Origin of the sequence: Streptomyces sp. NBC_00038 (assembly GCF_026343635.1) — a bacterium.
Taxonomy (GTDB): domain Bacteria; phylum Actinomycetota; class Actinomycetes; order Streptomycetales; family Streptomycetaceae; genus Streptomyces.
In genome coordinates, this window is sequence record NZ_JAPELQ010000002.1 from 282,471 (window position 1) to 340,141 (window position 57,671).

Annotated in this window: 40 protein-coding genes and 2 pseudogenes (1 of these 42 only partly in view); 13 read left to right on the plus strand and 29 right to left on the minus strand. The window is 69.7% G+C overall.

Translation table 11 applies throughout. From position 1 onward, the window contains the following. Positions 1–37: 37 nt before the first annotated feature. Entirely contained in the window at positions 38–682 is a 645-nt protein-coding gene (locus tag OG219_RS44465; protein ID WP_266836882.1) for a maleylpyruvate isomerase N-terminal domain-containing protein, read from the minus strand. A 99-nt stretch (positions 683–781) separates the two neighbouring features. On the opposite strand from OG219_RS44465, the pseudogene OG219_RS48320 reads away from it, so the two are divergent. After that, positions 782–1,039 (plus strand): annotated as a pseudogene (locus OG219_RS48320) (hypothetical protein); the annotation flags it as partial. Between the two features lie 370 nt (positions 1,040–1,409). On the opposite strand, the gene OG219_RS44470 reads toward OG219_RS48320, so the two are convergent. The 4 genes from OG219_RS44470 to OG219_RS44485 form a co-directional block, all read right to left on the minus strand. Continuing rightward, on the minus strand, positions 1,410–1,796 hold the full coding sequence (locus OG219_RS44470; protein WP_266836884.1) for a hypothetical protein: 387 nt from the start codon (positions 1,794–1,796) through the stop codon (positions 1,410–1,412). Positions 1,797–1,851: 55 nt separating this feature from the next. Continuing rightward, the gene (locus tag OG219_RS44475) at positions 1,852–8,346 is read right to left on the minus strand and encodes an RHS repeat-associated core domain-containing protein (RefSeq protein WP_266836886.1); all 6,495 of its coding nucleotides are present in this window, start codon (positions 8,344–8,346) and stop codon (positions 1,852–1,854) included. Between the two features lie 189 nt (positions 8,347–8,535). Then, positions 8,536–12,087 carry a LamG-like jellyroll fold domain-containing protein gene (locus OG219_RS44480; RefSeq protein WP_266837940.1) on the minus strand — a complete coding sequence of 1,184 codons (3,552 nt, stop codon included), beginning with the start codon at positions 12,085–12,087 and terminating at the stop codon, positions 8,536–8,538. A 753-nt stretch (positions 12,088–12,840) separates the two neighbouring features. Beyond that, positions 12,841–14,700 carry a glycoside hydrolase family 76 protein gene (locus OG219_RS44485; protein WP_266836888.1) on the minus strand — a complete coding sequence of 620 codons (1,860 nt, stop codon included), beginning with the start codon at positions 14,698–14,700 and terminating at the stop codon, positions 12,841–12,843. 394 nt (positions 14,701–15,094) lie between these two features. Here OG219_RS44485 and OG219_RS44490 point away from each other — a divergent pair, with 394 nt between their 5' ends. From OG219_RS44490 to OG219_RS44500, 3 genes and pseudogenes are all read left to right on the plus strand, one after another. After that, positions 15,095–18,001, plus strand: a complete 2,907-nt coding sequence (locus tag OG219_RS44490) for a trehalase family glycosidase (protein WP_266836890.1) — start codon at positions 15,095–15,097, stop codon at positions 17,999–18,001. Positions 18,002–18,232: 231 nt separating this feature from the next. Further along, positions 18,233–19,093: pseudogene (locus tag OG219_RS44495) on the plus strand (family 16 glycosylhydrolase); the annotation flags it as partial. 83 nt (positions 19,094–19,176) lie between these two features. After that, positions 19,177–20,361, plus strand: a complete 1,185-nt coding sequence (locus OG219_RS44500; RefSeq protein ID WP_266836892.1) for a glycoside hydrolase family 64 protein — start codon at positions 19,177–19,179, stop codon at positions 20,359–20,361. 6 nt (positions 20,362–20,367) lie between these two features. On the opposite strand, the gene OG219_RS44505 is transcribed toward OG219_RS44500, so the two are convergent. The 5 genes from OG219_RS44505 to OG219_RS44525 form a co-directional block, all read right to left on the minus strand. Continuing rightward, positions 20,368–21,717, minus strand: coding sequence for an aromatic acid/H+ symport family MFS transporter (locus OG219_RS44505; protein ID WP_266836894.1), 1,350 nt, complete (start codon positions 21,715–21,717; stop codon positions 20,368–20,370). A gap of 150 nt (positions 21,718–21,867) precedes the next feature. Beyond that, a complete protein-coding gene (locus OG219_RS44510; RefSeq protein ID WP_266836896.1) occupies positions 21,868–23,073 on the minus strand; it encodes an alpha/beta hydrolase in 1,206 nt (401 codons plus the stop codon). A 229-nt stretch (positions 23,074–23,302) separates the two neighbouring features. Then, positions 23,303–23,983, minus strand: a complete 681-nt coding sequence (locus OG219_RS44515) for a TetR/AcrR family transcriptional regulator (protein WP_266836898.1) — start codon at positions 23,981–23,983, stop codon at positions 23,303–23,305. A gap of 158 nt (positions 23,984–24,141) precedes the next feature. Continuing rightward, on the minus strand, positions 24,142–25,053 hold the full coding sequence (locus tag OG219_RS44520) for a hypothetical protein (protein WP_266836900.1): 912 nt from the start codon (positions 25,051–25,053) through the stop codon (positions 24,142–24,144). Positions 25,054–25,058: 5 nt separating this feature from the next. After that, complete coding sequence (locus tag OG219_RS44525) at positions 25,059–25,403, minus strand: hypothetical protein (RefSeq protein WP_266836902.1); 345 nt, start codon at positions 25,401–25,403, stop codon at positions 25,059–25,061. 43 nt (positions 25,404–25,446) lie between these two features. Here OG219_RS44525 and OG219_RS44530 point away from each other — a divergent pair, with 43 nt between their 5' ends. Further along, positions 25,447–29,565: a CHAT domain-containing tetratricopeptide repeat protein gene (locus tag OG219_RS44530; RefSeq protein WP_266837942.1), complete on the plus strand. Its 4,119-nt coding sequence runs from the start codon at positions 25,447–25,449 to the stop codon at positions 29,563–29,565. A gap of 117 nt (positions 29,566–29,682) precedes the next feature. On the opposite strand, the gene OG219_RS44535 is transcribed toward OG219_RS44530, so the two are convergent. Genes OG219_RS44535 through OG219_RS44555 form a run of 5 tightly spaced genes read right to left on the minus strand, consistent with a single transcriptional unit; the run spans position 29,683 to position 35,711 of the window. After that, positions 29,683–30,681 (minus strand): LacI family DNA-binding transcriptional regulator, encoded by a 999-nt coding sequence (locus tag OG219_RS44535; RefSeq protein WP_266836904.1) that lies wholly within the window; start codon positions 30,679–30,681, stop codon positions 29,683–29,685. Beyond that, a complete protein-coding gene (locus tag OG219_RS44540; RefSeq protein ID WP_266836906.1) occupies positions 30,678–32,525 on the minus strand; it encodes a glycoside hydrolase family 36 protein in 1,848 nt (615 codons plus the stop codon). The genes OG219_RS44535 and OG219_RS44540 overlap by 4 nt, the downstream gene beginning before the upstream one ends. Before the next feature lie 8 nt (positions 32,526–32,533). Then, positions 32,534–33,388, minus strand: coding sequence for a carbohydrate ABC transporter permease (locus OG219_RS44545; RefSeq protein WP_266836908.1), 855 nt, complete (start codon positions 33,386–33,388; stop codon positions 32,534–32,536). Next, positions 33,385–34,323: a carbohydrate ABC transporter permease gene (locus OG219_RS44550; RefSeq protein ID WP_266836910.1), complete on the minus strand. Its 939-nt coding sequence runs from the start codon at positions 34,321–34,323 to the stop codon at positions 33,385–33,387. The genes OG219_RS44545 and OG219_RS44550 overlap by 4 nt, the downstream gene beginning before the upstream one ends. Next, positions 34,320–35,711, minus strand: a complete 1,392-nt coding sequence (locus OG219_RS44555; RefSeq protein ID WP_266836912.1) for an ABC transporter substrate-binding protein — start codon at positions 35,709–35,711, stop codon at positions 34,320–34,322. The genes OG219_RS44550 and OG219_RS44555 overlap by 4 nt, the downstream gene beginning before the upstream one ends. Positions 35,712–35,966: 255 nt before the next feature. On the opposite strand from OG219_RS44555, the gene OG219_RS44560 reads away from it, so the two are divergent. Continuing rightward, positions 35,967–37,946 carry a hypothetical protein gene (locus OG219_RS44560; protein ID WP_266836914.1) on the plus strand — a complete coding sequence of 660 codons (1,980 nt, stop codon included), beginning with the start codon at positions 35,967–35,969 and terminating at the stop codon, positions 37,944–37,946. An 85-nt stretch (positions 37,947–38,031) separates the two neighbouring features. After that, on the plus strand, positions 38,032–38,652 hold the full coding sequence (locus tag OG219_RS44565) for a TetR/AcrR family transcriptional regulator (protein ID WP_266836916.1): 621 nt from the start codon (positions 38,032–38,034) through the stop codon (positions 38,650–38,652). A gap of 22 nt (positions 38,653–38,674) precedes the next feature. Here OG219_RS44565 and OG219_RS44570 read toward each other — a convergent pair whose 3' ends face one another. The 3 genes from OG219_RS44570 to OG219_RS44580 all read right to left on the minus strand — a co-directional run bounded on the left by OG219_RS44570 (position 38,675) and on the right by OG219_RS44580 (position 41,175). Further along, entirely contained in the window at positions 38,675–39,280 is a 606-nt protein-coding gene (locus OG219_RS44570) for a GPP34 family phosphoprotein (RefSeq protein WP_266836918.1), read from the minus strand. Between the two features lie 234 nt (positions 39,281–39,514). After that, positions 39,515–40,687, minus strand: a complete 1,173-nt coding sequence (locus OG219_RS44575; protein ID WP_266837944.1) for a YbfB/YjiJ family MFS transporter — start codon at positions 40,685–40,687, stop codon at positions 39,515–39,517. A gap of 185 nt (positions 40,688–40,872) precedes the next feature. Next, positions 40,873–41,175 (minus strand): muconolactone Delta-isomerase family protein, encoded by a 303-nt coding sequence (locus tag OG219_RS44580; protein ID WP_266836920.1) that lies wholly within the window; start codon positions 41,173–41,175, stop codon positions 40,873–40,875. A 275-nt stretch (positions 41,176–41,450) separates the two neighbouring features. Here OG219_RS44580 and OG219_RS44585 point away from each other — a divergent pair, with 275 nt between their 5' ends. Further along, complete coding sequence (locus OG219_RS44585; protein ID WP_266836922.1) at positions 41,451–42,374, plus strand: LysR family transcriptional regulator; 924 nt, start codon at positions 41,451–41,453, stop codon at positions 42,372–42,374. Between the two features lie 16 nt (positions 42,375–42,390). Here OG219_RS44585 and OG219_RS44590 read toward each other — a convergent pair whose 3' ends face one another. Continuing rightward, entirely contained in the window at positions 42,391–44,091 is a 1,701-nt protein-coding gene (locus OG219_RS44590; RefSeq protein ID WP_266836924.1) for a xylosidase, read from the minus strand. A gap of 311 nt (positions 44,092–44,402) precedes the next feature. Here OG219_RS44590 and OG219_RS44595 point away from each other — a divergent pair, with 311 nt between their 5' ends. The 3 genes from OG219_RS44595 (at position 44,403) to OG219_RS44605 (ending at position 46,604) form a co-directional block, all read left to right on the plus strand. Continuing rightward, on the plus strand, positions 44,403–45,185 hold the full coding sequence (locus OG219_RS44595) for a hypothetical protein (RefSeq protein ID WP_266836926.1): 783 nt from the start codon (positions 44,403–44,405) through the stop codon (positions 45,183–45,185). A gap of 306 nt (positions 45,186–45,491) precedes the next feature. Further along, the gene (locus tag OG219_RS44600; protein ID WP_266836928.1) at positions 45,492–46,205 is read left to right on the plus strand and encodes an SDR family NAD(P)-dependent oxidoreductase; all 714 of its coding nucleotides are present in this window, start codon (positions 45,492–45,494) and stop codon (positions 46,203–46,205) included. 27 nt (positions 46,206–46,232) lie between these two features. Further along, on the plus strand, positions 46,233–46,604 hold the full coding sequence (locus OG219_RS44605) for a hypothetical protein (RefSeq protein WP_266836930.1): 372 nt from the start codon (positions 46,233–46,235) through the stop codon (positions 46,602–46,604). A gap of 13 nt (positions 46,605–46,617) precedes the next feature. Here the strand turns inward: OG219_RS44605 and OG219_RS44610 are convergent, their stop codons facing one another. The 10 genes from OG219_RS44610 to paaN all read right to left on the minus strand — a co-directional run bounded on the left by OG219_RS44610 (position 46,618) and on the right by paaN (position 56,336). Continuing rightward, positions 46,618–47,844, minus strand: coding sequence for a glycoside hydrolase family 88 protein (locus OG219_RS44610; protein WP_266836932.1), 1,227 nt, complete (start codon positions 47,842–47,844; stop codon positions 46,618–46,620). A 120-nt stretch (positions 47,845–47,964) separates the two neighbouring features. Further along, on the minus strand, positions 47,965–49,059 hold the full coding sequence (paaE, locus tag OG219_RS44615; RefSeq protein WP_266836934.1) for a 1,2-phenylacetyl-CoA epoxidase subunit PaaE: 1,095 nt from the start codon (positions 49,057–49,059) through the stop codon (positions 47,965–47,967). Next, positions 49,059–49,580 carry a 1,2-phenylacetyl-CoA epoxidase subunit PaaD gene (gene paaD / locus OG219_RS44620; protein ID WP_266836936.1) on the minus strand — a complete coding sequence of 174 codons (522 nt, stop codon included), beginning with the start codon at positions 49,578–49,580 and terminating at the stop codon, positions 49,059–49,061. Before paaD ends, paaE begins: the two co-directional genes overlap by 1 nt. Next, positions 49,574–50,410, minus strand: a complete 837-nt coding sequence (paaC, locus tag OG219_RS44625; protein WP_266836938.1) for a 1,2-phenylacetyl-CoA epoxidase subunit PaaC — start codon at positions 50,408–50,410, stop codon at positions 49,574–49,576. Before paaC ends, paaD begins: the two co-directional genes overlap by 7 nt. A 15-nt stretch (positions 50,411–50,425) precedes the next feature. Continuing rightward, positions 50,426–50,710: a 1,2-phenylacetyl-CoA epoxidase subunit PaaB gene (paaB, locus tag OG219_RS44630; RefSeq protein ID WP_266471115.1), complete on the minus strand. Its 285-nt coding sequence runs from the start codon at positions 50,708–50,710 to the stop codon at positions 50,426–50,428. Continuing rightward, entirely contained in the window at positions 50,707–51,681 is a 975-nt protein-coding gene (gene paaA / locus OG219_RS44635) for a 1,2-phenylacetyl-CoA epoxidase subunit PaaA (protein WP_266836940.1), read from the minus strand. Before paaA ends, paaB begins: the two co-directional genes overlap by 4 nt. 123 nt (positions 51,682–51,804) lie before the next feature. Next, a complete protein-coding gene (locus tag OG219_RS44640; RefSeq protein ID WP_266836942.1) occupies positions 51,805–52,671 on the minus strand; it encodes a 3-hydroxyacyl-CoA dehydrogenase family protein in 867 nt (288 codons plus the stop codon). Then, on the minus strand, positions 52,668–53,414 hold the full coding sequence (locus OG219_RS44645) for an enoyl-CoA hydratase/isomerase family protein (protein ID WP_266836944.1): 747 nt from the start codon (positions 53,412–53,414) through the stop codon (positions 52,668–52,670). The genes OG219_RS44640 and OG219_RS44645 overlap by 4 nt, the downstream gene beginning before the upstream one ends. Then, positions 53,411–54,631, minus strand: a complete 1,221-nt coding sequence (locus tag OG219_RS44650; RefSeq protein ID WP_266836946.1) for a thiolase family protein — start codon at positions 54,629–54,631, stop codon at positions 53,411–53,413. The genes OG219_RS44645 and OG219_RS44650 overlap by 4 nt, the downstream gene beginning before the upstream one ends. After that, the gene (paaN, locus tag OG219_RS44655) at positions 54,624–56,336 is read right to left on the minus strand and encodes a phenylacetic acid degradation protein PaaN (RefSeq protein WP_266836948.1); all 1,713 of its coding nucleotides are present in this window, start codon (positions 56,334–56,336) and stop codon (positions 54,624–54,626) included. Before paaN ends, OG219_RS44650 begins: the two co-directional genes overlap by 8 nt. A gap of 207 nt (positions 56,337–56,543) precedes the next feature. Here paaN and paaI point away from each other — a divergent pair, with 207 nt between their 5' ends. Together paaI and paaK are read left to right on the plus strand one after the other, a co-directional pair. Next, the gene (gene paaI, locus OG219_RS44660; RefSeq protein ID WP_266837946.1) at positions 56,544–56,933 is read left to right on the plus strand and encodes a hydroxyphenylacetyl-CoA thioesterase PaaI; all 390 of its coding nucleotides are present in this window, start codon (positions 56,544–56,546) and stop codon (positions 56,931–56,933) included. Then, on the plus strand, positions 56,930–57,671 hold the 5' portion of the coding sequence (paaK, locus tag OG219_RS44665) for a phenylacetate--CoA ligase PaaK (protein WP_266836949.1). It continues 623 nt past the right edge of the window; only the first 742 of its 1,365 coding nucleotides appear in the window; it begins with the start codon at positions 56,930–56,932; the stop codon falls past the right edge of the window. The genes paaI and paaK overlap by 4 nt, the downstream gene beginning before the upstream one ends.

Consider the following 57,671-nt stretch of genomic DNA (forward strand, 5'->3'; position numbering starts at 1 on the left):
GCCGAGCAGGCATCGCAATGAAACCCACTCGACCCGCTCAACCCACTGACGCAATCATGGGCTCGTCCGTGATGTCGATCAGCCACTCCCCCGTCGCCTCGGGGGCGTCGGTGGCGTGGATGTAGAGGGTGCGGTCGGGGCCGAGGAGTTCGTGCCGCGCTGAATCCGACTCGTAGGCCTGCGGAAGGGTGCTGAACTCAACCCACTCGTCGAGGCCGTCGAGGGCAACGTCCGCATCGAGGATGAACGTCCCGCCGACCGCGGCGGTCGCGTCGAAGCGGTGCACGACGGTTTCGTACGTCATTCGGCGCGCCCAGAAGTGCGGGGTGCCACCCGGGGCCACTGTCCACACCGGGACGTCCGGGCCCGTCGCCCGGAGCGTGTCCGCGAGCAGGGCGGCTCCTTCCGTGAGCCAGGCGGCCAGCGCGGCCAGGTCGTCGTCCGCGTCGGGCGTGACGTCGTTGACCTGCTCGTCCGAGACGGGCTCGGTGGCCTGGGTCCGTACGACCGTCTCGGCCCAGCGGTGCGCGCCGCCGACGTGGCGCAGCAGGTGGGCGAGGGTCCAGCCGGGTACGGGCGCCGTGGCGTCCGCGCCTTCGACGGCCGAGGTCAACTGGGCGGTCTGGTCGACGATTCGGGCGGCATAGCGGTCGTGGACCGGGCTGGGGCTCGGACGCGTCATGGGCGTCACGGTAAGCCTCGGCGTTGAGGTTGCTGGGCAGGGACCACGGTTGGACGCCCCTGCGGATGATCTGGGGATGCTGATGCTGAAGTCGAGGCGTTGGCGGAAGGATCCTGCAGATGGCGCCGATCCCGCCGGGCCACGGCGGTCTCCACCTCGGAGGCGGATGAATGCCCTTACCCAGGGCTGGCTTCATTCCGTGCAGAGCAGGCTCGTTGGTTCTTCGGCAGGGACGCAGTTGCGGCAAGTCTGCTGGTACGCCTGGACGAACGTATGGCGACGGGCGGCCCGTTGATCGTGGTCGCTCCGTCTGGTGCGGGTGAATCCTCGGTGCTGCGTACTGGCCTGCTGGCCGCTTTGGCTCGCGGCGCCCTACCTGCCGCAGGATCGGCTGACGGGCCGCGCCTGTTGCCCACTCAAGGTCACGGAAGCGACAGTGACACTCCCGAGCCACTTCGCACTCCGATATCAGCGCGACGCTGGGCCTGCGCTGCCTTGCCGGACGGCGATGGGTGGCAGAAGGCGTGCGCACCGGCAACGTGGCTCCGGCCGTGGCCAGCCTCTCGCCCTGGTCGTGGCCTGGGTGAGTTGCGTGTCCTTTTGACCGGGAGGGGCGTCCGGGGCCGGGAGGGTTTCGGTGTGAGGGACGTTTCGGCGGGGAGACGGAAAGTCGTCTCCCCGCCGATGGAGTGGGGGTCACCGGGGACCGGTGACCCCCGATCATTCGCTACGCGGTCGCCTTGGAGCGGGCGTAGATCTCGTCGGGCTTCGGGAACTCCACAGCCGGGGACAGCCGAAGCGCTCCGGAATCCGCCTCGTAGTAGTACAGGCCGAACTCACCCGGAGCCGATCCGCACTGCCCCGCCGCGAAGGTGACGGAGATCCACTTGCTGCCTCCCGCGGGCACGGTGTCGACGCCCCAGGAGAACGGGCATTCCGGCTTGGTGTCGGACTTCTCCATCAGGCTGCTCAGCTGGAGCTGGGCTCCTGCCGAGATGGTGCCCGTCCCGCCCTTCTCGAAGGTGATCCAGTCGCCTCCGGGGTTGCTCCAGGAGCCGACGATCTGGCCTTCCGTGGGAACGGGGAGGGTTTCTTCCTTCTCGCAGGCGGACATTCCCGTGACGAGGACGGCGGAGATGGCGGCGCCGAAAAGGGCCCGTCTGCCTCTCCTAGTTCGGCACATAGATTTCCTCGATCCAGTTGATCTTCACGGTGATGTCCGTCTGGCCGTCGGGCCAGATCTGCTTCGCGACGTCCGAGCCGGCCTTCATGGCCGGGTTGGAGCTGCCGTTCTTGTACCCGTCGTCCGAGAGGCTGCGTGTCGCCGAGGCTACTGACATGGTGTTGGAGATCGACACCTTCGCCTGGCCGACCAGGGCTCCGTGGTCCCACTCCGAGTCGGTCCTGGGCGGCTCGCAGGCCACCCCGAGCAGCTCGTAGTCGAGGTTGTAGGACCCGAGCGCCATGCTCGCGGGGCTGGCTCCGTAGATGCCCTCGGTGAGGAAGCCGGTGATGTCCGTGAGGCCTTCCCAGATCTTCTCGCTGTCGGTGCGGTCGGCGTGCGACTTGTCGAACGATCCCTTAGCCGTGTACACGCCATCCTTGATCAAGCCCTGCATCTTGCGGATGAAGGACCTGAAGTGGTCCTCCGTGCGCAGTTGCCGGACGAACTCGCCGTCCGGGGGCAGGGTGACATCGGATGGTCCGCCCTTCGCCCACAGCATGACCAGTTCTTGGGCGGAGAGGTCCATGACCTTGCTCTTCTTACCCTCCTTGCGCTCCGGTTCGGGGTTCGGCCCCTTCTTGAAGGTCGGCTTCTTGAAGACGGTGACGTCGACGGAGGTCGTCCGGCCCGCGCGGGTGGTCACCGTGGCACTGATGTAGGTGTTGGACGTGCCAGGGACCTTGGTCGTGTAGTTCCGACTGGACTGGTAGACCCACGTTCCGTTCGGGCCCATCGTCATGTAGTCGCGGTACGTGCCGCCCTTGCCGTCGCTGCACCCGCGCTCGCAGTCCGTGATGGGCCGCAGACCGGTCGGGTCGGCCTTGGTGACGGGGGTGTTGTTGGCGTAGGCGTAGCCGTTCATGGACTCGTGGTCCTGGGGGACCAGGACCGGGTCGACCGAGAGGAACCGTCCGGTGGTCGGGTCGTACTCACGGGCACCGACGTGGACCAGGCCGGTGCCGGAGTCGACGGGCTTGCCGAGGAAGCCCTTGTCGTCGGGCCACAGTGAGGGTGTCGCGCCGCGGGTCTCGCCGAACGGCTTGGTGTAGCGGCGGGTGATGGCCTGGCTGGTGGCGTCGACGGCCATCGAGGCGGTGCCGTGGTGGTCGTCGATCATCCAGGTCAGGCTGGTCTCCGTGCGCACGGCGGTGACGTCACCGGCCGCGTAGTAGCGCTGGGCGGTGAACTTCTTGGCCCCCGTGTCGTAGTGGAGTTCCTGACCGGCCAGGTAGAGGACGGTCTTGCCGGGGCCGCGGCGGATCAGGAGATCGCCGTTGGCGTCGTACAGGTAGTCGGTGGTCTTTGCGCCCTCCGTGAGGCGGACGAGCTCTCCCTCGATGTCCCAGGTGAGGCTCTGCGCGACACCGGTGGTGCCGTACCGCTTGGTGGTGTTCCCCTGCTCGTCGTACGTCAGGGACTTGGCCGTGCCGCCGTTGACCGTGAGTGAGGTCAGGCTGTGCGGCTGGCCGCCGCCGGTGGCGTTGACGGCCGGGTAGCCGTAGGCCGTCGTGGTGTTACTGGTTGCGTGCTCGACCTGGGTGTCGCGCAGGCCGCCGGGCTTGTAGGACCAGCTGGTCCAGTACGGGGCCGGACCGCCGAGCGCGGCCGCCGAGCGGGTGGTGGTGCAGTCGTTGGACGACGGGGTCCAAGCCTCGGTCAGGCGGCGGTAGCCGTCGTAGGCGAAGCACTGCGTGTCCTTGCCGTTGGCCTTGTCCGTGACCGACTTGACGTTGCCGGTGGCGTCGTAGACGTAGTCGACGTCGCTGGTGTAGCCGGTGTTGGTCTGATCGACCGTGTGCATGTTGGACAGGCGGCGGGTGCCGTCCTCGTAGCGGTTGAGGATCTGGAGCTGCTTGGCGCCGGTGGAGGTGCCCAGGCGGGTCTCCTCGATCTCGCCGTACGGGGAGTAGCCGATGTTCTGGACGTAGTCGGTCATGCCGTCGGTGCCGGTGAGCATGCCGAGGCCGTTGTAGCTGTTGGCCACGGCCTCGGCGGGCAGGCCGGCCACCGCGGGCATCGAGGTCGACTGGACGGTGCCGTCCATGTTGTAGGCGGTGGAGGTGGTGAACGTCTGCGGTGCGCCGCCGTCCGCGACCAGGGCGTCACTGGCGGCGATGACGGTCTTGGTGCCCTTGGGGCGGCCGAGGCTGTCGTAGCCGGTGACGACCTGGGAGTAGATCTTGCCGGTGGTGCCGCCGACGTACCGGATGGCCGCGGTCACCTGTCCCTTGGCGAGGGAGTCGTAGGTGAACTTGGTGAGCTGGTGGGCGTTGTCCTTCACGCCGTCCCAGGTGCCGATCTTGCGACCGAGCTCGTCGTAGTCGGTGATCAGTGTGCGGGTGACCTGCTCCAGGGTCGTGGTGGTGGTCAGCGGCTGGTCGCCGTCGTTGTAGGTGGTGGTGACGGTGCCCTTGTCGGGGTCGGTGGAAGTGGTCTTGCGGCCGCGCAGGTCGTAGCCGTACGACCAGACGGCGTTGTCCGGACCCGTCATCTTCGTCAGCCGGCCGGATGGGTCGTGCTCGAAGAGGGTGCGGGTGTAGTCGGTGCCGGTCGGGACGGGGCCGCCGTACTCACGGCGCTCGGTGATCCGGCCGCGGGCGTCGGTGATGCTCAGGGTGCCGGTGCCGCCCGCTGCGGCGGTGACGGCGGTGCGGTCGCCCTGGTAGCCGGTCTTGGTGCGCCACTTCTCCTGGTCGTAGACCCGGAAGATCGACTCGGTGGCGCGGCCGGCGGCGTCGTAGACCGTCTCGGTGGAGGCGGGCACGGAGCCCGGGAAGGTGTTGGCCAGGGTGCCCGACGGGGCGAGGTTGTCGTGAACCTGCTCGTTGGCGATGTAGGCCAGGCCCCGGTCGTCGTACAGCGTCTCGGAGATCACCCGGCCGCCGTTCGGAGCGGGGACCTGCTGCTGGCGGGAGCGCAGGAGCGAGTCGAAGATCTCGTAGGAGCTGTTGTAGGTCTGTCCGTCGGCCTTGAGGGCGTCGGTGCGGACCGAGGTCTCCTTGTCGTTGTTGATGCTGTACGCGTAGACGAGGGTGGCCGCGTCGCCGAGCGCGCGGGAGCGGTCCGGCTTCCAGACCGAGCGCACACGGCCGAGCGCGTCCAGGGACCACTCGGTGACATTGCCGTTGGCGTCGGTGGTTTTGGTGGCCGTGCCCCATGCCGGGTCCACCTCGGTGGTGGAGGAGTACAACTTGGGGTCGGTGGAGGTCTTCGACGTCAGCGGACCGTATCCGGTGTCGTCGGGGACGTAGGTCGTCCTGACCGTGCGGCCCAGGGCGTTGGTCTCGGTGAGCGGGCGGCCCAGCTTGTCGAAGGTGGCACCGGAGACCTGCTGGTAGACGGGTGCCTTGGTCACCGGGTCGTAGCTCGCGACCCGGTAGGTGGCGGTGATGTCGCCCTTGGTGGGCGCCGCGCCGACCGCCTGGCTGTCATAGGCCGTGGTGGCGTCGGAGATGACGTCGCCGGGGACCGTCGGAATGGCCGTGCAGCCGACGGAGTGGACCTCGACACGGCTGACCTTGTTCACCAGCCAGTCCGTCGTGTTGCGGGCGTAGCTGGTGCGGGTGCAGGTCTCGTCGCCGGCCTTGGCGGTGTCGCCGCTGTCCTCGACGGTCAACGGCATGCCGTACGTGGTGTCGTACGTGGTCTTCTGTTTGACCGTGCGGCTGCCGGTGGACGTCTTGGATCGGGTGACGGTCTCACCGGCCTGGACGATCCAGGACTCGGTGTTGCCCCAGGCGTAGGTGTGGCTGCCGGTCCGGTACGCCCAGGGCGTGTTGATGGTGCCGCTGACCTCGTCCGTGCCGTTGTAGACGATGGTCTCGCGGACGAAGCCGGACAACTGGCGGGAGTCGTCGATCGCGGTACCGGTGGAGTCGGTGACCTTCTCCACCCGGGCCGTGCCGTCGAGTTCCTTCTCGCCGTTCAATCCGCGCATGTAGAGGGTGGACTTCTTGGAGCTCGGGCCCTCGGAGTCGCCGGAGGTCTCCACGACCTTGCCGTAGCCGCGCCACTGCGACCAGGTGCGGTTGGAGGCCTTGGTCAGGCCCTCGTCGTCGGCGTAGGCCCAGCCGGCGTCTTGGTAGTCGTAGTACTTCTCACCGGTGTCGCCGTGTCCGTAGGGGTCGTCCTGGAAGGTGGAGGTGACCACGTACTTGTGGAACCAGTCGGTGACCGGGGTCGCCCCGGACTGGGACCACTTCACCGGGTAGCAGCGGCGGATGTTCTTGTCGATGTCCGCCGGCATGCTGGAGCCCCAGATGCAGTCGGGGTCGGAGTAGTTGACCGTGAGGGTCGAGCCGGTCTCGGACTTGATGGTGCGCACCCGCCACTTGATGTAGCGCAGGGTGTCCGGGCCGCTGCCCTCGACGTGGTTGGACAGCTGGATGCCGCCGAAGACGACTGGCGGTGTGGCGGCCGCGGTGGTGTTGGCCTTGCCGGTGTTCTGGATGGACTTCAGCCACAGGCTTGCCGAGGAGGCGTCGCCGGTGTCGGGGAAGCTCTGGTCCAGGTGCCAGGTGTCGACGTCCCGCTGGGTGGTGCCGGTGCCGGTCCACACCGAGGTGGTGATGTCGGTGAGGCGCTTGCGGGTGAAGAAGGCCGGGCCGATCTGGGTGGTGCATTTGGTGCCGGACGCGCAGATCATGTCGAAGGGCACGTCGGGCCAGTTGGCCTTGGTGTCCGCCGTCAGGCTGGAGCAGCCGCCCGAGACGACGCAGCGCTCGGCGTAGGTGAAGCGGACCTGCTGGGCGGCGGGCTTGGTGTAGATCAGGTCGCTGCGCAGGCCGTAGTCGATGCGGTTGAGGTAGCCGCCACGGGTGTAGCCGGTGCCGTTGACGGTGGTGTCGGCGTTCTTGGAGTAGTAGTTCGTCTCCTTGCCGTACCAGTAGGTCGAGGCGTTGCCGTGGGTGTCCACGACGTAGTCCAGGTTCCAGCGCCAGGCCTGGGAGCAGAAGGAGTCCGCGAAGCCGGTGGACTTGTAGCAGGGCTCCCCGGAGTCGTCGCCGAAGACGGGGGCGGTCCATACGGAGTTGGTGACCGGGTCGTCGTCGGCGGTGTCGGTGGTGCCCTTGTCGCTCCAGCCGGGCATCCGGTGCTTGCCGAAGATGTACTGGGTGCCGGAGGCGTCCGTGACCTTCCAGTACTCGGTGTTGTCGTCGCCGTTGCCGGTGGCACCGGTCAGGTGCTCGACGCGGGAGCCATCCTCGTTCTTCACCTTCCACGACCCGCCGGACGCCTGCGACAGCGCGGCGGTGTCACATGCGGCCTTGTCCGCACAGGTGTTGACGAGTTCCACGGCCTTGCCGTTGAGGACGAGCGTGGCGTTGGCGTACTTCCAGCACTGGTCGCCCTTGCCGGTCTGGCCGTCGTCCTTGCACGAGGCGTACTTGCGCTCGATGTAGGACTCGGTCATCGAGAAGCCTTCGCCGATCACCGAGGTCTGGTTGTTCTCACCGGCCGTACGGCCGTCCACCGAACCGGAGCTGTAGGAGATGGACAGGTTCGGGGACGGGCCGGCTGTGGCCGGAGGGACCCGCAACGGGTAGTTCCAGGTGAAGTCGCCCGTGCTGCCGCCGGCCTCCCACGTCGCGGTCGGGGACAGCGGGGTGGCGCCGTAGTCGCCCCCGCCGCCCGAACTGTCGGCCGCCGCCGCCAGCAACATGGGGGTACCGGATGTGAGGGTGCGGGCGGAGAGGGTGCCGGTGAGCGTCTGGGACTCCGCGTCGTTGTCCGCCCCCTCGACCGGGGCCTGGGTGCGGCAGGACTTCTTCTCCGGGGTGGTCAGCGCGCAGGCCGGGAGCGTCACCAGGCTCAGACGGGGGCCGAAGTTGCCGCCGTAGACGTCGTTGAAGGAGGAGTAGTCCAGGGAGACCCGGAGCTTGTCGGTGTCGCCCTTGCCGGACACGGCTGCCGCCGGGTCGACGGTGAGCAGGACGCCGTTGACGCCCGCGTTCTTCGCGGCCGACTGGGAGTGGAGGCTGAGCGCCACCTTCTCGGCCGGGCCGGTGGCCTTCGTCGCTGTCTTGGTCTTCGCCGACTTGGCTGCCGAGGCGGCGGGCTCCTGTGCCAGGGCCAGGCCGAGCCCACCGACCGTGACGGCGGCCGTACCGGTCGACGCGACCTCGGCGGTGGCCTTTCCTGCCTTGGGCCAGGAGGCCTTCTTCAGCCGCTCACTGGTTTCGCGGGACGCCGGTGCAGCTTTGTCCTTCGGGGCCTTGGACGTGCCGGGCTTGAGCACGCCCACCTTGTCGGTCTTCGCGTCGGGCCGGTCCTCCAGCGGCTTCCGGGCAGCCTGGGACTGAGCCTGCGCGGCGAAGTCATAGCCCGAGGGAACCACGACTTGTGGCAGGAGGGAGAGGGAGGCGACGAGCGCGCCACGGGCAAGCCAGCGGCGTATGACCGCTCCTGGCAAGCGTGTGCGGAAGGGTGTTGAAGACACGGTGATTTCCCGTTTTCGGAAATGGAAATGGGCAGGAAGCGGTCGGGCGTCGGCGTCGGCGCCCGAGAACGCCGGATTTCGATACCGCCTGGGCCAAGACGCGCGGAAGGTTGCGAGCAGAACGAGACAGAGCAGAAGAAGGCAGGGCGGGACAGGGCGGGCAAGAGGCCCGCCCTGTCCCGCCCGCTCCTACTGCTGCTCGGTGTTGCGCCGGTTGGCGATGGCGTCGGTGGACGTGGCTCCGGCCCAGACGCGAACGCTGTCGATCTTCCCGGGGAAGTAGCGCGCGGCAACGCCGTTGATCTTCGCCCGGCCGATCTCGAACACTCCGCCGCCCTGCCAGGGGACGGAGTACGGCACACCGTCCTCGTCACCCATCAGAGCGCTGTCGACGTAGAGCTTGAGCCCGCCGAGCTTGGAAGTGTCATCAGGGTCGGCTTCGGCCTGAGCGTCATAGACGACCGACAGCATGACCGGGACGCCCAGCTGGGCCGTGGTCGAGGCGGTGGACTCACTCTCGGTCCAGACCGCTCCGGTGCCGTCCTTGTCGGGGCGGCCGAACGTCCACCGTCCCTGGGTGCTGCCTGCCGGCTGCTCGTACCAGACGCCCCAGGACGACTGACTCGTCCCCGACTGGCCGAACACCTGCACCGCGTACGACTTGCTGGTGTCGGCGAGCTTGGCGGGATCCAGCGTCACCCAGGCGGTCGCGGTGAAGGAACCGGAGTCGTCGACAACCGGGCCGGTTGCGGTGGCGTACGCGCTGGTGCCGTTCAGGGTCATCGCCTGCGTGGTGGTGACCTCTTCGCCGATGTCCGGGTCGCCGGTGGTGAACTGGGTGAGTGCGGCCCCGTTGAGGGTGAGGTTCCGGCCGAAGCCGCTGGTGTCCTTCACCGTGGTGCCGGTCGCGTTGGCCATGTCCGTGGCGTCCCACTTGGCGACGAGCGCCGGGACCGGGTCGCCGGCGGTGCCGTCACTGAGGTCCTCGTCCTCCAGCCAGGCGTCGTGGGCCACTTCGGTGTCCGCGAGTGCGCGGGACCAGACCCGCACCTCGTCGACGGTGCCGGCGAAGTTCTCCTTGCCGGTCGCGCCGTGCCACAGCCTTCCGACCTGCAGACCTCCGGAGGCCTTCCACGGGGTGACGGTGAACGGCACCGGATCCCCCTGCGGGACGCCGTTGACGTAGAGCTGGAGTGTCTGCGACGCAGCGTCGTAGACGCCCGCCAGGTGGGTCCAGACGTTCAGGACCGGCGGCTTGGTGCCGATCGAGCGAGTGATCGCCGGACTGACGACGTCCGTCTGGTGGCGGTTGAAGATCCAGGCGTTGTAGGCCGTCGAGTAGTACAGCTGGAACCCCGAGGCGTTCGTACCCGCCTGGGACAGGACGGTGTAGTTGACGTCCTTCTTCTCCAGACGCGCCCAGGCCGAGACGGTGAAGGACTTGGTGGTGTCCAGTACCGCGCCGGAGGTGGAGAGGTACGCGGTCGTGCCGTTGAACTTCGCCGCGCCGGAGCCGTTGCGGGCCAGGGTGTCCCACGTAGCCCCCGAGGAGGTCAGCGGGTGCTGGGTCGCTGTGGTGGCGTCGGTGAGGGCGTTGTCCAGGTGCCAGATCCCCGAGGGCTTCTCGGCGCCCAGCACCAGGAAGCTGTAGTAGCCGGTGAGTGAGCTGTGGCCGGCCGCGTCGAAGCCCCAGACCTGGATGGTGTTCTCACCGGCCTGGTTCGGCGTGATCGTCTGGGTGGTGGCCGTTCCCTTGGCGACGGTGATCGGGGCGGAGACCGCGCCGCTGTTCAGCTTCCACTTGTAGCTGACGACGTCCGACTGGATGCCGGCCGTGGCGGGGTTGGTGTCCGCGGGCGTGAAGGTGAACCTGCCCGGCGTGCCCACCCCGCCCGCGGCCGGATCGGTCTCGGCCGGCTTGTAGACGCCGTCCGCGCTGGTCACCACCGGAGGCGGTGGTGAATCAGTGTCTACGCGGAAGTAGCACCAGGACGACCAGGACGAGTCCAGCACACCGGTGACGCCCCGGTCCGTCATGTAGTACGCCTGCGTCTTGACCCGCATCCGGTAGTCCGTCTGCGCCGGCAGTGCGCTGGAGGACGCGTCGCGAGCGGCGTTGTCGGCCACCCAGGCGCCGTCCGGAGAGGCCGCGTACCAGGTGCGGCTGGAGCCGTCGGCCTTCCACACCTCGAACATGGCGCGCAGCTGGGCCTGGCTCCCGTCCGCCGACTGCACCGTGGCCAGCATCTTCGGCGTGGTGTCACTGGTGGCGAAGGGCAGCGTGGAGGTGTTGCAGGCCCGCCCGGTGGTGCCCTGCCTGACGCCGTACGAGGTCGGCTTGCCCGGATAGGAGACGTAGGTGACCGAGAGCTTGGCGTCGTTGCGGAACCGCGCCCAGGCGGCGGCGTCGGACTCGTCGTGCGCGGTCAGCGAGAAGGTGATCTGCGACTCCTTGTTCGCGGCGTAGGACGCGAGGGTCGTCGTCAGGTTCTCGTTCGTCTCCTCGTCCACGTTGTCGCTGAAGCGCACCCAGTTCGCCGGCTGCGACGGGGTGCACAGGCCACCCCGCCCGTAGGCCACGTTGCGATCACCCATCAAGTCCACAGCCGTGGGGCGGGACGACCAGGTGGTGCTGGAGGAGATGCCCTTGTCCACGCGGCTCAGGTCGTACCAGTGCGGATCGCAGGTGAACGTCCACTCCTGGTACACCTCCATCGTCGCGTCCAGGATCTTCTTGCCGTGGATCGACGAGAGCGGGTACTCGAAGTACATGCGCTGGGTGTACGGGCTGCTGGCGCAGATGTAGCCGGCGTAGTTGGAGCAGCGTCCGACGCCCTTGTCCCCGCTGAACTCCCAGTACTTGGTGCCGTTGGAGGCCAGAGCCGTCCAGTCGCCCAGGGAGATGCCCTTCGTGGGCGGGTCGACGTAGAGCGGGAAGACGGTGTCCTCGCCGTGCAGCAGGGCCGGGTCGGGCGTGATCTCCAGGGTGGTGCCGGTGATCTTGAGCGGGAGCTCAGCGGCCGCGTCACCGCTGCCGGGGGCCTCTGAAGGGGCCGGCTCGCCCTTGGCGGCGGGCAGCGGAGCCGCTTCCGTCGTCTCCGGGTCGCCCTCACCCTCCGCCACTGCCGAAGCCGTGCGGGCGAGTTGCGTGGTGATGCCGGCCGTGGAGGTGACGGTGGCCGGGGTGTCACCGGCCGAGTCCCACATCCGCCCCGCCGGGCTGTCGAAGACCGGGGTGCCGTCGCCGTCGCGCGCGACGAAACCGCCGTCGGCCGTCGGGGCGATGTCCAGACCGCCGCCGGAGACGGTCATCCTGATCGTCGCGAGCGCCGGGTTCTTGGCCGCCTCCGCGGTCTTGACCACGAGCACCGAGGTGTAGCCGGAGCTCAGCGCGGTCAGTTTCAGGTCGACGTCCGGGAGGACCCCGGCGTAGGTGGCGGTGTCGCCGTCGAGCCGGGGCTCGGGGAGCGCGGTGGGCCAGCCGAGCCGCAGCTCGTGCCCCTCGTCCTCCAGCGTGACCAGCCCGTCCCCGCTGCCGCCGCCCGAGAAGGTGAGACCGGCCGTGGTGCTCTTCGCCCGTACAGAACCGTCGGCTTCGCGCACGAGGGTGGTGTCGAGGGGAGCCCAGGTGCCGTCGTCCTTCCGGGCACGGACCGGAGCCGCGTTCATCTCCTGCGTGAAGGTGCCGTCCGGGTTGGCGAAGACCTGGGACGACTCAGTGGTCGCCGCGTCCACGGCCACCCGCTCACCGGTCTCCGCCGCGAACTCACTCGCCTTCGACTGCGGAGTTCCGTCAGCGGCTACCGAGGCCGCCCCGTCATCGGCGAGGGCCGGAGTCACCCCGACCCCGACCACCGGAACCCCAACCCCCAGGAGCGTGACGGCTATTGCCCCACTCCGCACCGCTTGACGCCAGCCGCGACCCCGTCTTCGCGTAAACACGCCCCACCCATCCCCTTAATTTTCCATTACAACAAGCTGTGAGGATCATGTGTGTGGTGATCATGCTGGTCAATGGTGTCGCGCATCACATTGCCCTGTTTCCAGCTTCCCGGTAATTTGCGCTGTTCGGACTGGTGGCCGCTGACGAAGCAGCACTTGGTGGACACAGCGCGCACATGCACCACCTCGTCCATCAACTGGCCGCGCACCGGCCGGAGATCGGCTGCCGCTCGCGATGCCGCAGCCTCCCGCGCATCCCGTCCCGTCTGCGGTGCAGTGCCAACTGCGCGCGCCTGACCGTCGGCGGCGGCGTCAGGATCGCGACCGCCTGTCGCTACGTACGCGAGGACGCCGACTGCTGGCCGCGTTCACACCCAGCCTCACCGAGTAGGTGAGGACACCGACGGCTCCGAGGTCGGCCGCGGCGAGCTTGACGACTGCCTCAGCATCCTTGTCCGACCCGACTCCTCGTTCATCGCCGACTGCTCCGCCGCCCTGTTGGACGGCGGAGCAGTCAGCGCCGGAGCACCACGGCGGCCGGTCGAGGCAGGTTCAGCCACCCGCCGCGGTGATGGCACCGAGGGCGCTCGCCTGCGTACGCCAGTCGGTCTGGTTGGGGCTGGCGCCGGCCCAGCGTTCGCCGAGCGCGTTGAGGGAGGTGCGGTCGTTCGCCCAGATCGTGTCCGACTGCTTCTGGATGTACGACGTGTAGGCGGTGGATCCGGTGGCCTTGGCGAGGTCGTTGAAGTGGCGCATGAAGATGCCCTTGAACTGTTTCTGGTTGTCGTCGCAGGCCGCCGAGCCGAGGTCGCAGGATTCGGTGAGCACACCGTTCCTGGTGAGTTGCGAGCTGCTCATCGCGGCATCGGCCAGGGTGCGGGCGGTGGTGAGCAGCGAGGTGTCCCCGGTCGCTTTCGACAGTTCGAGGAACCCGCCGATGGCCAGTCCCTGGTTGTAACTCCACACGGTGCTGCCGTTGTTGGCGCAGGACGAGGTCAGTCCGTCGTTCACCAGTCCCGAGGAGTTGATCATGCCGCTGGACTTGTACCAGGCGGCGGCGGTCTTGGCGCGCTGGAGCCAGACGGTGTCGCCGGCGATGCGCTGGTGCAGCGCCGTGGTCAGCCAGAGGTACTGCCCGTTCGTCACCGCGTTCTTGTACGTGCGCTCGCGGTCCCACCACACGCCGCCGCCGCAGGTGCTGGGGTCCCAGTACCCCTGGACGTAGTTCGCGATGGTGACGGCCTCGGCGAGGTAGCGGGCGTCCCCGGTGTAGTCGTACGCGTCCAGCCAGGCGATGGCCCACCAGCCCGCGTCGTCGATGGCCCGGCTGATGAAGTGGCCCTCGATCGCGTCCGAACTGCGCCCGCCCGCGGGGAAGGTGCCCTTGTTCTGGTCGAAGGTGCGCGCGATCACCCAGTCGTAGTCGTGCGTGCCGGAGGTCTTGGCGTAGTCGATGAGGGCGGTGAGGGTGGCGGCGGAGTTCCACCAACTGCTCTTCCACCAGCCTTCGTACGGGTCGTACGACGCCATCAGCGCGTCCGCAGCCGCACGGCCCCTGGACGGGGCGGGGCGGACCCAGGCCGTGCAACTTCCCTCGTTGTGGCCGGCTTCCCGCCCGCAGGCGCGGACCGCGCCGCCGTAGAGGAGACCGCGCGGGTCGCGGGTGGCGAACATCTTGGTGCGGGTCGCGGTGGAACCGGACGGTGTGCCGGTGCGGCCGAGCGAGGACCCGTCCGGCCAGCTCGTCCCGCCGTTCCAGGAACGGTCGAGCCAGATCTCGTCGCCGGCTCCGCCGCCCTCGATGCTGCCCCAGGCCATGGAGTTCTTCTGGTCGACGTGCAGCCGGACCGTGCGGCCGTAGATGGTGGTCGACGGCACCGGCTGGTCGTCGCCGGCGGCCTGGCCGGGGTCGGTTCCGTCGCAGAGCGTGTCGCAGACGGTCGGGTACACCCAGTTCGTGCAGCTCACCGCGTTCGCGTCGCCGCAGGCGCGGACCAGACCGCGTTTGTGGTTGCTGGGGTCGGTGATGTTGTACATCAGCGTTCTGGTGCCGGTCCACGTACTGGGGATGCTCGCCTTGCCCAGCAGTCCGTCCCAGGTGGCCCCGCCGTCCCAGGACCGGTCGATCCAGACCGAGTCACCGGCCGTGCCGCCGTCGATGCTGGCCCACGCCATGTCGTCGGCATCGGAGACATGGAGTTTCAGCTGACGGCCGTTGAGGTCCTTGGTGGGCACGGGGAAGGTGTCCTGCCGGGCCAGTGAGGGATCACGTGTGTCGCAGTACAGGGCGCACACGGTGGTGGCGGCGGAGGCGGGCGTCGACAGGGGGATCAGTGTCGCGGCGGCCACCACGGTCACGAGGAGCAGTCCGACCAGCCATCTGACAACGTTGTCTCTGTGCAGGTCCGTCATCGATCTCGCCTCACTCCTGGGGGGGATGGGGACACCAACGAGCACACAGCGTCGGTCACTTGACGGCCTCACGGGCCGGCCGGGACCGAGCACTGGTCCATACCTGTCTCGGAGGCAGTGAACCGCCCTGGCAAGTCCCTGTCAATGACGTGAGACGCATTCATTCCCGGCTTGAAACGTGACACACGCAGCGGGTTGACACCCCATTCACGACCCCCCATCATCGGTGCAACTTCGGCGAGCCGCCTCGCACAATCCCTTGCGCAATGAGCTTCACCTGCCGCGACGATCGAATTGAATCGATTCATTCCCGATCCACTTCGACCTTCGCACCAACCGAGCATCAACCGAGAACCCTCTCCCCCACCTGGCAGTACCAACCCGGGAGGCAACCATGCGTCGCCGCCGCTTCACGCACTCCAGACACAAGGATTTCCGGCATACTGCCGGCCGCTTCGCGGCCCTGACAGCCCTGCTGACCGCAGGTCTCGTCCCGACGGCCGCCGCCTCGACCGCGTCGGCCGGGTCCAGCGAAGTGACGTCAACAGCCGTGTCCCCAACGGCACTTGCTGCCCTGAACTATTCGCCGACCTCCCGGACGGTCAAGCCGACCGCCGTGTACCGCACCTCGGGCAGTGTCGCGAATCCGACGAACGTCCTGAGCGGACAGTCGACGCGGATCTCCGGTTCCCAGTCGGCCATCACCCTCGACTTCGGCAAAGAGGTCGGCGGGGTGACAACGTTATCGTTCGGCAGCACCAGCGACTCCGGCCAGCGGGTGGGCCTGGCCTTCAGCGAATCGTCCCTCTACGTGGGGAACAACAGCGACCGCAGCAGCGGCCGCGACGGCGAGGACGGAGCGCTGTACGGCTCGGCGCCCGCCAACGGCTCGTACACGGTTCCCACGGCCCAACAGCGCGGCGGATTCCGCTATCTGACGGTCTTTCTGGACACCTCGGGCTGGGTGGACCTCAAGGGCGTCAGCCTCAACTTCACGGCGGCTCCCGGAAAGTCCAACCCGGCCGACTACGCCAACTACTTCCACTCCAGCGACGATCTGCTGAACCGCATCTGGTTCGCGGGTGCGTACACCGTGCAGCTCAACACCATCGCCTCGAACCAGGGACGGGCATGGCCGCCGCCGTCGTCGGCCTGGGACAACAGCGCCACCGTCGGCGTCGGCGACAGCGTGCTGGTGGACGGTGCGAAGCGCGACCGTACGGTCTGGCCCGGCGACCTCGGGATCGCCGTACCGACCCAGTACGCGTCCACCAACGACCTGGTCTCCACACGCAACGCGCTCACCACGATGTACAACGCGCAGTCATCGGCGGGTGAAATCCCCTGGTCCGGCCCGCCGTTCAACCTCACCGGCTCGGACACGTACCACACGTGGACGCTGCTGGGCACGGCCACGTACTACACCTACTCCGCCGACCGCGCCTGGCTGGACTCGGAGTGGGCCAACTACAAGCGCGCGATGACCTTCATCACGAACAAGATCGGCAGCAGCAACCTGCTCAATGTGACCCGTACGCAGGACTGGGCGCGCGTCGGACAGGGCGGCGAGAACATCTCGGCCAACGCGCTCCTGTACGCCACCCTCAGGTCCGGGGCCACGCTGGCCACGGTGGAGGGTGACAGCGCGCTCGCCGCGAGCTGGACCAGCAAGGCGGCCGCTCTCAAGTCCGCCGCGAACGCTGTCCTGTGGGACGCGTCGGCGGGGATGTACCGGGACAACCCCACCAGCGCCCTGCACCCGCAGGACGGCAACTCCCTTGCGGTCTGGTACGGGTTGACCGACACCGCAGCGAAGTCGAAGAGCATCGTCACCGCGCTGGGCGCTCGCTGGGGCGCGTACGGGCCGACCACCCCCGAGTGGGGCGGCAATGTGTCTCCCTTCGCGGGCGGGATGGAGCTCAACGCCCGCTTCACCGCGAATGACGACTACGGCGCCCTGGCGCAGATCCGCCGTACCTGGGGGCACATGCTGGACAGCCCTGTCGGTACCAGCAGCACGTTCTGGGAGGGGATCAGTGCCGACGGCGGCCCGGCGTACGGCGGTTCGTTCATGAGCATGGCCCACGGCTGGTCGTCCGCGCCGACGTCCACGCTGACCTTCGACGTGCTGGGCACCGCACCGGAGTCGGCGAGCGGCGCCTACCGGTTCGTCCCGCATCCCGGCGACCTGACCAGCGCCGAGGGCCGCATCACGATGCCGCAAGGCGCCGTGAACGCGTCCTGGTCCCGCAACGCGAGCGCCGGCACCTACTCGGCGCAGCTCACCAGCCCCTCCGGCACCACCGGCCGGATCGGTGTCCCCAAGTTCGGCGGCGGCAACGTCTCGGTGTCGGTGAACGGAGCCGTGGTGTGGAACAACGGCTCGTTCACGCCCACTTCGGGCATCACCGGTGCGAGCCAGGACGACACCTACGTCTACCTCACCGGTGTCGCGCCGGGCAGTTACAGCGTGAGCGCCACCGGCCTGGGCAACCCGGCGCCGCCCGACGTGCCGGGCACCGGTGAACTGCGGGCGGGCTTCACCCGGTGCGCCGGCGAGGGCGGCACCTGCTCCTTCAGCGGCACACGCGTCGTGGCCTACGGGGCCGGATCGTACGCCTACCGGACGGTGAACGGCAGTACGGCCTGCACCAACGCCGCGTTCGGCATCGATCCTGCCGCGAACCTCGTCAAGTCCTGCTATCTGGCGGACGCGGGCGGGCCTCCGGGGTACACGGCCTGCGCCGCCGAGGGCAGCAACTGTTCGGTCCCCGGTTACAACCGCAACGTGGCGTACGGAGCCAACGGCGCCTTCTCCTACCAGGTCACCAACGGTTCCGTCGCCTGCACCAACGCCCACTTCGGTGATCCCATCGACGGTGTCGCCAAGTCCTGTTACCTGCCACCCGCGGGCGGTCCGCCCGGCAGCTGGACGCAGTGCGCGTCCCAGAACGGCACTTGCTCCGCCGCCGCGGGACAGCCCGTGAGGTACGGCGCCTTCGGCGCGTTCAAGCAGGTCACGGCCACCGGGAACACCGCGTGCACCGACGCAACCTTCGGCGACCCCATCCCCGGTGAGTCGAAGTCCTGTTACACCGCCACCGGCGGTCCGCCCGGATACGCCGGTTCGTGTGCCGCCGAGAACAGCACGTGCGGCTTCAGCGGAACGCAGACCGTCGCGTACGGGGCACGGGGTCGATTCATCTACAAGTCGTTCTCCAGCGGCACGCCCTGCACCACCGCGGCCTTCGGCAGCGATCCACTCCCCGGTGTCGCGAAGTCCTGCTACCTCACCTCCTGACCGGCGCCACCGAAGCCAAGCCACCGAAGCCACGGTGACAGCCTCACACCTGGAAGGCTTTGCTTAAGCAGGCCCTAAGGGACTCTTATGGAGCCGGGCTGTTGAAATACCCGCAGTTCAGGGGTGTTTCAGCAGTCCGGCGTTCCATTGGCCAAAGCAATCTTTCTGCGTAGCATCGAGCCCGTTCGGCTCCCCCACCCGTATCACCCTCCCCCCACAATGAGGTTCGGTATGGCCGCACATCGCTCACGATCCCTGCCCTTGGGCGGGCTGGCCACCTTGGTGGCCGCCTCTCTCATCACGGCCGTCGGCCTGTCGCTGACCGGCCCCGCCACTCCCCGGGCCGAAGCCGCCGTCGGCGCCCAGACCTGGTCGGACGAGTTCGACGGTGGGGCCGGCAGCGCGCCGGATGCCACCAAGTGGACTCGCGAGACCGGCGGTTCGGGCAACGGCAACAACGAGTTGCAGTACTACACGGACAGCACCGACAACGCCGCGCTCGACGGCAACGGCCATCTGGTGATCACCGCCCGCGCCGCCAACTCCTCCTCCGGCCTGAGCTGTTGGTACGGCCCCTGCAGGTACACCTCCGCCCGGCTCAACACCGCCCAGACCTTCACCCAGGCGTACGGCCGTTTCGAGGCCCGCATCCAGATCCCCCGGGGCAAGGGGATCTGGCCCGCCTTCTGGATGCTCGGCGACGACCTCGGCAGCGTCGGATGGCCGAACAGCGGCGAGATCGACGTCATGGAGAACGTCGGCAGCGAACCCGGCACCGTCCACGGCACGATCCACGGCCCCGGCTACTCCGGCTCCGGCGGCCTGGGTGCCCCCTACACCCTGCCGAACGGCCAGGCGTTCGCGGACGGCTTCCACACCTTCGCCGTCGAGTGGTCACCGGAGGCCATCACGTGGTCCGTGGACGGCACCGCGTACGAAACCCGGACACCCGCCGACGCCGGCGCCAACAAGTGGGTCTTCGACCACCCCTTCTTCCTGATCCTCAACCTCGCCGTCGGTGGCAACTGGCCCGGCGAACCCGACGCGTCCACCACGTTCCCGCAGACCATGACGGTCGACTACGTGCGCGTCTCTGCCTGGGAGTGAGTCGGCCCCGTACACGCTCGGCCCGCAAGCACCACATCCCCCCGCACCGGACAGGAACAGAGACAGACATGATCACCCGCAGAAGGATGTTCGCCTCACTCGCCGCCGCCGCAGTCGCGGGCCCCGGCCTCGCTCTGGTCGCGCCTCGCGCGCTGGGAGCGGTCGTCCCCGACGGCTCCGGCACGAAGGCCGCGGGAGCACTCCCACTGACCATCTCCAACTCCACCGGCGCGTACGCCAATTCGTCCGTCCACGTCTACATCGTCGGCAACCAGGGCGGGCAGCAGGTGCGGGTCACCGCCGACGGCGCCCTGGCGCCCATCGCGCTGTCCGACAACGGCTCCGACGGATTCACCGACTACGCCATCCCGTTGGCCTCCAGCGGCGAGACAACGTTGTCGATCCCGTACATGTCGGGCCGTATATACGTCGCGCTGGGCAGCAAGCTGAAGTTCAAGGCCGTGACCGACGGCGCGGGCAACGCGGCGCTCCAGTACCCGGCGGGCTGGGTCACCTCCGACCCCAACTACGAGGTGCTGCACGACTGCGCCGAGTTCACGTACAACGCGGCCGGGATGTTCTGCAACACCACCATGGTCGACATGTTCAGCGTGCCGATGGCGATCCGGCTCACCGGTTCCGCCGATCAGACCACCGGCACGCTGATCACGGGCGGGCGCGACAAGGTCTTCTCCGCGGTGAAGGCCGTCGACGCGTTCGCCCCGCTGGTCGTGGACGATGTGCGGGTCATCGCGCCCGGACACGGACTGGACGCCGGACTCTTCGCCAAGGACTACTTCGCCTCGTACATCGACGAGGCCTGGAGCACCTACGCCGGGAAGGACCTGACGATCACCACCAACGCCGGCGCCTTCACCGGCCGGGTCGGCGGCGGCACCCTCTCTTTCACCGGACCGGCGACCGCCTCCTTCGCCAAGCCGTCCACCCGTGACGTCCTCTTCTGCGACGGTGCACTCGCCGCCCCCAACGACGGTACGACCGGGCCGGTTGCCGCTGTGCTGGGCGCGGCGTTCAACCGTACGACGCTGGTGAGCACCGCTTCCCAGCCGACCACCGACCCGGCCTCCTTCTACGGGACTTCACTCACCAACCACTACGCGAAGGCCGTGCACGCGGCCACGGCCGACGGCAAGGCGTACGGCTTCGCCTTCGACGACGTGGCCGACTTCGCCTCGTACATCCAGGACACCGCACCCACCGAGATCCGTCTGAGCCTGACGTCGTTCACGTAGAACCCTTCAGGCGTCCGACGCAGCGGTCGCCGGCATCGGACCGGTACGGGCACGGCTGTCGAGCCGGCCGGCGGCGGGGACCAGGGCGATGGCGACCGCGCCGGTCACCCCGGCCAGCGCGAAGGCGGTGAAGCCCCAGCTCTCGCTGCCGTTGGCGGCGAGGGTACCGACCAGTGACGGTCCGACGACGGCGCCCGCGCGGCCCACACCGGTGACCCAACCGAGTCCGGTGGCCCGTTCGCTGTCCCGGTAGAGGGAGTTGGAGGTCGCGTACACCATCACCTGAGCGCTGAACAGCCAGACGCCGGTCAGCGCCACCACGGCGTAGGTCAGCCCGAGCGGCAGGTGCGACTGGAGCAGTAGCGCGCCTGCCGCGGTCAGGGTGAACCAGATCGCCGATACCCGTACCGGACCGAAGCGGTCGGCGGCCCGGCCGGCGATCAGCATGCCCACGATTCCGCCCGCGTTGATGACCAGCAGGAAGCTCACGGAGGACGTCATTCCGTAGCCGGAGGCCTTCATCATGGTGGGCAGCCAGGTGCTGACGCCGTAGACGAGGAGCAGTCCGCAGAAGGACGCCAGCCACAACAGCGGGGTCGCCCAACGGGATTCGGGGCGGAACAGCGCCAGGACGGCGTCCAGTCGGCCCCGGGCTCCGGCCGCCGGGCTCGCGACCGGTGTGGGCCGGGGCAGGCCGTAGCGGTCGGCGACCCGGTCGGCCTGCTCGCGGTGGCCCCGGGAGAGCAGGACGGCGGGCGACTCGGGCATGAGTCTCAGCAGCAGGGGGACGGCGATCACGGCCGGCAGCACGCCGGCCCAGAACACCCAGCGCCAGCCCGCCGACGGGGCGACGGTCAGTCCGAGGACGGTCGCCGCCATACCACCTGCGTGGTACGAGGTCATCAGCAGCCCGGTGGTGAGTGCGGCCCTGCGGGGCGGGGCGAACTCCATCACCATGGCCAGGCACAGCGGCATCAGACCGCCGAGCCCCAGACCGGCGATGAACCGCCCGGCGCCGAACAGTGTGGTTGTTCCGGCCATCGCACAGAGCGCGGAGCCGAGGGAGAAGAGCGTCACGCTGCACGCCAGGATGGGCCTGCGGCCGAGCCAGTCCGTGATGTTGCCCGCGGTGAGGGCGCCGATGAGCATGCCGAAGGTGGTCCAGCTGCCGATGGTGCCCGCGGTCGAGGAGGTCAGGCCGAGGCCGTCGTCCTCGAGCATGTGCGGCATGACGGCCCCGTAGATGTTGACGTCCATGCCGTCGAAGAAGACCGCCAGCCAGCACAGGGCCAGTACCGGGAAGACGGAACGGAAGGTGTGCCGGGGATGTGCGTCCTTGGTGCCGGGAAGAGTCATCGTCGACCCCTTGGGTGGGAGCGGAGCGGGAGGAGTGCCGTGCAGTGTTCGACTAGTGAACTTCTCTTCACCCAAAAACGCCTGGTCGGCGGCCACGAATTTTCGAGTGACGGGGCGGGGCGATATTTCTGTGCGACCAGATCGGGCCGGTCAGCTGCCGAGGTGCTTGCCGAGGAACGTCACGATGTCGCCCATCACTTGCTCCGTCGACCACTTGAGCCCGGCCGAGGAGTCGCCGCCCATGAACGACAGGTCACCGTGGTCCGCGCCCTCGAGGACGTAGCGGGTGCTGTCGACGCCCTTGGCGCGCAGCGTGTTGTGCAGGGTCAGGGTCTGGCTCGGTGAGACGAGCCGGTCGTCGCTCCCGTGCAGCAACATGAAGGCGGGGTCCGAGGAGTCCGCGTACGTGCTGGGGTCCGCGGCCTGAATCGCCTTCGGGTCGTCATCGAGGGACTTCTTGGTGCCGGCGCCGAAGACGAACTGCGCGGAACTGGTACCGGCGGCCAGGTACGTCTTCTGGGTCGCGGCGTCGAAGTCGGAGGCGGTCTTGGACAGGTCTCCGGGACCGAACTCGTCGACGACCGCCTGCACGTCGCTGCTCTGGTCCAGGTTCTCGCCGGCCTCGAACTCCTTGACGCCGTTGGTGGTTCCGGTCATCGCGGCGAGATAGCCGCCGGCGGACTGCCCCCACACCGCGACGTTCGCCGGGTCGATGCCGTACTCGTCGGCGTGCGCCCGCAGGTAGCGGATCGCGGACTTCACGTCCTGCAGGGTCTCCGTGTAGGTGGCGCCGCTGGTGACGGTCCGGTATTCGATGCTGGCGACGGCGTAGCCCTGCTCGGCGACGTACGTCCGCTGATTCAGGTTGCCGGTCTTGTCCGCCATAGCGAAGCCGCCTCCGGTCATGTAGACGACGAGCGGCTTCTTGCCGTCGGTCTCGGGGACCTGGAGATCCAGCTTCAGCTCCGCCTTCTTGCCGTTGGCCGTCGGAGTGGAGTAGACGACGTCGCTGTGCGTGGCGACCTCGACCTTTCCGCACTGGATCTGCGCACCGGTCGGGTCGATGACGGTGCTCGTGCTCGTGTCGCTCGCCTTCACGGTCTTCGCGAAGGACAGCGACGCACCGCCGGCCGCGCCGCTCGGGGCTCCGGAACCCGCCTGCCCGGCCGCCGCACCCGACGCCTGGGAGGCCGGGCACTCCGTCGACTTCGAGGCCGACGCGTCGGCAGCCGTGCTCCCGCTGTCCGAGGAGCAGGCCGTCAGCGCCAGCCCGAGCACCACGGCCGTCGCGAGTCCCATACCGGCCCTCCTGGGCTTCTTGTTCCTGGCCGCCTTCTTGATCTCTTCCTTGACCATGACTCTCCTCTGATAGTCCGAGCACAACAAGTGGAAAATCGATTCCCACTTCCTGAGGCACGATAGCACTAAGTGGGAATTCGATTCCCACTTAGTGCGGGCAGGGCTCAGCGCCACGCGTGGGCGGGCAGCGCAGCAGACAGTGAGGTGCCCTGAGTACGAGGGATGGGGGGCGGTGCCTCCGGGCGGCGGGCGGATCCCGCGGACCCGTTGCGCCCGAGACGGGGACCTAGCGAGGAGCCCGTTCGCGGGCCTGACGGTCGCTCGACTCGTCGAGCGCGTCCATGAACCCGGTGTCACCGATGGCGATCTCGGGCAGGTCGGAGGCCGCGCCGGGCTCCGACCGAAGGCCGTCCAGGAGCAGCCGCAGATACCGGCGCCACAGGTCGGGGTGCCCGGTGCGGTCGGTGATCGCGGCCACCATCAGCTGGATCATGGGGATGTCCAAGGGCACCACGTCCGCACGCAGCGCGCCCTGTTCCTTCGCCCGGCTGATCAGGGCATCCATCGTGGGCGTGATCCGGGCGAGGATCTGGGCCTGTCGCCTCGGGCCGGCCGAGGCGCCGAGCATCACCTCGCGCAATCCCCGGTCGAAGGCCTGGACCTCGCAGGCCTTCTCCATGCTCGTCACCAGTCCGCGCCACGGATCCGGGTCGGCGAGACCCTCCTCCGCCGCAGCCGCGAGGGTGTCGACCATGTCGTCGAAGAGCGCGTCCACCAGCTCTTCCTTGCTCGAGAAGCGTCGGTACACGGTCCCGAGGCCCAGCCCGGCATGAGCGGCGATGTCACTGAGGCTCGCCTCCACCCCCCGCTCCCGGAACACCTCACGGGCTGCGACCAGGACACGACGACGGTTGGCCTCGGCATCCCGGCGCAACGGGGGCCGGTCTGTGCCGGGGCTCGACGCCATCTCGATCGCTCGACTCCCAGAAAGGCGGTGAATTTCCGGTTCATGCTACAGCGGACCGGCTACGGTCCCCTGTGCGGCGGCGTCAGGGCAAGCACAGCGATGCAGCAGCGGATCAAGCTGCCCCGTTCCGTGTGGCGAGCGTGGTCGGTGCCGTCGAACTAGCGGCCCTTCCGCACGAGGTCGGTGATGCGCTCGCCCTCGCTGATCGTGAGCGGGCCGGTCCCCTCCATGGGGTCGCCGACCCCCAGCGCGGCCGCCAGCGTACGACCGTGCAGGTCGAGGGTGGCCTCGGTCAGGGTGGTGAAGTCGGCTACGGCGGCTCGGGCGCGGACCCACCCGGTCAGGCCGATGCCCGCGGCGACCAGCACGGCCGGCCACCACACCACGGTGAGCAGGAGGTAGGGCAGGGCCCAGGTTCCGGTGGCGACCGCGGCGGCGAACGCCAAGTGCGCGGCGGTGAGTTCGGTACGTGCGGGGTCGGGGAGGACCAGCCAGAGCCGGGACCAGCCGTAGGTCAGGTCGAGTCCGTAGCGGTGGTACGCGATCGACTCCACGGCGTGGATCCGGTCGCCCATCCAGGTCGGCCTGCCCGGTTCGGCCATGGCCAGTCGGGTGACGCGGTCGGCCACGGTGTCGATCCGGTCCTGTTGCTCGCGGGTGCGTGTGCCCGGGCTCGCGGCTTCGAGATCCCGGCGTTCCTCGACGAGCCGGTACCACTGTGAACGTCGGCGCACGGTCCGCGCCGCCGCGAACGCGACGAACGGGCGGGGCCACTGGCCCAGCCAGGCGCGCCGGGTGATGCCGGCCAGCGCCTGCACGACGAAGCCCACGCCGGAGGCGGCCGCCAGTACGGTCACGACGAGTAGTGCCTGCGCCCCGCTCGGCTGGTCCGCGATCGTGGTGGCGGCGTTCTCGGCCCGCCGGGTCAACAGCGCGACGTTCCACGCGTCGCCATGGCCGAGGCTGACGGACAGCCACACCGCGCCGAGGAAGAACGCACCGGGCAGCACGAGCAGGCTGATCCACCGGTCGGCGAGCGTCTTGGCCAACTGCTGGAAGAAGCCGCCCACCCGCGCTACCCCCGTTCCAGGGGCCGACCCATGACGGCGCAGCGCGGGATCGCACCCGCCGGGGGTGGCACCGCCGTCCGGTCGCAGGCGCCGTCCGGGCAGCGGAAGGTCTCCTGACGGGCGATGCCCAGCCCGGCTCCCGGCAGCCCCGTCGCGAGCGTGCGCAGAGTGGTCTCACGGTCGGTGTTCAGCAACTGGCCCAGCAGGGTGAGCACCGGGCGCCGGGCCCGCGCCTCGGACACGATCCGTTCCAGCAGTTCCTGACGTTCCGTGGAGTGGAGCCTGGTCTCGCCGATCAGCGCGTCGAACTCCTGGCACAGCGTGGTCAGTGCCGATCGTTCGGCGTCCACCAGGGCTCCTCCTTCCGTCAGTTGGCCGATAGTCTCATGGGTGATGTTCTCCGACCACCAGCCCGATCCGGAGCAGCTGAACCAGCAGGCGGTCGACCTGCTGAACCAAGCTACCCAGTCCGGTGATACGACCCTGCTGGGCACCTGCGTCTCGTCGTTCCAGGACATCGTCGCCCTGACGCCGCACCACCATCCACGCCGCGCCACCCGCCTGTACAACCTCGCCGAATCCCATCGGGCGCTGTACGCCCTGACGGGACAGGAGGACGACGCCGACCAGTCGATCGGTATCGGGCGAGAGTCCGTGGCCGCCCTCCACGACGGTGACCCGAACTCCGCGCTGATCCTGGGCAACCTCAGCGCCACCCATCTCCTGCGGTTCCAACGGGTCGGGCACCCGGGCGACCTGGACGGGGTCATCGAGTTCGGCGAACGGGCTGTTGTCACGCCCGGCGCCAACCTCAACCTCGCGTTCCACCTGTCCACTCTCGCCGCGGGCTACGTGCTGCGGTTCCAGGGGGCCGGGCACATCGCGGACCTGGATCGCGCAATCGGCACCGGCGAGCAGGCGATGGGCGCCACCCCTGCCGACTCCCCACACCGACCGACCATCCTCACCAACCTCGCCGCGGGCCACCTGCTGCGGTTCCAGCGGACCGGACATACCGCGGACCTGGACCGCCCCATCGGCACCGGCGAGCAGGCGATGGCCATCACCCCCTCCGACTCCCCGAACCGGCCGACCATCCTCACCAACCTCGCCGTGGGCCACCTGCTGCGGTTCGAGGAGTCCGGGCACACGGCGGACCTGGATCGCGCAATCGGCACCGGCGAGCAGGCGATGGGCGCCACCCCCGCCGACTCCCCACACCGACCGACCACTCTCACCAACCTCGCTGTGGGCTACCTACGGCAGTTCGAGCGGACCGGGCACATCGCGGACCTGCACCGAGCCATCGACACCGGCGAGCAGGCCACGGCCATCACCCCCTCCGACTCCCCGAACCGGCCGACCATCCTCACCAACCTCGCCGCCGCCTACTTGGCAAGGTTCGGACGGGTCGGCCGTCCGGCGGACCTGGACCGCGCCATCGCCTTCGGGGAACAGGCCGCCGCCGACACCGCCAACCCGCAACGAGTGACCGCCCTGTCCAACCTCGCCGTCGCCTACCACGACCGCTTCGAGCGGACCGGGAGCCTGGCCGACCTGGACCGGGCCATCGGCCACCACGAACACGCGGTGGTCGCCGCCCCGGACAACGCTCCCGGCCGCGCCACCTACGTGTCCAACCTCGGCATGGCGTACCTCGCGCGGTACGAGCGGACGGGGAGTCTGGCCGACGTGGACCGGGCCATCGGGCACCTCGGTCGTGCCGTCGCCACGGCTCCCCGGGGCCATCTCCAGTTCGCGATGCTCCTGTCCAACCTCGGGACCGCGTACGGGGCGCGGTTCGACCGGCTCGGGGACGTGGGTGATCTGGACCGGGCCGTGGCACATCACGAACAGGCCGTGGCCGCCACACCCGACGGCCACCCGGATCTCGCCCACCGCCTGTCCAACCTCGGCACCGCGTACGACGCGCGGTCCGACCGGAAGGGGGACCCCGGCGACATGCACCGGGCCGTCGAGAGCCTGGAACGCGCGATTGCCGCCACACCAGCCGATCACCCCTTCCGGGCCAAGGGCCTTTCCAACCTGGCGGCGGCCCTGCGGGGGCGGTTCGAACGGCTGGGAGACGTGGGTGATCTGGACCGGGCCATGGCACATCACGAACAGGCCGTGGCCGCCACACCCGACGACCACCCGGACCGGGCAAGGCACCTGTCCAACCTCAGCGTCGCCCGCTGGTCCCGGTTCACCCGCACCGGGGAGATGCCCGACCTGGACGCGGCCATCGACGCCGGGAGACGTGCGGTGGCCGCCACGCCGGACGACCACCCGGACCGTGCGATGCGCCTGAGCAACCTCGGCAACGCTCTCAAACAACGGTTCGAGCGCAGCGGCAGCCTTCACGACGTGGACCGGGCCGTCGCGCATCACGAAGAGGCCGTGGCCGCCACGCCCGACGACCACCCGAACCGGGCCACATCGCTGTCCAACCTCGCAACCGCCTACCACGCGCGGTCCGGCCGGAGCGGAGGCGCCGACCTCGACAACACCGTCGACCTCACGCTCCAGGCGCTCGCGGCCACACCCGCGGACCACCCCGACCGACTGCTGCGCCTCTACAACCTCGGACGGTCCTATCAGGCGCGGTACGAGCGCTCGGGTGATCCGGCCGACCTGGACCGCGCGGTCGACCTGGCGCGGGAGACAGCCGACGCCGTCCCCGCCGACCATCCGGACCGCGCGCAGCATCTCTTCAACCTCGGCAACACCTACCGGCTGCGGTTCCGGCGGACCGGCAACCCGTCCGACCTCGACCGCGCCGTCGACGCCGCGGAAGGGACCGTCGCTGCCACACCCGCCGGCCATCCCAGGCGGGCCTCACGCATCTACCTCCTCGCGACCTGTCACACAAGGCGGTGGGACACCGGCAGCGCCGTCGACCGGCCGCGGATCGTCCGGCTCGCGGAGGAGGCGCTCGCGGCCACGACGTCGCCCCCGTTCGACCGGCTCCGCGCCTGCTGGGCGGTCGGCCGGCTCGCCTATGTACTGGACGAACCGCACACCGCCCGGCTGCTGTTCGACACGGCGGTGGAGCTGCTGCCGTTGGTCGCGGCACGGGAGACCTCGGCGGCGGACCACGAGTACCGTCTCGGCGCGAACAGCGGACTGGTCGGCGAGACGATCGCCGTGCACTGTGCCCTCGACGATCCGGGCGGCGCGGTCCAGGCCGCCGAGCTGGGCCGGTCGATCCTGCTGACGTCCCGGCTGGCGCTGCGGACACCCCTCGGCGACCTCGAAGCCGAGCACCCGGCACTGGCCGGCCGGCTGAGCCGGGTCCGCGATGCCCTCAACGCGCCGGACCCCCCGGCCATGGCCACACCCGACGGTCAGGACCTCGACCATGTCGACCGGCGTAAACGGCTGTGGGCCGAGCACGACGCCGTACTGACGGAGATCCGCCGACTGCCGGGCCTGGACCGGTTCCTGCTCCCGCTGAGGTGGACCCGGCTGCGGCCGACCGCCAACGGTGAGGCGGTCGTGCTGCTCAACGCCGGCCGGCAGCAGTGCGACGCCATCGTCGTCACCGCCGACGGGCCCCTGCTGCCGGTGCCCCTGCCCGAACTACGGCTGTCCGATGTCGAGGCGTGGGCCGCCGAGCTGACGGAAGCGACGCACAACGCCGGCTCGTTCACCGGCGAGCTGCGCTGTCAACGGGTGCTGACGAAGCTGCTCGGCCGCTTGTGGGACACGACGGTCGAGCCGGTCCTCGACGCGATCGAGGACCGGCTCCGCCTGGACGACGGAGTACTGCCCCGCGTGTGGTGGATGCCGACCGGACCGCTCGCGCTGCTGCCGCTGCACGCTGCCGGGCACCCCGATGAGGCCGGGGCGCTGGACCGGGTGATCTCGTCGTACACGCCCACCCTGCGCACCCTTGCCCGTGCACACGGCCGCCCGGCCGCGACGGCCCTGCGCCGACTCACGGTCGCCCTCGACCGGACCCCGGGTCTGCCGGACCTGCCGGCCACCGCGGCCGAGGCGGCGAGCCTGCACGCCGCCCATCCCGACATGCCGCTGCTCACCAACGAGCGGGCCACCGCCGCCCGTGTGACCGGCGCGCTCCCCAAGGCGACTTGGGCACACTTCGCCTGCCACGCGGGCACCGACCCCGACGCGCCGTCCGAGGGCGGGCTGCACCTCCACGACGGCGTGCTGTCCATCGCGGAGATCGGTCGCCTCAACCTCCACGAGGCCGAACTGGCATACCTCTCCGCGTGCTCCACCGGACACGTCGGCCGACGGCACGCGGACGAGTCCATCCACCTCGCCTCCGCGTTCCAACTGGCCGGGTTCCGGCACGTAGTTGCAAGCCTCTGGCCCCTGGACGACCGCGTCGCCGCCGGCGCGGCCGACCACTTCTACCGGTTGATGCCGGACACGCCGTCCGCCGATCACGCGGCGATGGTGCTCCACCGCGTCATCCAGCGTCTGCGCACCGAGCACTCCGGCCGACCACACCTGTGGGCGTCACTGATCCACAGCGGGCCGTAGCCCGAACCAGCACCGAACTCAGAGGGCAGCAAGTACACGTCAGTCGCCTCGGGCAGGTGGGCCAACCACCACCTCGACGCCGAGTGAACCGCGCCAATCAGCAGCAGGCTGACCCCCTCACCGCGTCCGAGGCTCCGCCGTGCTCGCGCGGATCACCAGTTCGGGGTCGAAGAGGAGTTCGCCGACGGGGACGTCGCGGTTGCCGACCAGGGCGAGGATGCTGCGGGCCACCTCCGAGGCCAGGCGGTCGGCCGGCTGGCGGACCGTGGTGAGCGGGGGGTCGACGAAGTCCATGATCATGGCGCCGTCGTAGCCGACGACCGACACATCGCCCGGAACCTCGTGCCCCTGGCGGCGCGCGCCGCGGATCGCGCCGAGGGCCATGTAGTCACTGGCGGCGACGATGGCCGTGGCGCCGCGGCCGAGGAGCGAGATCGCGGCGGACTGGCCGCCCTCGACGGTGTAGGACTGCCGGACCACCCACTGCTCCGGGTCCTCGACGCCACGTCTGGCGAGCGAGGAGACGAAGCCGCTGACCCGGCGGTCGGCGGGGCGGTTGCCCACGGGGCCCGATGCCATGCCGATGCGGCGGTGGCCGAGCCGGTACAGGTGGTCGACGGCGAGTTCGGCGGCCAGCAGGTCGTCCGTGGAGAAGACCGGCGCCTCGCTCACGCCCTCGAACTGGCCGTTGACCCCGACGAACGGGATCCGGCGCGAGCGCAGGAGTTCGTACGCCTCCGGGTCCGCACCCTCGATCGTGTTGCTCGACGAGAGGAAGACGACGGCGGCGACGCCCCGGTCGGCGAGCGAGGTCACGAAGTCCAGCTCCTGCACTCCGCCGGGGAAGCACGGGCACAGGATCGTTTTGAGGCCGTGCGGGGCGAGGGTGGACTCGATGCGTTCGCAGACGTCGGCGAAGAACGGATTGGAGACGAACTCGGTGATGACCGCGATGAGTTGACCCCGCGTCTGCCGCTCGTACCCCAGGTCGGCCATCGCCTGCTCGACCGCCTCACGGGTCTTGCGCGACACACCCTGACGCCGGTTGATGACCCGGCTGACCGTGGCCTCGCTCACCTGCGCCCGGTCCGCGACCTCGGTGATGCCGACCTTCATGCGTTTCCCTCCGCCACCCGTAGTGCCACCAGCCCCGAGCGAGGTACGGGCACGATGTGCAGCCCCGGTACCGGCGACCGTTCGCAGTCGTCGATGATACGGCCACACTCGTCACGGACGGTCATGCGCAACGGGCGTTGCCCACCGGTCACCTCGATCACGAGGCGGTCCGACGCCGTGCCGTTGACCAGGGTGATGTCGTCGTACGCGGTGGTGTCGACGGGCACGACGCGGTCGCTGTGCACGGTGGTGACGCAGGCGGTTCCACGCGCCGCGGTGACCAGGGTGTAGAGGTCGTCGGGCCGGCCGGGCTCGACGTCCCCGTGCAGCAGCACCGGCCGCAGCCGCCGCCACTCGGCGAGCCAGAACGCCAGCGTCTCGCGGTGTTCGCGGGACAGGTCGGTCAGCCGTACGGAGATCTGCGGGACGCTGTGCAGGGAGCCGATGAGCTGCCGGGCCACCGCGTGTGCGGGCGCGTCGCGGTCCCACAGGAGCATGTCGCCGTGAACCGCGCCGCCGACGGCGAGCATGGCCGTGTCGAGCGTGCGCACCCGGTTGCCGGTGGCGTCGCCCGGGCAGTCGAAGGAGCGCAGCATGTTGCCGAACGGGGCCATGCCGGGACCGACGTACGGCTGGCGCAGTTCCAGCAGCAACTCGCCATCGGGCCGCAGTTCTTCGAGCGCGGTGCGCAGGTCGGTGAGCAGGACGGTCATGGCCTGGCCGACATCGCTGATGTCGGTGCCTTCGTGGTGGGCGTACGCGCCGTCGCCGCGGTACGCCATGGCCTCGTCCAGGAAGTCGATCTTGAGCCCGTCGAGGCCGTGGTCGGCGACCAGCCGGGTGCACAGGCGGATGACGTGGTCGCGGACCTCGGGGCGGCGCGGGTCGAGCACTTGGGCGCCCGGGACGCCGGCGGGTGCGGGGGCGTAGGCGGCGAGCCGGTCGGCGCAGTCCGCGCCCGGGCCGAGCAGGAGCGGTGCGACCCAGGCCAGGTAGCGCAGGCCCTGCGCGCGCACGGCGGCCACGTGCGCGGTGAAGTCGGGGAATTTCGTCAGGTCGGGGCGCCAGTCGCCGCACCCGGCGTAACCGCGGCCGCTGCCGTACTCCTGCCAGCCGTCGTCGAGGATGAGCACCTCGCAGCCGAGGGATGCGGCGAGGCGGGCCTCGGCCTCGACCGACGCGGCGTCCACGCGCTGGTTGAAGGCGTACCAGGTGGAGTAGACGGGCGCCCGCGCGCTGTCGGGTACCGGCATGGGGGCACAGTGCGGTTGCGCGGCGAACCACTCCCGCAGCCCGCGCATGGCCGTCGCGACCGTGGGCGCCGAGCGGGCCAGCAGGATGCGGCGGGGGCCGCCGTCGGGCGCGGGAGCCAGGTGCAGGTGCACCACGTGGGTGTCGTTCTCCTCCGAGACCCCGAAGACGACATCGGTCTCGGGGACCGGGTCGGCGACGGCGAAGGTGAGCCGCGTACGGCCGTCGTGGTCGTAGAGACAGCCCGCGGCGGTGCCGTCGACGAGGCTGACGCGCGAGCGGCCCGCCCAGTCGGCGACCAGGGTGCGCTCCCAGCCGGCGCCCGGGTGCCAGTAGCCGGCCGCGTCGCCGAGCGGCACGCTCATCCTCACCTCCGTCGCGGCCGGACCGCCGTCCGTCCCGATCTCCAACAGGGCCTGTCCGTCGCCGAGTTCGGTCACCTTCCAGTGCGCGCCGACGCCCGGAGCCTGGGCGAGGACCGCGATACGAACGCCGTCGAGAAGTGGCTCGTAGCGTGCCGGAGGGAGTTCGGCCGTGGTGACGGGCTGGGTGGTCACGCCGGAGGTGACACGCTGGGTGGTGCTCAGGGTCATTGCGGGGATCATTCCTTCACGGCACCGGCGAGGAGCCCGGAGACGAAGTGACGCTGGAGTGCGAGGAAGACGAGGGCCATCGGGATCGCGGCGAGGGCCGTGCCGGTGAGCAGCGCGCCGTAGTCGGTCTGGTCCAGGCCCTGGAGGGACGCCAGCGCGACCGGGATCGTGAACTCACTGGCGTCGCGCAGGACGACCAGCGGCCAGATGAAGTCGTTCCACTGGAAGAGGAACAGGAAGATGGCGAGGGCGGCGAGCGCCGGCTTCATGGGCGGCAGGACGACCTTGAGGAAGAGCCTGAACTCCCCGCAGCCGTCCATCCGTGCGGAGTCGATGAGTTCGTCGGGCAGCGCGGCCATCGACTGCCGCATAAGGAAGATCCCGAACGGCAGGGCGAGGTTGGGCATGATGACGGCCTGATAGGTGCCCAGCCACTCCAGGTCGACCATCATCTTGAACAGCGGGATCAGTGTGACCTGCGTGGGGATGACGAGCCCGAGCATCAGCAGCCCGAACAGCGCGCCGCTGCCGCGGAAGCGGAACTTGGCGAAGCCGTATCCGGCCAGCGTGCAGATCGCGCCTGCTGCGATGGTGTAAATGACGGTGATCAGCAGTGAGTTGACGATGACCTGGCTGAACTGCGCCGACGACTCCAGGGTGGAGAGGTTGTCCATCAGGTGCCCGCCGGGCAGCAGCGGCGGCGGGCTGTCGAAGATCTCCTTGGAGCTGTGGGTGGCGGCGATGATAAGCCAGTAGAACGGCAGCAGGACGGCCGCGACGGCGATGCCCAGCGAGGAGGTCACCAGGAGGGAGCGCGAGCGGGGCGTGCGGCCGGACCGCGGCCGGGTGGCGGTGAGGGTCACGACTTCTCTCCCAGCAGGCGGAACTGCACGATGCCCAGGATGCCGATCAGGACGGTGAGGATGTACGCGACGGCCGAGGCGTAGCCGAAGTCGAAGTACTTGAAGGCGTTCTGGTAGAGGTACACGCCGATGGTGAGGGTGGCGTTGTCGGGCCCGCCGCCGGTCAGGACGTACGGCTCGTCGAAGAGCTGAAGGGTGCCGATGGTGGACAGCACCGTCGTCAGCAGGAGCGCGGGCCGCAGCCCCGGCAGCGTGACGTGGCGGAACGACTGCCAGGCGGAGGCGCCGTCGACGGCCGCCGCGTCGTACAGCTCGGTGGGCAGCGACTGGAGCCGGACGAGGAAGATCACCGCGTTGTAGCCGGTGTAGTGCCAGGTCAGCGCGAGGCCGAGGGAGATCTTCGCCCACAGCGGGTCGGTCAGCCAGGGGACCTCGCCGATGCCCACCAGGCCGAGCAGCCAGTTGACCAGTCCGTACTGGGTGTTGAGCAGGACGGCGAAGATGATGCCGTACGCGACGAGTCCGGTCACCGTCGGCAGGAAGAAGCCGAGCCGGAAGAAGGCACGGCCGCGCAGGAGTGTGGAGTTGAGGGCGACCGCGATGCCGACGGCCAGTGCCAGCATGACGGGTACCTGGACGACCAGGATGATCGCGGTGTTCTTCAGCGCGGTCCACAGCAGGGGATCGTCCAGCGCCCGCGTGTAGTTGCCCGCGCCCACGAACTCCTGGGTGCCGTTGACGTTCTCGTACAGGCTCATCAGGAACGACGAGCCGATCGGGTACAGCTTGAAGACCGCGAAGAGGACGAGCGCGGGGAGGATGAAGAGATACGGGACGGCTCGGCGGCGCAGGATCCGCGCTGTGGGGCGGGGCGCGCTTGGCGGGAGGGAGACGCCGGCGGTTGTCAGGACGCCGTCGGTGGTGGTCGTGGTCATGAGGCGAGCTCCCGTCCGGTCTGGCGGGCGAGCTGGTCGGCGGCGTTGCGCAGGGCGCGAGCGGGGTCGGCGCCTTTGAGGAGTACTTGGGTCTGCGCGTCGGCGACGGTCTTGAGCGCGCGGGCGTAGTCGGCGGAGTAGTTGACGGCGGGCGACCGCGCCTTGAGCGCGTTCAGGAAGATCTCGCCCTTGTGCTGGCCGCTGAAGAACTTCGACGGCTCGTGGAAGACAGGTGCCTCGTACGCCTTGAGGAGGGCGGGGGCGATGCCGTTGCTGCGGTAGATGGCCTCCTGCGAGGCCGGTCTGGTCAGGATGTACTCGACGAATGTCCAGGCGGCGGTCTGGTGCATGCTGGATCCGGCGACGGCGAGGTGGGTGGAGTTGACGGTCGCGGCCGTGGTGCCGCCGCGCTTCACCGGCGGCGGGAGGCGGACCTTCCACTTGCCGGATTCCTTGGGGACCAGGCCCTCGATGATGCTGCCGAACCAGGTGGGCCAGGGCAGTACGGCCGCGGTGCCGGCCTTGATGGAGTTCTCCAGTGCGGTCCAGCCGCCCGCGAGATCGCTGACCAGGCCGGCGTCGTTCATCTCCTTGATGAGGGTCATCGCGGTGACGGCCTCGGGAGAGTCGAGGGTGATCCGGCCCTCGGCGTCGAAGTAGAACGTGCCCTGGAGCTGGAGCAGCATCTGGAAGAAGTTGGCGGCGTCCGGCTGAGAGGCGGGCTTGTCGATGCCCAGCAGGTGCACCCCGGTCTTCTTCTTGATCTTCTTCCCGGCGTCGATGGCGTCCTCCCACGTCGCCAGCGCCTCACCGTCGACACCGGCGGCCTCGAAGATGTCGGCCCGGTAGTAGAAGCCGGCCGAATTGGCCTCCCAGGGAAGGGCGTTGACCTTGCCCTTGCGGGTGACGGTCTGCCATATGCCGTCGGCGAAGGCGTCTCGGTAGCGGTCGGCGCCGAGCGGGCCGAGGTCGGCGAGACCGTCGGGGAACTTCTCGGTGTACGCCGGGAGATAGTCGACGCCGATGTGCAGGACGTCCGCGAGACCCTGGCCGCCGGCCGCCATGGCAGTGGTGATCTTGTCCCAGATCGCCGGGTTGCCGATGTCCTGAACGGTGACGTCGATACCGGGGTGCTGCGCCTTGAAGGCCGGGACCAGGGCTTTCATGGCGGCGGCCGGGCCCTGCCAGCTCCAGACCGTGATCGCCGCCTTGTCCGGGTCGCCGAGGCTCCCCGCCTTGGTGGCGCCGGTCACCGAGCAGGCGCCGAGCAGCGAGGTCCCGGCTCCGGCGGCGAGCACGGAACCGCCCAGCGCGAGCAGGCGCCGCCGGTCCAGACCGATTCGCGGTGGGTCGTCAGGCGGTGGCTGGTTCAGGGGCGAGACGTCCATGGCTGCTCCGGGGTCCGGCGAGTGCGCGGCTCTTGTAGCGCGGCTGGAAACTAACAAGCGATCGACCTGACTTGCAAGAGATCAATGAAAGTTTTCTGTTGCTCAGATCATTTGTCGCGGCATCTTGGTTGCATTACTTGCACGTTTCTTCCGCATGACCATTGAATCTCATGTTCCGGTCCTGCTAGCTTTCCGCCACCGCCCGACCGTCCCGCCCGCCCGCCCGCCCGCCGTCACCGAAGACCGGGAGATTCGATGAAGCCGTCAAGGCTCATGCTGCTCACCGCTGTTGCCCTGCTCGTGCCGCTGGCCCCCGCGCTGTCCGCGACGGGAGCCGCCGCGACCACGTCGGGCACGACCCCCGCCGCCCCCCAACTCGCCCTCATCAACCCGGGCTTCGAGGACGGCACCACCGGCTGGACCTTCACCTCGGGCGCCGGTGTCGGCGAGGGCAACAGGCACGGCGGCGTGCGCTTCCTCTACCTCGACTCGGGCGCCGGCAAGAGCGGGAAGCAGACTCTCGTCGCGCCCCGGAACGGCAGCTACGACTTCTCCGCGTGGATCGGGAGCGCGGGCACCGGCGGCACCTATACGATCCGCGTCAACGGCAACGTTGTCGAGACGGTCAATCTGCCGCAGCGCGCCGGGTACGCCCGCTACACCATCAGCGCCGTCAAGCTGCGGACCGGCGACGTACTGGAGATCTCCTTCGGCTCCGGCACCAGCTGGGTCAACGTCGACGACCTGATGATCTCCCCCGCCGCGTCCGCCGACCCCAAGGTGACCTCGTCCGACCCCAAGATCGTCGAGATGTTCGCCTGGGCCAAGAAGAAGGCCAACAGCTGGGCGCAGCTGCCCGGCACGACGGGCCCGATCAACGTCGACGAGTACCAGGTCGAAGGCACCGGCTCAGCGATTTACGGACCTTCCTACTGGGCCGGATACGCGAACCGCAGCGCCTACTACTCCCGCGACATGACCCACCAGCTCGCCGGAGCCCACATCCTCGGCATGGACGCCGAGAACGAGGCGATGCTCCGCTCGTACGCGGCGTCGGCCACCGCCGAGCACAAGTACTTCCCGGTCTGGGCCCTCAACTTCGACTCCAAGACCTACCTGAGCATCGACTACAAGACCCCGGACAACTACGTACGCGAGGTGCCGGCCGTCTTCGAACTCGTCGAGAAGGCCGGGCAGGCGTACCGCTGGACCGGTGACCAGAGTTACGTCAACGACCAGGTGCTGTGGGACTTCTACCAGACCTCCACCGACGAGTTCATCGACCTGCACAACGCCGCCAAGCCCAACGGCAATGTCAAGGTCGCCGAGGGCACCGGCAACGGCATCTTCGCCGGCGCCGCCAGCTACAACGAGCAGGATGGCGACGGTCTCGCCGAGGCCGGGGACGGTATCGCCTCGCAGTACCAGGCGTATCTGGCGCTGGCCACGCTCGCGCGCGGCAAGGGTGACACCAAGCTGGCCAAGACCTACGACAAGCGTGCCGCCGACCTGAAGGCGTACTACAACAAGGAGTGGAGCGGCACCGGCAGCGGCGCCGACATGGTCCGCGCCTACACCACGTCCGGCGAGCCGGTCACCGGCTGGGGCAAGGAGAACAGCGTCTTCGTGCCGATGAAGCAGATCCTCGATCCCGGCCCGCGCAACGACACCTATCTCGACTACATCCAGGCGCAGGAGCTGGGGCCGGAGGGCTCGCCCAACATCGAGTCCACGACGTACCTGCCCGACATGTTCTTCAAGAACAACCGCAACGACACCGCCTGGGAGTGGATGAAGAAGATCTACGACCAGCGGGAGATCCAGCACATCAACTCCAGCCAGGGCCCCAACGGCGACTACCCCGAGGTGTCGTTCTCCCTGGTCAGCCAGACCGTCGAGGGCCTGATGGGCATCGCGCCGGACGCGGCGAACCACAAGGTGACCACGCAGTCGAAGCTGCCGACCGGCATGAAGTGGCTCCAGAGCGCGGACGTGCCCATCGGCACGGGCACGATCACCGTTCGGCACGACGGCGCGACGAAGTCCACGCTGACGAACAACGCGCGCAGCGGCGCCTACCGCTGGGAGGCCCGCTTCCAGGGCGTCCACAAGAAGATCACCGTCAACGGTGTCCCCCAGCGCGTGCGGACCAAGACGGTCGACGGCGTGACGTACACCTACGCGACGCCGACGGTTCGGGCGGGGGCGGCGGCGGTGGTGAAGGTCGCCGACTGAGGTGAACGCTGCCTCTCGACCCACGCCCACTCCCGCCGGCCGACCGGTCCGGTAGGTGATAGTCGACCGGTCGTACACTTACGCCATGGGACGAACCAGCGACGCCAGGGAGAAGATCCTCAGTGCCGCGCAGACACTCATCGAGCTGCGCGGCTACTCGGCCCTGGGCGTGGCCGAGATCTGCAAGACGGCCGGTGTACCCAAGGGCAGCTTCTACTACTTCTTCGAATCCAAGGAAGCTCTCGCGCTGGCCGTGATCGACGAGCACTGGGCGGGCCAGAAGGCCGACTGGACGCGCATCCTGAGCGATGACGCTGCACCACTGAACCGGCTGCGTCGGCTTTTCGAGGAGACGGAAGCCGGGCAGCGTGCCGGCCAGCAGAGCTGCGGCACCGTCTCGGGCTGCCTGTTCGGGAACCTCACTCTGGAGATGAGCAACCAGACGGAGGCCATCCGCATGCGGCTGCAGGAGATCTTCGAGGCCCAGGTCGAGATGGTCGACTCGGTCATCGCCGAGGCTCGTGAGCGCCAGGAGGTCACCGTGACCGACACCCGGGAGGCCGCCCGGTCGGTGGTGGCCCAGCTGGAGGGACAGGTCCTGTTCGCCAAGCTCTACAACAACACCCAGCGGCTCGGCTCTCTGTGGGGGAACACCCTGGCGCTGCTCGGTGGCCACGCGGCGGGTGGGGTCGCGGCCGGCGTCTGACGCCCGCCCGCCCGTGGCTTCGTCACGGGCCGCGCCAGATGTTGTCGAAGGCCGCGTTTTCGATGCTCCGCCGTTGCCGTACGGCTTCCAGTTCCGTCTCCGCGTCGTGGACAGCGCCCAGTACGGTCACGACCGCGTCGTCGGCGAGGCCGGCAACCTCTTCGGCGGGCTCGTCGCGGATGCCCAGGGCGGCCGCGAGGCCGGCGAGGACGGGCTCGCCCGACGTCCAGCGCTCGGCCGCCCGGCGACGTGCCGAGGCGTCACCCCACACGGCCGGTCCGGTCCGAAAGGGATTCCAGCGGTGGCGTGGCCGGGCCACCTGGCCCTCCGCCTCCAGGACGGCCAGGTAGGCCGCGGCCAGGTCACGGCCCCGGCGCCACAGCCAGTCCTCGACGGACTCGTACGGCGCCTGGCGGGAGAGCGACGACACCGCCTCGTCCAACAGCCGATCACCCATGGTCCGCTGCGCCGCGGGCACGATGCCGTCGCCGTCCAGGGTGAGCGCCTGGGCGTCGATGAGGTCGATCAGTTCGGCTCCCGCGAGCGCCAGCGACAGGTTTCCCTGCTCGACGGAGCGACCGGACGAGACATCCATGGTGATGATCAACAGGTCGCGCGGTGTGGTCATGAAGGGCTCCACATCAGAGGCATCGGTGGCGATACTCCACAGGCATGGGTGACGATACGTCGCCTGTGTCCGGCCCGGCTCCCGGGGGCGGGTCCGGACGCCGCGGCTGACAGGCGGTCCGTTCGGACGGGCGCCTCGGCCGGAGACCGATGAGCGGATGGCGAACGGTCGGCCGACCGTGAGACCGACGACCCAATGGCGAACGAACGGTCCGCCGACCGTGGCCCGGCTCCGTCAGGCACCGAGTGTGCCGGTGTCCGGGGCGGCTTCCGCCGGTGCGGTCCGTCGTGCCGGGGTGGCATGTCGCCCTTCCACCATGTGGTGCGGAAAGCCGATGCGCAGCACGGCGGTGGCCGTGGCAGCCGCGAGGACCATGACAGCGGCCAGGATCAGCGCCTGCTGGTAGCCGTCGTGGAGCAGCGGCGCGACGACCAGGGGGCCGAAGATCTGGCCGACGGAGTATCCGGCGGTCAGCAGAGCGACCGAGCGCGGGAACCGGAGATGGGCCCCGGTTGCGAGGGCGAGGGTGCTGACGCCGATGAACGTCGCGCCGAACAGGACCGCGGAGACCAGGGCGGCTGCTACTCCACCGATCAGGGCGGGCAGGGCGATGCCGGCCGCCTGGATGACGAGCGCGGCGAGCAGCAGACCGGGACGGGACCAGCGGCGCCCGAGCCAGGCCCACAGTGCTGAGGATGGCACCGCCGCCAGACCGACCAGTACCCAGGCGCCGCTGCCGATCCAGCCTGGGGAGCTCTGTTCGATCGCGGCGACCAGGAAGGTGCCGGCAACGATGTAGCCGACGCCCTCCAGCGTGTAGGAGGCGAAGAGGGCGGTGAACCAGCGGTGCGTGCGCATCTCCGGTCCGTCGGCCGGGGCCCTGCCGGATTCGGGGGTTGCCGCGGGAGACGCCTCGGGGCGGAGGTTCCACGCGACGGCGGCGAGCACCGCGGCGAGTGCCGCCGCGGCCCACCAGGCGACCCGCCAGTCGCCAGCGGAGCGAAGAACGAGGACGAGCAGGCCGGACAGTGCGATACCGGCGCCGACTCCCCCGAAGCCCCAGCCGGGCAGGTGTGCCGGGTGCTCCCGCAGGTGACTGAGAAGGGAGCTGACGGCGATGACGAAGATCAGCGCACTCATCACTCCGGCCAGCAGTCGCAGCGCGAGCCATATCGCTGTGCTGTGTGTGGCGGGCATGGCGGCCAGACTGACGGTCAGCACGATCAGAGCGGTGCGCAGAAGGGCGGGTGAGCGGACCAGCGCGGGGGCCATGATGCCGGTGAGCGCACCGACGAAATAGCCGATGTAGTTGGCGGTGGCCAGGTTCGCGCCGGCGCCCGTGGACAGCCCCGCCTGAGCATGCATCAGGGGGAGGATCGGGGTGTAGACGAACCGGCCGACGCCCATGCCCGCGGCGAGCGCCGCGGCGGCTCGGACGACGTGCCCCCAGGGCGAGTGAAGCGCTGCGCCCCCTTTGCCCGGGGCGTCGCGCAGGGCCCGTACGCTCATGACGAAGTCCTTGTGGGGTCGCGCGGGCTTCCGGGGCGGCCATGCTCACCGCCGCGAACCAGGCGGTGAATGGGGACGTAAGGTCACTCCGTGGCGTCGGTCCGGCCCGGGTCGTTGGGGTGGGACTCCAGGGCGGTGACGGTGAAAGTCATCCACGGGCGCAGTGGCAGCGTGCCGAGCACCTTCTCGTGGAGCTCGTCCTCGTCGGCGGCCAGCCAGACGCCGATGCTGCGCAACTCTCCGACCGGGCGCCACAGCCGCCCCAGGTTGCCGGTACCGGCCAGTTCCCGGGCGCGGACGGTCTCGGCGGCGCGCCGCCGGTCCACCTCGTCCTGGCTGGTGCCCTCGGGGACGGTGGTGGTGATCTCGACCAGGAACTCTCGCATGGTCCTGCTCCGTTCGGTCGGGCGCCCGGCGACGGCCGGGGGCGGATGGGTGGTGGGGCCCGTGTTTCACCGGGGCGGCCGGCGCGGTGTGGTCGGACGGCGGAGGACGTACCGGGAGGTGGCGGGTTCAGCCCGTCTGCCGGGGGCGTCTAGGGGGGAGGTGTACGACCGTCGGGGGCGTCGGGCTTCCATGCCCTCATCGTCCGCCTGTGCCGGGGCCGCCGCCACGACGGGCTTGCTCCCTGCTGGGAGGCGTGGCCTCTCACCGACGTAGCATGACAGTCGTGGAACTGCGCCAACTGCGGTACTTCGTAGCGGTCGCCGAGGAGCTGAACTTCGGCCGGGCCGCCGCACGTCTGCTGATCGCGGGCCCCTCCCTGTCGCAGCAGATCAAGGCGCTCGAACGCGACCTAGGGGTGAAGCTGTTCGAACGTGACCGCCGTTCGGTGTCCCTCACCCCGGCCGGTTCGGCCCTGCTCCCGCACACCCGCGCCCTGCTGGAACGGGCCGAGGACCTCCAGCGGCGCGCCGGCCGGCTGTCCGGTTCGGAACCGGTACGGCTCGGCTACGTCAACTGGCTCCCGCCCGACCTGACCACCCGCGCCGCCGCGGTGGCCCAACTCCACATCGACGCGTGGATCGCGCCCTCGCACACCCAGGCCGCCCGGGTCGCCGACGGCAGCCTGGACCTCGCCGTGTGCTGGGTACGGACCGAGGACCTGGAACGGCGTGGCCTGCACGCCCGGCTCATCGGCGCCGACCGGCTGTACGCCGTTGCCACCGGCGACGACACGAGCGACGTGGCCGCCCGGGACACCCTCGTCCTCCTCGACGACGACACCACCTCCTGGTCGTCCTGGAACATCTATGCCGAACTACTGGCCCGGGACACCGGGGCCCGCGCGGTACAGATCGCCGACGGCGGCGTCACCGGACCCGCGTTCTTCGACCACGTACGCCGCAGCGGCCGTCCGGTCATCAACTGCCCCAAGGGCCAGACCACTCCCCTGCCGCCGGACCTGGTCCGACGCCCGATCGTCGCACCGGAGGTCTACTGGACCTGGTCCCTGGTCCGGCGCGAGGGCGAGAACCGCCCCGCGGTCCGCGCCCTTGTCGACGCCCTCTGCAACGGCGTGGGCGACCTCGGGATCCACACCCCGGACGCCTGGCTGCCCAAGGGCGACCCCCACCGGGATTAGCCTCCGGAGTCAGTGGCTAGACCGTTGCCAGGTCGAACTGCTCCCACGTCCCGATCGCCGTGCGGTTGGCGATGAGCGGGTCGGCTCCGCCGTTGTCGGCCGTCACGTACTTGCCGTTGGCGGAGGCGAGCAGGCTGACCGTGCCGTTGGAGTTGTGCACCAGCTGGAAGGTCTCCCAGGTGCCGATGGCGGTGCGGTCCGCGAGCAGGGCGGAGACACCCGCGTCGACCGCGCTGACGACACGGCCGTTGGCGCGGGAGCGCAGGGCGATGTTGCCGCTGCCCAAGTCGATCTGGTCGAACCGCTCCCACAGGCCGGCCGAGTCGCGGTTGGCGATCAGGGACTTGGCTCCGGCGCTCTCCGCGGTGACGAACTTACTGTTGGCCCGCGCCTTGAGGGTGATCGTGGCGGTGGCCGGGGTGCCCGCGGAGGTGCCGTTGACGAAAGGCTGGGTGGGGCGGGTGGCGGTCAGGGCGAGTTCACCCTTGAGCATGCGGCCGCCGTCGCCGGTCAGGCGCAGGTAGTAGTCCGAGGAGCAGGCCGTGCCGTCCTCGTCGAGGGCGAGCAGTCCCCCGTCCGTGGGGACCCAGTCCTGCGACTCGGCGGTCTTGGCGATCTGGTTCCCCTCGTTGTACTCGTCGTACATCGAGATGTAGATGCCCTGCACGCCGGCCCTGACCATGTTGTAGACCTGCCGCCACATGAAGTCCCCGTGGGCGCGCTGGCGTTCGGCGACATCGCCGGGCATGACGCACGGCTGGTAGTCGATGCCGTGGGCGGTGCAGTCCGCCTGGTCCGGCACGGTCGCCTGGGTGTAGAAGTTGTCGGCGTCGGAGGCGTTGCCGATCCGTCCCACCATCCACGGCGAGATCATGTGGAGGGCGTGGTAGACGTCGGCGAAGCCCGAGCGCGAGTCGCCGGTGCCGGTGCGCCACCATGTCGGCACACCGCCGATCACGTAACAGCCCTGGTCCTTGAACCAGTTGATGACGTCGAGGCAGGCGTCCGCGCTGAACGCGTGCTTGTCGTCGTTGAATCCGAAGCCCCAGATGCACACGACGGGCTTGCCGTTCTGGAGCGCGTACGCCGAACTCTGCGTGTGTGCGGACATCTTGCTCGTCCAGTCGGTCTTGATCTCCGACTGCATGGCGGTCCAGCCGCTGACGTCGTACATGACGTAGAACTTCCGGCCGTACGCCTCGGCGGCGCCGCGCACCTTCTGGGCCATGGCGTCCCGCGTCGGGCCCTCGCCGCCGGTGGGGTTGAAGCGCTGGAGCGCGGCGGTGTCGATGCCGTACTGCTGCATCCACAGGAAGTGGGCGTCCACGGTCTGCTGGTCGTACGAGGAGAACAGGGACGCCGGGCGGCCGTTGCCGAGGTTGCCGAACGCCGTCGGGTACGTCGTCGTGATGTCGCGGACGTCGGGCCAGGCCTTGATGCCGTTGTTGGAGGGCGAGGGGGTCTGGGCGCTGTTGGGGGCCCAGTGCCACCAGGCGTTGATCGGCGCGCCGTCGCCCTTGCAGGCGAACCAGCCCTGGTAGCCGACGGTGATCTTGCCGACGACGTCGCCGGGAGCGCTGGCGGTGGCGCTCGTGGTGGCCGCCGAGGCGACCCGTGCGACGCCGACCGCGCCGAGAGCGGCGGCCGCGGTGCCGCCGGCCGTCGCGCCGAGCACCTTGCGGCGCGTCCAGGTCGGTGTGCGATGGGACTTGGGCATGCGTGGCTCCGAAAGGCGCGGGGGGATGATCTGGGCGGGGGCCCGGGTGAGGCATCAGGGGTGGGCGAGAGGAAATCTCAAGACGTGAGTTAAGTGGTGGGGCAGGTGGGCGTCAAGGCGCGTGCCCCGCATGGGGGCAATGCATGGAATGGTCGCAAAGGTGAACGTGCGGATGGACAACTTGCCTACTCCCAGGGGCTGGTGGGGCGCGGCGGCACATTTGTTAGGAGTTCTTAAGGGCGCCATGGGCGTCCTCATAGGTACGGCGCCCACGCTGGGAAGTAGTTGCCCCAGCGAAGGGAACCCCCACCATGGACGACCACGACCTGACGCATGACTCTTCGCCCGAACCCACCCACACGGCCCTGACCGAGCGGGCCTCCCAACCCCTCTCCCGGCGGATGCTGTCACGGAGAGGCGCGTGGACCATGGCCGCCGGGCTGGCGTGTGCGCTGGCCGGAGCCACCCTCGGCGGTACGTCCGCCGCCGCGGACTCCTCGTCGACTCCTTCGACCGCGGACACGGCCTCGCCGACCCCGACGCCCACCGGACCCTCGGGCGGCGGCCCCGCGGCCGACCCGTCCGACGGCGGTGCGACCGGCATCGTGGACACCACGTCCACGTCGGGCTTCACCATGACGACGGCGACCGGTGTGAAGGTCACCGTGACCGAGACCCCCGCCACGAAAACCATTGGAGCCCCGGCCAGAGGCGTGAAGGAGGGTGCGAGCGTCCTCGTCATCGGGGTGGTCGACAGCGCGACCATCGCCGCGACGCAGGTCGTCGTCCAGCGCGGAGGCGACGGCGGAGCAGCGGCCGCCGAAGCGGCCGGGGTGATCGCCTTCCAGCAGGGGACCCCGTCACCGGACAAGTCGGTCGGTCAGATCCCGGACTACACCGAGGGCGAGGGGACGATCATCAACGGTACGACCGCGTACAAGGCGGTCAAGGCCGCGCAGGCCGTCGTCCCCGGTGGCATCAGCGACCGTGTCGTCGAACTCAGCGACGGCTACTACCAAGTCCACAACATCAGCGTCAACTGGCCGCATCACGTGTTCGTCGACAGGAACTTCAAGGCCGTCGGCTGGGAGTAGACACCGGCGCCACCGCAAGGGGGCGCAGGCCCCCCGCTTCACCACAGGCCGAAGGCCGTCTCCTCAAGATGAGGAGACGGCCTTCGCTGTTGCCCGCCACGGGGGCCGACCTCTCCCCCGGCGCCGCCCCGCCGACATTGACTGGAAGGCTGCGCCTCCCAACTGCGAGGAAGCCAGTCCTGGCCAGAGCCCTGCTGACCTTTGACTTCTCCTCACCGAACGACCTACATTCGCATTAGTCGACCGGTCGGCTAGTAGCTCGAAGACCGGTCGAGAAGCCCCCGCCTCATCTCGGAGAAGGTCATCATGAGCTCTCAGAACCAGAAGGTCGCAGTCATCACCGGCGCATCGCAGGGCATCGGTGCCGGTCTCGTCGACGCCTACCGCAAGCTCGGCTACGCCGTCGTCGCCACCTCGCGCACGATCGCCCCCTCCCACGACGCGGGCGTCCTGACCGTCCAGGGCGACATCGCCGACACGGCCACGGCCGAACGCGTCATCGCCGCCGGCGTCGAGCGGTTCGGACGTATCGACACCCTGGTCAACAACGCCGGCCTCTTCGTCGCCAAGCCCTTCACCGACTACACCGGCGACGACTACGCCACCGTGACCGGCGTGAACCTCGTCGGCTTCTTCCGCATCACCCAGCTGGCCATCGAGCACATGCTCGCCCAGGGCGGCGGCCACATCGTCAACGTCACCACCAGCCTGGTCGACAACGCCAACTCCAACGTCCCCTCCGTGCTCGCCTCGCTGACCAAGGGCGGCCTGCAGTCCGCCACCAAGTCCCTGGCCATCGAGTACGCCACGCGCGGCATCCGCACCAACGCCGTCTCACCGGGCACCATCAAGACCCCCATGCACCCCGAGGAGACCTACGAGTTCCTCGCCGCCCTGCATCCGGTCGGCCGGATGGGCGAGCAGAGCGACATCGTCGATGCGGTGATCTACCTGGAGAACGCCCCGTTCGTCACCGGCGAGATCCTCCATGTGGACGGCGGAATGAGCGCCGGCCACTGAACCGACTCCAGCGACAGGAGAACCCTGATGACCAGCACGACAGACAGTGAAGTGATCCTGCGCGGCGTTCTCGACCGGTGGAAGGCGGCCGTCGACGGGCACGAACCGAAGGAGGTCGCCTCGCAGTTCACCGAGGACGCGATCTTCCAAGGACTGCACCCGTACAGCGTCGGAAGGCCGGGGATCGCCGCCTACTACGACTCCCAGCCCATCGGGATGGCGGCCGCGTACCGGATCCTCGAAACCAGACGCCTCGCCGACGACCTCGTACTCGGCTACCTGGACGTCGACTTCTCGTTCAACGACCGCCCCACCCTCGGCGTCAAGCTCGGCGTACTGCTGAAACGCCTGGAGGAGCGCTGGTACATCACCCACTACCAGGTCTCGCGCCTCGGCTGAGGACAGCCGGCACTCAAACCGCCGAAAGATCGATCGCCCGGTCGACGTCCTGCGGCTGCAGCACGCGCAGGATGCCTTCCAGCAGGTAGTAGTCGGCGTAGGGAAGCGAGATCTCGATCCCGTCCTCGGCCGGCCGGTTACGGGTGCAGCGGGCGACGACCGCCTCGGCGCGGGTCGACTTGTCCGTCAGGCAGGTCTGTGACAGCGCGGTGAGAATCCGCAGCGCCACCGAGCGGTAGTCCTGCCTGCCCGTGACGGCGGCCAGGTCGAGAAGGCCGCAGGCCATGATCGCGCCGGCTGAGGCGTCCTTGATGTCGTGGGGCTGCTGCGGTGCGCGGTAGTCCCACACAGGGACGTGGTCCGCACCCAGCGCGTCTACCGCGAAGTCGGCGAGTTTGCGGGCGGTGGCCAGGAATTGGCGGTTCCCGGTCCGGCGGTAGATCGTGGTGAATCCGTACAGTCCCCATGCCTGTCCGCGCGACCAGCATGACGTGGGGCTGTAGCCCTGCACGGTGCCCGGGCCGATCTGCGCGCCGGTGGCCGGGTCGAAGTCGAATACGTGCGGGGTCGATCCGTCCGGTCTCGGGAACACCTGCTGAGCGGTCTTCGCGTGCTCCACGGCGATGTCGAGATATTTGGAGTCGCCGGTCTGCCCGCTGGCGAACGCCAGCAGGTCGAGATTCATCATCGTGTCGATGATGACGCGGCCCGCGTTGTTCGGATCGTTCAGTGCGCCCCACGCCCGGATGAAGCGCCCGCGCGGGTTGTACCGCTCGATCAGCGAATCGGCCGCCCGTATCGCGCCGGCCCGCCAGGTGTCGTCACCCGTCAGACGCCATGCCGTCACCCATGACGGTGAGAACAGGAATCCGAGATCGTGCGTGCCGGTGTCGTACTGGCGGGGGGCGAGCTTCTTCGCCGAGTCGAGCGCCAGTGTGCGGAATGCGTCGTCCTTGCTGTAGAGCCAGGCCATCCACAGCGTTCCCGGCCAGAATCCGCCGACCCAGTCACCGTTCTGGGAGTAGGTCCACTTCTCGAACTTCGTCCCGACGGGAAAGGCGCTCACTCCCGGCGCGACAACGCCGATCTTCTCCACCGCGTAGTCTGCCGCCGCGCGCAAAGTGCGGGCGGTCGCCGCCGGTGTCCGATCGGCCGCCGCCTGTGCGGCCTGTGGTGCGGAAGCATATGCCGCCGTAGCACCGGCCGCGGTAGCCAGCACACTTCGCCGGGAAATGGTCACAGTCGCCTGCCTCTCTCCAACTGGTCAACGCTGTAAGGGAGTTGGAGGAGTTTTACACGGCAGCCGCACCGACGTACACCCATATGACATGAGTTCAGAGACGTGAACGCGCTCCCGCGCTCAGCTGTCGTAGTCGACGGTCAGGGTGTCGGAGACGGGGAACGTCTGGCAGGTGAGCACGTAGCCGGCGTCGACCTCGGCGGGTTCGAGGGCGTAGTTGCGGCGCATGTCCCCGGTTCCGTCGGTGACCAGTGCCCGGCAGGTGCCACAGACACCGCCCTTGCACGCGAAGGGCAGGTCGGGCCGGGTCTTCTGGGCGCCGTCGAGGATGGCGCGGTCCCGGGGCAGGGCGGAGGTGGTGGAGCGGCCGTCGAGGGTGATGGTGACCTTGCTGACGGGGCCGTCGTAGGCGGTGTCGATGTGCCGGACGGGTTGTACGGGCTCGTCGTCGGCGTAGAAGAGCTCCTGGTGGACGTGTTCGGCCGGAACGCCGAGTCCGGCGAGGAGCTCCTGGGCGTCGCGGACCATGCCGTGCGGGCCGCACAGCCACCAGTGGTCGGCGGTCTTCGCATCGACCAGGGCGTCGATGAGTGTGGCGAGCCGGTCGGCGTCGAGGCGGCCGGAGAGGATCTCGGCCTCGCGCGGTTCGCGGGACAGGACGTGCGCCAGCTGGAACCGGCCCGGGTGGAGGTCCTTCAGGTCGGCGAGGTCGTCGGCGAACATCACGGTGTCGCTGCGCCGGTTGCCGTAGAAGAGCGTGACGCGCGAGCGGCTGTCGGCGGCGAGGACGGACTCCGCGATGGACAGCATCGGGGTGATCCCGGAGCCCGCGGCGATCAGGACGTGGTGGCCGGGTCGCGACAGGTCGGGGGTGAAGGCACCGGTCGGCGCCATCACCTCGACGGTGTCTCCTGGGCGCACGTCGTGCACCAGCCAGGAGGAGAACAGCCCGCCGGGGACGATCCGTACGCCGATGCGCGGCCGCGCACCCACGGGAGAGCAGATGGAGTACGAGCGGCGCTCGTCGCGTCCCTCGACCTCGCGGCGGAGCGTGAGCGACTGGCCGGGCCGGTACGCGAACTCCTCGGCGAGGTGCTCGGGGATGTCGAAGCTGATGGCTGCGGCGTCCTCGCACAGCGGCTGGACGGCGGCGACCCGCAGCGCATGGAAGGCCGGGCGGCGGCGGGCCTGGTGGGTCGGGGCCGGGGCGGTCATCAGATCTCCTTGACGTACTCGAACGGCTCGCGGCAGGCGCGGCAGCGCCACAGGGCCTTGCAGGAGGTGGCGGCGAAGCGCGAGGTCTCCTCGGTGTCGGCCGATCCGCACTGGGGGCAGGCCACCGCGCGCCTGAGGGGGGCGAGCGTCAGCGGCACGGGCCCGGGAGCGTGCCGGGGCGCGGCGCCGGGGGGCGCGATGCCGTGCTCGGCGAGCTTGCGGCGGCCGTCGGGGGTGATCCAGTCCGTGGTCCACGGAGGATCGAGGACGGTCCGGATCTCCACCAGGGCGAACCCGGCGTCCCGCAGCCGCGCGGCGACCTCGGCGCGCATCTCGGCCATCGCCGGGCAGCCGGAGTAGGTGGGTGTCAGGCTCGCGACGACGGTGCCGTCCGCGCCGACCTCGACATCGCGCAGTACGCCCAGGTCGGCGAGGGTGAGCATGGGCATCTCGGGGTCGGGCACCTGCTCGGCGATGCGCCGGGCCCGCCGTGTCTCCGCCGACGCCAGTACGGTCACCATGTCGCCTCCGGGTGGGCGCGGGCCACGCTCTGGAGTTCGGCAAGGAGCGGGGCCAGGTGTTCGGTGTGGTCGCCCTCGCGGCCGTGTCCCGGCACCGGTGCCGGGACGGGCAGGACGAGCCCGGCGGCGTCGGTGACCTGGCGAAGCACGGCGAGCACTTCGTCGCGTACCTCTGCCGCTCCCGTGAAGAGTTCGTCCGTGTAGGGGGCGACATCGGCCAGGGCCTCGCGCATCCGACGCCGCGACTCCTCGGTGCCGTCGCCCAGCCGTACCGCCCACTCGGCGGCGTACTGCCGGTGATAGGTCAGTTCCTTGACGCCCTTGGCGGCGATGGCGGCCAGCACCGGGTCCGGCGTAGTGACGGCGAGCCGCTCGAAGACGGCCAGCCGCCAGGAGGACAGCACCAGTAGGCGGGTGATGGTGAACGCGAAGTCACCGCCCGGCAGTTCGGCGAGCCGGACGTTGCGGAAGTCGTCCACGTCGCGGAAGTAGGCGTAGGCGTCCTCGCCCCGGCCCGTGCCGTCCGTCTGCCCGGCACGCGCGTACAACAGGCGGGCCTGGCCGAGCAGATCGAGCCCGATGTTGGCGAGCGCGACCTCCTCCTCCAGCTCGGGGGCGCGGGTGCACCACTGCGCCAGCCGCTGTGCGCTCACCAGCGCGTCGTCACCGAGGGCCAGGCAGTACGCGGCGAGCTCCCCGGCGTCGATCCCGTCCGGGACGGTCTGGTCGACGCCGTGCAGCGGATCCTCGAAACCGGTGCCGAACGCCCAGCGGGCGTCGCTGTCGTCGTGTCCCTCGGCCAGGGACAGGTAGACGTGATCGTCGCTCATGTCGTCTCCTGTTCCTCAGATGTGCGGGACGTCGTCGGGGATGTCGTAGAACGTGGGGTGCCGGTAGACCTTGTCGGCGCTGGGGGCGAAGAACGGGTCCTTCTCGTCGCGCGTCGAGGCGGCGATGTGCTCCGAGCGCACCACCCAGATGGACACGCCCTCGTTGCGCCGGGTGTACAGGTCGCGGGCGTGGGTGAGCGCCATGCGGTCGTCGGCGGCGTGCAGCGAGCCGACGTGGACGTGGTTCAGGCCGCGCTTGCCACGTACGAAGACCTCGTACAGAGGCCAGTCCTGCGTCATGCCGCCGCTCCTTCTGCCGCTGTTGCCTGTGCGCGTGCGGCCTGCTTGGCCGCGTACGCGGTCGCCGCCTCCCGGACCCAGGCGCCCTCCTCGTGGGCGGCCCGGCGCCGGGCGACCCGCTCGGTGTTGCACGGCCCGTCGCCGCTGATCACGCGCTGCAGTTCGGACCAGTCGGGGGTGCCGAAGTCGTGGTGGCCGCGCTCCTCGTTCCAGCGCAGCTCCGGGTCGGGAAGCTTGACGCCGAGCTTCTCGGCCTGCGGGACGGTCATGTCCACGAAGCGCTGGCGCAGTTCGTCGTTCGAGTGCCGCTTGATCTTCCAGGCCATGGACCGCGCCGAGTTGGGCGAGTCCTCGTCGGGCGGGCCGAACATCATCAGCGACGGCCACCACCAGCGGTCGACGGCGTCCTGGACCATCTCCCGCTGGGCCTGCGTGCCGCGCATCATCGTGAGCAGCAGCTCGTACCCCTGGCGCTGGTGGAAGGACTCCTCCTTGCACACGCGCACCATGGCCCGCGCGTACGGCCCGTACGAGCAACGGCACAGCGGCACCTGGTTGCAGATCGCCGCCCCGTCCACGAACCAGCCGATCACTCCGACGTCGGCGAAGCTCGGCGTCGGGTAGTTGAAGATCGACGAGTACTTCTGCCGGCCCTCGATCAGCGCCTCGGTCAGCTCCGCCCGGTCGGCGCCCAGGGTCTCGGCGGCCGAGTACAGATAGAGCCCGTGCCCGGCCTCGTCCTGCACCTTCGCGAAGAGGATCGCCTTGCGGCGCAACGACGGCGCCCGGGTGATCCAGTCGCCCTCCGGCTGCATGCCGATGATCTCCGAGTGGGCGTGCTGCGCGATCTGCCGGATCAGGGTCCTGCGGTAGCCGTCGGGCATCCAGTCGCGGGGCTCGATCCGCTGGTCCTTCTCGATCGTGGCGTCGAAGTCTTCTTCCAGGCTCGTCGCCCGTGTGCTGCTGGTCATCGACATCCCCACTCCCCTACCGACCATTCGTTCGGTTACTAGTCTGATGCCTTTTTCCCTGCTGGGCAAGCCCTCTCATCGCCATGGTCTCCTCAGGGCCCTTCTCGATGCCCTTCCCGCCGCTCAATCCCACGTGTAGAACCCCTGTCCCGTCTTGCGGCCCAGCTCGCCGCGGGCGACCTTGTCGCGCAGCAGCCGGGGCGGTGCGAAGCGCTCGCCGAGGGTGCTGTGCAGGTACTCGGCGATGGCCAGGCGGACATCGAGTCCGACCAGGTCGGTCAGTCGCAGCGGTCCCATCGGGTGCTTGTAGCCGAGGCTCATGGCGTCGTCGATGGCCTCCGGCTCGGCGACACCCTCCTCGACCATGCGGATCGCCTCCAGGCCGAGCGCCAGGCCGAGGCGGCTGCTGGCGAAGCCGGGCGAGTCGTTGACGACGACGTCCTTCTTGCCGAGGGCGTGGGTCCAGTCGAGGGCGGCACTGACGACGCCGTCCTCCGTGTGCGGTGCGACGACGATCTCGACCAGTTCGGAGGCGGGCACCGGGTTGAAGAAGTGCATGCCCAGGAAGCGGCCGGGCCGGGTGAGTACGGAGGCGAGTTCGGTGACCGACAGGGAGCTGGTGTTGGTGGCCAGCACGGTCGTCGGGCTCACCGCCTTTTCGGCCAGGGCGAGGAGCCGGGCCTTGAGCGCGGGGTCCTCGGGAACCGCCTCGACGACCAGGTCTGCCCCTGCGGGCAGGTCCTCCACCGAGTCCGCGGTCGTGACGCGGGCGAGCACCTGCTCGGCGGGCTCGGTGAGCCTGCCGCGCTCGGCGGCCCGTTTCAGGCCGGTGGCGACACGGTCCAGCGCGGCGGCCGCAGCTTGCCCGCCGCTCTCCACGACGGTCACGGAGGACCCGGCCGCGGCGAAGGACTGCGCGATACCCGCGCCCATGCGGCCGCCGCCGATGACGCCGACGACCGCGGGCGCGGAGGGGGATGCGGTGGTCATGCCCGGCTCCTCTTCTCGATGAAGCGTGTCATGCGGTCCTTCTTGTCCTGGCCCTCGAAGAGCACCGCCTGCGCGAGGTCGTCGGCGACCGGGTGGGCGCCGGGTGAGTCGACGACCAGCTTGGTCAGCCGCAGGGCCGTGGCCGATGAACGGGCCATGCGGTCGAGCAGCGCGTGCGCCTCGTCCAGCAGCTTGTCCGCCGGTACGACGTCTATGACCAGCCCCGCGGCCAGTGCCGCCGGTGCGTCAAGGTTCCGTCCGGCGAGCAGCACCTGCTTGGCGACCGACTCGCCGACCAGTTCGGGCAGCCGCCAGCAGGCCCCGGCAGCGGCGAGGATGCCGAGCCCGGGTTCCGGATTGCCGAAGACGGCGTCCGGTCCGGCGATACGGATGTCGCAGGCGTACGACAGTTCCGCCCCGCCGCCCAGGGCCCAGCCGTCGACGGCGGCGACGGTGGGCATCGGCAGCCTGCGCACCCGCTCGAAGAGCCGGCTGTTGATGCCCTGCAGCGCCTCGTCCCGCCCGCGCCGCAGCAGCTCCGCGATGTCGGCGCCGCCTGCGAAGACACCGCCGTGGCCGGTGAGCAGCAGCAGTTTCGGGTTCTGCTCCAACAGGTCGCAGACGGCGTGCAGTTCGCGGATCATCAGGCCGCTGATCGCGTTACGGGCCTCGGGGCGGTACAGGGTGACGACGACCCGGTCCTCGCGCTCCTCGACCAGCAGTGTCTCGTGCGTGGTGCTCATACGCGCTCCACCAGCATCGCGACGCCCTGTCCGACGCCCACGCACAGCGTGGCCAGGCCCCGTCGGGCGTCCTCGCGCTCAAGACGCCCGAGCAGGGTGAGCAGGATGCGGGCGCCGGAGCAGCCGAGCGGATGGCCCAGGGCGATGGCGCCGCCGTCGGCGTTGACCTTCGCCTCGTCGAGCTTGAGGCGGCGGACGACCGCAAGTACCTGCGCGGCGAAGGCTTCGTTCAGCTCGACCGCGTCCAGGTCTCCGGTCCCCCATCCGGCGCGGGCGAGCGCTTTCTCGGTGGCGGGCACCGGGCCCAGGCCCATGACGTGGGGCTGCACCCCGGCCGAGGCGGAGGTGACGATCCGGGCCCGCGGGGTGAGCCCGTACCGCTCGACGGCCGCCGCACTCGCCACCACCAGGGCCGCGGCGCCGTCGGACAGCGGCGAGGCGGAGCCCGCGGTGACGATGCCGTCCTTGCGGAAGATCGTGCGCAGGGAGCCGAGCTTCTCCAGCGTCGTGGAGGGCCGCGGGCCCTCGTCGCGGGTCACCTCGCCGTCCTTCACCGGCACCGGCACGATCTCGCGGTCGAAACGGCCCGCCTCCTGAGCGGCGACCGCCCGCTGATGGCTGCGTAGCGCGAAGGCGTCGGACTCGGCGCGGGTGATGCCGTCGAGCGCGGCGACCTCTTCGGCCGTCTCGCCCATCGACAGGGTGGTCCTCGCCGTATCCCCCGTGGCGAGCTTGTCCGCGGCGGTGAAGCGCGGATTGGTGAAGCGCCAGCCCAGCGAGGTGTCGTGGACCTCCCCCGGCTTCGCCCACGGAGTGCCGGGCTTGGCCATCACCCAGGGCGCGCGGGTCATCGACTCCACGCCGCCCGCGACGACCAGGTCGGCTTCCCCGGCCCGTATCGCCTGCGCGGCCGAGGCCACGGCTGTCAGTCCCGAGGCGCACAGCCGGTTGACGGTGTAGCCGGGCACGGTGTGCGGCAGCCCGGCCAGCAGCACGGCCATCCGTGCCACGTCCCGGTTGTCCTCCCCGGCCTGGTTGGCGGCGCCGAGGATCACCTCGTCCACCGCCTCCCCGGGAATTCCGGCGCGGCGGGCCGCCTCGCCGACCACCAGGGCCGCCAGGTCGTCGGAGCGTACGGAGGCCAGGGCGCCGCCGTAGCGGCCCTGCGGGGTGCGGGCACCGTCTATCAGGTAGACCGCGTCACGAAGTTCAGGCACCGGCACTCTCCTCTGCAGCGACCGGCCGGCGCGACTGCAGCGTCGCGAAGCGGCCCGTGACGAACGCGGGGTCGGACAGGGTGGCGCTGGCCGCCGGGTTGGCGGCGCTGCCGTGGAAGTCGCTGAACGCGGCCGACTGGTTGACGAAGACGCCGCCGGTGAGGTTCTCCGAGAGATGCACTCCCGCGTCCAGGGCCGCCGACTCGGCGGCGTCCAGCACCTCTTCGCTGGTGGAGTGGACTGCGGCGGTCAGCGCACCGTGGGCGCTCACCGTCTCGCGCAGGATCCGCAGACTGTGCTCGGTGGAGTCGGTGCCGATGACGAACGAGACCGGCCCGAACCACTCACGGGTGTACGTCTCCCGGTCGGACTCCGCGTCCAGCAAGGCCACCAGCGGCGTACGGATGACGGCCTCGGGGTGCTCGGGGTGTTCGACGGGCGCCGACGCGCGCACCGTACGGCCGACCGCCGCGGCCCGGTCCAGGCGCTCGCGTACGCCGTCGTTGACGATCGCGCCGAGGGTGCCGGCGGCGCGGGCCGGGTCGCCGAGCAGCTTGTCCAGCGCGGCGGAGAGGTCGGCGGCGAACTCGTCGGCGGTCCGTACGCCCTGGTCGGTGGTGATGCCGTCGCGCGGGATCAGGAGGTTCTGCGGGGTGGTGCACATCTGGCCGCTGTAGAGGGACAACGAGAAGGCCAGGTTGCCCAGCAGACCGCGGTAGTCGTCGGTGGAGTCCAGGACGACGGTGTTGAGGCCCGCCTTCTCCGTGTACACGGCGGCCTGGCGGGCATTGCTCTCCAGCCAGTCGCCGAACTCCGTCGACCCGGTGAAGTCGATGATCCGGACGTCGGGGTGCAGCGCGAGGCAGCCGGCGCTCCGGTCCCCGGCCTCCTCGGCGGCGAGGACGACCACATTCGGGTCGAAGCCCGCCTCGGCCAGCACCTCGCGGGCGATCCGCACGGTGACGGCGAGCGGCAGAACGGCGCCCGGGTGGGGCTTGACCACGACCGGGTTGCCGGTGACCAGGCTGGCGAAGAGGCCCGGATAGCCGTTCCACGTCGGGAAGGTGTTGCAGGCGATCAGCACCGCCACCCCGCGCCCCACCGGCGTGAACTTCTTGTCCATGACCAGAGGGCCGCCCTTGCGCTGCGGCTTGCTCCAGCGGGCCGCGCCCGGGTGCCGCTTCTGCTCCGCCCAGGCGTACGCGACCGCTTCCAGGCCGCGGTCCTGGGCGTGCGGGCCACCTGCCTGGAAGGCCATGACGAAGGCCTGGCCGGTGGTGTGCTGCACGGCGTGCGCGATCTCGAAGCTCGCCGCGTTCAGCCGGGCGAGGATCTCGGCGGCGACACCGGCGCGGGTGTCCGGGTCCGCCGCGCGCCAGGGGCCGGTGGCCGCCTTCCCCGCGGCCACCGCCTCGTCCACCGTGACCCGGGGGTAGGTGATGCCGAGATCGAAGCCGTACGGAGAGGTCTCGGTGGCCGGCACACGCCTCTCGCCGGGGTGGCCGGCCAGCTCGAAGTGCCTGCCGAGCTGGTTCTGGAAGGCGGCTTCCCCGTTCTTAGCGGCGTCCTCGCCGTAGACCGACTTGCTGGGTGACTCCGGATAGGGCGTCCAGTGGTCCCGGGCCGCCGTCGCGGCGACCGCTTCTTCCAGCAGCACGCGGTGACGTGCGAAGAAGTCGGGGCGCTCGGGGCTGTTCTGGGGCATGCGTTCCACCTCTTGACAGGCAGTGGTGATGCTGGATTACTTGGCCGTGCCGAACGCTAACCGAATGTTCGGTCGGTCCACAAGGTGGTGGAAAAGGTGACGCAGACCACTGAGACGGCTTCGAGCCCGACGCAGGGTCCGCCGACGGAGGCCTCAAGCCCTGCGGAGGCAGCGAGTCCCGCAGAGGCTTCGAGCCCTACGGTGGCGATGTTCGCCGCGGACGAGGCGTCAAGGGCTCTCGGCATCGAGCTCATCGAGCACGGCGAAGGGACCGCCGTGCTCCGGATGACCGTGACCCCGTCGATGGTCAACGGGCACAGGATCGCTCACGGCGGCTATCTGTTCCTGTTCGCCGACACCGCGTTCGCCTGTGCCTGCAACAGCCACGGCCCGGTCACCGTCGCGTCCGGGGCCGACATCGACTTCGTCGCCCCGGCACACGAGGGCGACGTACTGGTGGCGACCGCACGGGAACGGACCCGGTTCGGCCGCAGCGGTATCTACGACGTGAGCGTGCTGCGCGGCGACGAGGTGATCGCCGAGTTCCGGGGGCGCAGCCGCAGTATCAGAAGCACGAAGACGAAGGAGTCTCCATGAGCAGCGAACAGACGGCTTCGGCGGCCCCGCCGGTTTCGGCGCCCGCAGGAGCGCGCCTGGGAGAGCCGCTCCCCGACGAGCTGCTGGACCCCGCCGAGCGGCTGACCCGCGAGGAGCTGCGAGAGCATCAACTCCGGTTGCTCCAGGGCACTTTGCGGCACGCGTACGAGAACGTCGAGCTGTACCGGCAGAAGTTCGACGCAGCCGGGGTCAAGCCCGGGGACTGCCACACCCTTGCGGACCTGGCCCGGTTCCCCTTCACCACCAAGGCGGATCTGCGGGACACGTACCCCTTCGGCATGTTCGCCGTCCCCATGGACCAGGTCCGCCGCATCCACGCCTCCAGCGGCACCACCGGCCGACCGACCGTCGTCGGTTACACCGAGAACGACGTGTCGATGTGGGCAGATGTCGTCGCCCGCTCCATCCGTGCCGCCGGCGGCCGCCCGGGCCACAAGGTCCATATCTCGTACGGATACGGCCTGTTCACCGGCGGCCTTGGCGCGCACTACGGCGCCGAGCGCGCGGGATGCACCGTGATTCCCGCCTCCGGTGGCATGACCGCCCGCCAGGTGCAGATCATCCAGGACTTCAAGCCCGAGATCATCATGGTCACCCCCTCCTACATGCTCACCCTCCTCGACGAGTTCGAACGCCAGGGCATCGACCCGCGGACCAGCTCCCTCAAGGTGGGCATCTTCGGCGCCGAGCCGTGGACGGAGGAGATGCGCCGCGAGA

What these genes read in the sequence shown, in the direction of transcription:
- paaE (WP_266836934.1), bottom strand. Translation starts at nt 49,059, where the DNA reads ATGACCGCCCCGGCCCCGACCCACCAGGCCCGCCGCCGCCCGGCCTTC.
- OG219_RS44645 (WP_266836944.1), bottom strand. Translation starts at nt 53,414, where the DNA reads ATGAGCACCACGCACGAGACACTGCTGGTCGAGGAGCGCGAGGACCGG.
- OG219_RS44585 (WP_266836922.1), top strand. Translation starts at nt 41,451, where the DNA reads ATGACAGTCGTGGAACTGCGCCAACTGCGGTACTTCGTAGCGGTCGCC.
- OG219_RS44575 (WP_266837944.1), bottom strand. Translation starts at nt 40,687, where the DNA reads ATGGGCGTCGGCCGGTTCGTCTACACCCCGATCCTCCCCCTGATGCAT.
- paaN (WP_266836948.1), bottom strand. Translation starts at nt 56,336, where the DNA reads ATGCCCCAGAACAGCCCCGAGCGCCCCGACTTCTTCGCACGTCACCGC.
- OG219_RS44505 (WP_266836894.1), bottom strand. Translation starts at nt 21,717, where the DNA reads ATGACTCTTCCCGGCACCAAGGACGCACATCCCCGGCACACCTTCCGT.
- paaD (WP_266836936.1), bottom strand. Translation starts at nt 49,580, where the DNA reads ATGGTGACCGTACTGGCGTCGGCGGAGACACGGCGGGCCCGGCGCATC.
- OG219_RS44540 (WP_266836906.1), bottom strand. Translation starts at nt 32,525, where the DNA reads ATGACCCTGAGCACCACCCAGCGTGTCACCTCCGGCGTGACCACCCAG.
- OG219_RS44555 (WP_266836912.1), bottom strand. Translation starts at nt 35,711, where the DNA reads ATGGACGTCTCGCCCCTGAACCAGCCACCGCCTGACGACCCACCGCGA.
- OG219_RS44490 (WP_266836890.1), top strand. Translation starts at nt 15,095, where the DNA reads ATGCGTCGCCGCCGCTTCACGCACTCCAGACACAAGGATTTCCGGCAT.
- OG219_RS44515 (WP_266836898.1), bottom strand. Translation starts at nt 23,983, where the DNA reads ATGGCGTCGAGCCCCGGCACAGACCGGCCCCCGTTGCGCCGGGATGCC.
- OG219_RS44600 (WP_266836928.1), top strand. Translation starts at nt 45,492, where the DNA reads ATGAGCTCTCAGAACCAGAAGGTCGCAGTCATCACCGGCGCATCGCAG.
- OG219_RS44550 (WP_266836910.1), bottom strand. Translation starts at nt 34,323, where the DNA reads ATGACCACGACCACCACCGACGGCGTCCTGACAACCGCCGGCGTCTCC.
- OG219_RS44640 (WP_266836942.1), bottom strand. Translation starts at nt 52,671, where the DNA reads ATGACCACCGCATCCCCCTCCGCGCCCGCGGTCGTCGGCGTCATCGGC.
- OG219_RS44595 (WP_266836926.1), top strand. Translation starts at nt 44,403, where the DNA reads ATGGACGACCACGACCTGACGCATGACTCTTCGCCCGAACCCACCCAC.
- OG219_RS44580 (WP_266836920.1), bottom strand. Translation starts at nt 41,175, where the DNA reads ATGCGAGAGTTCCTGGTCGAGATCACCACCACCGTCCCCGAGGGCACC.
- OG219_RS44510 (WP_266836896.1), bottom strand. Translation starts at nt 23,073, where the DNA reads ATGGTCAAGGAAGAGATCAAGAAGGCGGCCAGGAACAAGAAGCCCAGG.
- OG219_RS44605 (WP_266836930.1), top strand. Translation starts at nt 46,233, where the DNA reads ATGACCAGCACGACAGACAGTGAAGTGATCCTGCGCGGCGTTCTCGAC.
- OG219_RS44470 (WP_266836884.1), bottom strand. Translation starts at nt 1,796, where the DNA reads ATGTCCGCCTGCGAGAAGGAAGAAACCCTCCCCGTTCCCACGGAAGGC.
- OG219_RS44500 (WP_266836892.1), top strand. Translation starts at nt 19,177, where the DNA reads ATGATCACCCGCAGAAGGATGTTCGCCTCACTCGCCGCCGCCGCAGTC.
- OG219_RS44465 (WP_266836882.1), bottom strand. Translation starts at nt 682, where the DNA reads ATGACGCGTCCGAGCCCCAGCCCGGTCCACGACCGCTATGCCGCCCGA.
- paaB (WP_266471115.1), bottom strand. Translation starts at nt 50,710, where the DNA reads ATGACGCAGGACTGGCCTCTGTACGAGGTCTTCGTACGTGGCAAGCGC.
- OG219_RS44530 (WP_266837942.1), top strand. Translation starts at nt 25,447, where the DNA reads ATGTTCTCCGACCACCAGCCCGATCCGGAGCAGCTGAACCAGCAGGCG.
- paaA (WP_266836940.1), bottom strand. Translation starts at nt 51,681, where the DNA reads ATGACCAGCAGCACACGGGCGACGAGCCTGGAAGAAGACTTCGACGCC.
- paaC (WP_266836938.1), bottom strand. Translation starts at nt 50,410, where the DNA reads ATGAGCGACGATCACGTCTACCTGTCCCTGGCCGAGGGACACGACGAC.
- OG219_RS44565 (WP_266836916.1), top strand. Translation starts at nt 38,032, where the DNA reads ATGGGACGAACCAGCGACGCCAGGGAGAAGATCCTCAGTGCCGCGCAG.
- OG219_RS44560 (WP_266836914.1), top strand. Translation starts at nt 35,967, where the DNA reads ATGAAGCCGTCAAGGCTCATGCTGCTCACCGCTGTTGCCCTGCTCGTG.
- OG219_RS44570 (WP_266836918.1), bottom strand. Translation starts at nt 39,280, where the DNA reads ATGACCACACCGCGCGACCTGTTGATCATCACCATGGATGTCTCGTCC.
- OG219_RS44535 (WP_266836904.1), bottom strand. Translation starts at nt 30,681, where the DNA reads ATGAAGGTCGGCATCACCGAGGTCGCGGACCGGGCGCAGGTGAGCGAG.
- OG219_RS44590 (WP_266836924.1), bottom strand. Translation starts at nt 44,091, where the DNA reads ATGCCCAAGTCCCATCGCACACCGACCTGGACGCGCCGCAAGGTGCTC.
- OG219_RS44485 (WP_266836888.1), bottom strand. Translation starts at nt 14,700, where the DNA reads ATGACGGACCTGCACAGAGACAACGTTGTCAGATGGCTGGTCGGACTG.
- paaI (WP_266837946.1), top strand. Translation starts at nt 56,544, where the DNA reads ATGTTCGCCGCGGACGAGGCGTCAAGGGCTCTCGGCATCGAGCTCATC.